Origin of the sequence: Streptomyces liangshanensis (genome assembly GCF_011694815.1) — a bacterium.
GTDB classification, from domain to species: domain Bacteria; phylum Actinomycetota; class Actinomycetes; order Streptomycetales; family Streptomycetaceae; genus Streptomyces; species Streptomyces liangshanensis.
On sequence record NZ_CP050177.1, the window covers coordinates 4,312,672 to 4,368,294 of the forward strand.

Sequence of the window (55,623 nt, forward strand, 5' to 3'; positions counted from 1 at the left end):
CGGAGACCGCGACCTTGGCCAGGACGGGCTGGACGCCGGGGAGGGCGGGCAGGCGGATCACGCCCTGCTGGGTGAACACCCGTACCGTCGCGCCCTTGTCGGTGGTGCTGTCGTGGAGCGAGGTCTCCCGGACGGAGCTGTTCGCCACTGCCTGGTCGGAGGCGTGGACCTTGACCGGCTCCGAGCCTCGCGCCACACATCGCTGACCGTCCGCGAGGACCACCTGGAAGTTGGCGAACCCGGGTGTGGCAGCGGCCTGCGCGTCGGACCCGCTGACGCAGTTGTTGACGGCCTCCGTAGCGGTGTCCCTCAGTTGCGACTCGCTCGTGTTCCGCAGCGAGTTGTCCAGCTCGCTCTGCAACTGCGCCCGCGTCAGCAGCCAGCAGGCCGCCGCCACCGCCGCGACCGCGACCGCCACCGCCGTCGCGACCAGGAGGGCCAGCCGCGAGCGCATCGGCAGCGCCCGGAACCGGCGTACCGGAGCGATCACTCCTGACCGCCGGAGGCGACCTCGGCGCGCAGGGCGTACCCCACCCCTCGCACGGTGTGGACCAGTCGCGGTTCGCCGCCGCTCTCCGTCTTGCGGCGCAGGTACATCACGTACACATCCAGGGAGTTGGAGCTCGGCTCGAAGTCGAAGCCCCACACGGCCTTCAGGATCTGCTCACGGGTCAGCACCTGTCTCGGGTGCGCGAGGAACATCTCCAGCAGGGTGAATTCGGTACGGGTCAGCTCCACCCGCCGCGTCCCGCGCGTGACTTCCCGGGTCGTCAGGTCCATCCGCAGGTCGGCGAAGGCGAGGACGTCCTCCTCGGGGACGCCCTCGGTGGCCGCCGCGTAGGAGCTGCGGCGCAGCAGGGCCCGGATCCGTGCGAAGAGCTCGTCCAGTTCGAAGGGCTTGACCAGGTAGTCGTCCGCGCCCGCGTCGAGGCCGGTGACCCGGTCGCCGACGGTGTCGCGCGCGGTCAGCATCAGGACCGGGACCTTGGAGCCGCCGGCCCGGAGGCGGCGGGCGGCGGTGAGGCCGTCCATGCGGGGCATCTGGATGTCGAGGACGATCAGGTCGGGGGCGTAGGCGGCGGCCTTGGTGAGGGCGTCGAAACCGTCGACGGCGACCTCGGTCCCGTACCCGTCGAACGCGAGGCTCCGCTGGAGAGCCTCGCGCACGGCGGGCTCGTCGTCGACGATCAGGATCCGCTGGGGATCGCCTTCGGCGGGACTCATGTCGGTCGCTTCTTCCGGCAGGAGGGACAGGGAGGGCGGGGCGGGGGCGGGGTGCGGCCGGCGGTGGTACGTCGCCGCTGCCGACCCGCCTCGTGCCCGCTACCAGCCTCGCACGGCCCGTGGTGTGGGTGGCGTAGGTATGGGGGGTATGGGGGCTGTGACGGACGACCCTCGGTCACGGGCGGCCGCCGCGGCCCTCAGTTGGTTCCGCCGTCCCGCAGGCTTCCGAGGTCGGCCTTCACCGTGTCGACGGGGATGGCGAAGCCGAGGCCCACGTTGCCCGCCTGCGAGCTGCTGGTGTCGGAGCCGGAGGCGAAGATCGCCGAGTTGATGCCGATGATCTGGCCCTGCATGTTGATCAGCGCGCCACCGGAGTTGCCCGGGTTGAGCGACGCGTCGGTCTGGATCGCCTTGTACGTGGTGGTCGAGTCCCCGGTGTCCCCGTTGAACTGCTGTCCGCCGAACTGGAACGGCCAGCCGCCGCCGCCCTGCTGTTCCTGCTGCTGTTGCTGGCTCTGGTCGGTCTCCTTGGGCACGGTCACGTCCCGGTCGAGCGCCGAGACGATACCGCTGGTGACCGTCCCGGACAGGCCCTCGGGCGAGCCGATCGCCACGACCTGGTCGCCCACCTTGACCTGGTCGGAGTCGCCGAGCGTGGCCGTCCTGAGGCCGCTCGCGCCCGCCAGCTTGATCAGGGCGAGGTCCTTGGCGGGGTCGGCGCCGACCACGTTCGCGGTGTACGTCCTGCCGTTCGTGAGCTGGACCTTGACCGCCGAGGCGCCGGCGATGACGTGGTTGTTGGTGACGATCTCGCCGTCGGAGGTGAGGACCACTCCGGAGCCGGTCGCCTCGCCCGCGTCGGAGGTGGCGTTGATCTCGACGATCGCGGGGGAGACGGCCTTGGCGACACCGGCCACGGTGCCGAGGCTGCTCTGCGAGACGCTCGACGCGCTGATCGTCGTGGAGGCGGTGCCGGAGGTGTCGTTGGAGTGCTGTTCGACCAGCGCCGCCGTACCGCCGCCGACGACGGCCGCCGCCACGGCCACCGCGGCGAGCAGTCCGACCGGGCCGCGGAGCCGGCGGGCGGTGGTGGTGCCGCCGTGCCCGTGATGCGCGGGAACGCCGGGCTGGTACGGGGGAGGCGGGGGGAACGCGGGGTCCCCGAACCCTCCCTGGGGCTGGTGTTCTTCGCTGTCCTCGCCGCCGCTGCGGCCCCAGTAGTTCGTCATGCATATGACTGTCGTGGCCGCAGATGAGAACTGGCTGAGGAGCCTGTGAGAAGCCCGACAGAACCCTGTATGCCCGATATAAAGGCCGAAGGCCGCCGAGATGGAGGACGAAGGGCCTGGGGCCGGTCGAGGCGGAAGGTCCCGGGGTGGGAGCGCGAAGGTCCCGGGGCGGGGAGGACCAAGGTCCCGCGGGCGGACCCGCTCCGTGAACCCCGCCGTACGACCTGCGCACGACCTACAACAGCCCTACGAGCACCCGCACGACCGGCGCACGATCAGCGCCGACGGGAACTGCTTCACCCGCTCCCGCCGCGACCCCGCCACCCGCAGCCCCTCGTCCAGCACCAGGTCCACCGCCGCCCGCGCCATCGCCGGCCGGTCGGACGACACCGTCGTCAGCGGCGGGTCGGTGAGCCCCGCCTCCTTGACGTCGTCGAAGCCCGCCACCGCCAGCTCGCCCGGTACGTCCAGGCGCAGTTCGCGGGCCGCGCGCAGCACGCCGATCGCCTGGTCGTCGGTGGAGCAGAAGATCGCCGGGGGCCGGTCGGGCCCGGCCAGCAGGCCGAGCGCGACCTCGTACGCGTCGTAGCGGTTGTACGGGGCCTGGAAGAGCCGGCCCTCCACCGAGCGGCCGGCCTCCAGCATCGCCCGGCGCCAGCCCTCGACATGGTCGGCCACCGGGTCGCCGACGGCCGGGGTCTCCTCGATGCCGCCGAGGCACGCCACGTACGGGTGCCCGTGCTCCAGCAGGTGGCGCGTGGCGAGCTGGGCGCCGCCGACGTCGTCCGTGACGACGGCGACGTCGTCCAGCGACTCGGGGCGCTCGTGGAGCAGGACGACCCGGGCGTCCCACGCCTCGACCTCGGCCGCCGCGCGCTCGCTCGGGCCCTGGCTGACCAGGATCAGCCCGGACACCCGCATCCCGAGGAAGGCCCGCAGGTAGTGGACCTCACGCTCGTCGCGGTAGTCCGAGTTGCCGACCAGGACCATCTTCCCGCGCTCGGCCGCGGCCTGTTCGACCGCGTGCGCCATCTCCGCGAAGAAGGGCTGCCGGGCGTCGGGCACGATCATCCCTATGAGATCGGTCCGCCGTGAGGCCATCGCCTGCGCCACCCGGTCGGGCCGGTAGCCCAGTTCCGTGATCGCGGCTTGTACCCGCTCGCGCGTGGCCGGGGCTACCGGCCGGGGTCCGTTGTTGATGACATAGCTGACGACCGCGGTCGAGGTCCCCGCCAGTCGTGCCACATCGTCCCGCGTCACCTTGGCCACGCGCGGCAGTCTACGCGTGGTGACCTACCTCTTGGCAGGCCGTCCGGCAGCTTCCCTCTCGGCTTCCCTCCCGGCGGAGTTTCCCGCGCCGTTGTCCGTACGGGAGTCCGTACGCGCGTCCGCCCGGCTGTCGGTACGGGTGTCCGTCCGGGCCTCGGCACGGGCCAGCGCCGCGGCGGTGGCCTTCGCCTTGGCCTCCTCGGCGGCCCGTTCGACCTTCTCCGGGGTGACGAAGCGGTATCCCACGTTGCGTACGGTCCCGATCAGCGACTCGTGCTCGGGGCCGAGCTTGGCCCGCAGGCGCCGTACGTGGACGTCGACCGTCCGCGTACCGCCGAAGTAGTCGTACCCCCACACCTCTTGGAGGAGCTGGGCGCGCGTGAAGACCCGGCCGGGGTGCTGCGCGAGGTACTTGAGCAGCTCGAACTCCTTGAAGGTCAGGTCCAGGACCCGGCCCTTGAGCTTCGCGCTGTAGGTGGCCTCGTCGACCGACAGGTCGCCGTTGCGGATCTCCATCGGGGAGTCGTCCGCGGAGATCTGCTGGCGGCCCATCGCGAGCCGGAGCCGGGCCTCGACCTCGGCGGGGCCCGCGGTGTCGAGCAGGACGTCGTCGATGCCCCAGTCCGCGGTGACGGCCGCGAGGCCGCCCTCCGTCACGACGAGGAGCAACGGGCAGCCGGGCCCGGTGGACCGGAGCAACTGGCACAGCGAGCGCACCTGCGGGAGGTCGCGGCGGCCGTCGATGAGGATGACGTCGGCACCGGGGGTGTCGACGAGAGCGGGGCCTTCGGCCGGGGCGACCCGCACGTTGTGGAGCAGCAGTCCGAGGGCGGGGAGCACCTCCGTCGACGGCTGGAGGGCGTTGGTCAGGAGCAGCAGAGAACTCATCGCCGCTCACCTGCCCCGGTGGAGCTCGGGTCGTACGTGGAGCTGGTCTCGTACGTGGAGCTGGGGTCGTGCACGGTTCGCTTGCCCATTACGTCGGTTCCTCCTCGGTCCCTGCGAGGACGTATGCGGCACTGCTGGTGTTGCGGTGTTCGTAATGCTGCGTTCGTCACGCTGTGACATCTGGCTGTAACAACGAGCGGAAAACGCAAAAGGACCCGGGGGCCACTTTGCCCGGATCCTCTTCGCAGCAGAATAGCCCACATGTGCGCAGTGGAAGAGGGTCGATACCGCGGTTCGTCGGACAGCCCGACCGCTCCGAGGGTCGTGCGCACCCTCCTCAGGACCGCGGACGGGGTGCGCCTCGACGCGATGTACGAGCCGTGTACGGCGGGTTTCCCGCAGGATTCGGCGGTGGATCACGAGGGGTTCCGGGGTACGGCGATCGTCGTCGCGCACGGGTTCACGGGGTCGCTCGACCGGCCCGCGATCCGCCGCGCGGCGGAGGTTCTCGCACGCCGGGCGGCTGTCGTGACGTTCTCCTTCCGCGGGCACGGCGCGTCCGGCGGCCGCTCGACGGTCGGTGACCGCGAGGTGCTCGACGTCGCGGCCGCCGTGGAGTGGGCCCGCGCACTCGGGCACACGCGCGTGGTCACGGTCGGCTTCTCGATGGGCGGCTCGGTGGTGCTGCGCCACGCGGCGCTGCACGGGGGGCGCACGGAAGCGAGTTCGGACGCGGTGGTCTCCGTCAGTGCGCCCGCTCGCTGGTACTACCGGGGTACGGCTCCGATGCGCCGCCTGCACTGGGTGGTGACGCGGCCCACCGGACGGTTCGTGGGGCGCGTGGGCTTCCGTACCCGTATCCATGACCGGGACTGGGACCCGGTGCCGCTCTCGCCGGCCGAGGCGGTCCCGCTGATCGCCCCGACCCCGCTGCTGGTCGTGCACGGCGACCGCGATCCGTACTTCCCGCTGGACCACCCGCGCATGCTGGCCGCGGCGGGGCCGGCCGAGCTGTGGGTGGAGCGGGGCATGGGGCACGCGGAGAACGCGGCGGACGAGGCGCTGCTGACGCGGATCGCGGAGTGGCTGGTGCCGGGGTAGGCGGTGGGGTGGGGCCGCTCGGTGGCCGCTCGGTGATGGAGCGGTGTGTGACGTTGTCCACGTGTCGTTCATCATGAGAGGCCGACGACGCCGACGACTGACGTGAGGGAGAGGTGTCATGGCAGCGGGCACGATCCGCTACTGGGCCGCCGCCAAGGCCGCGGCCGGGACGGCGGAGGAGCCGTACACCGCCGACAACCTGGCAGAAGCGCTCGCCGCGGTCCGGCTGAACCACCCGGGCGAACTGGTCCTGGTGCTCCAGCGGTGCTCGTTCCTGGTCGACGGCGCCCCCGTGGGGACCCGCGGGCATGAGACCGTACGGCTTGCCGAGGGCGGCACGGTCGAGGTGCTCCCGCCGTTCGCAGGAGGGTGAACCGCACAGCATGAGCGACGATCAGCAGAACCCGTACGGTCCGGGACACGACCAGTACGGCCGACCGCACGACCCCTACCGGGGCGGCCCCGAGGACCCGGCGCCGACGGCCGATCCGTACGCCGCGGGGGCCGGGGCTCCGGCGGACCCGTACCAGGGCGGGCCGCAGGTGCCCGGGCAGGCGTCGTACGGGGGCTGGGCCGAGCCGCGGCAGGCGGCGCCGTCGGCGCCCGCCTCGCAGACGTGGGAGGGCCAGACGTGGGACACGCAGTACCAACCGCACGTCCAGCGCCAGCAGCCGCCCGCCCAGCAGCAGCCGCAGCCGTCCGCTCAGCAGCAGCACCAGCAGCAGGCGTCCGCCGCGGACACGGCGTACCTGCCGGCGCAGGGCGCGTACCCCCTGCCCCCGGAGAACCCGGCCCAGGCCCCGGCGCCGGCCGCGTACGAGCCGCGCCGCAGGGGCCGCCACCAGGCGCCCGCGGCCGCGCCTGCCACTGACGGGTACGGGGGGCCGGGAGGGAGGTCGTACGGCGGCCCCGAGGGCCTGGGGTCGTTCGCGGGCCCGGGGTCGTACGGGGGACCCGCCGGAGCGGGGTCGTACGGAGGGCCCGCGGGAGCCGGGTCTCCTGCGGGGGCCGGGGGCCATCCCGGGCCCGCGGCGCCGAACGGGTCCGTGGGGCCCCGCGGACCCGTCACGCCTGAGGCGCACGGCGGTCCCGGGACCCAGGGAGGTCCCACCGGCCCGACCGGATACGGGGCACCCGCGGCGGAGACCGGGGCGGCCCGGGGCCACTCGGGGTCCGACGGGCGGACGGGGTCCGGCCCGTACGCGGGGCCGGACGGATACCCGGCGTCCGGCGCGCACACCGCGTCCGCCGGATACGGGGCGGCGTCCGACGGACGCGGGGCGTCTTCCGCGCACCCGGGACCGAACGGCCAGCCGGGATCGAACGGCTACCCGGGATCGAACGGGCACCCGGGATCGAACGGGCACCCGGCGTCCGGCGCGCACACCGCGTCCGCCGGATACGGGGCGGCGTCCGACGGACGCGGGGCGTCTTCCGCGCACCCGGGACCGAACGGTCAGCCGGGACCGAACGGGCACGCAGGCCCCGACGGGCAGGCCCGGCCCCACGCCTACCCGGCGTCCCCCGCGCCCATGGGGTCCGGTGCCTACGCGGCCTCAGGGGCCCACGTCGGCCCCGCGCAGGGTGCCGGCGGCCCCTTCGGCGCGTTCGGCCAGGGGCCGGGTCAGGGAGGCCCCCAGGCCGCCCCCGCGTCCACCCCCACGCCCGCCGACGGATACAGCCCGCCCACCACCCTGGGCAACGCCCGCATCACCGACGCCCAGCGCGCCCGTGCCGAGGGGCGGTCGCCGATCATCCCGCCCGGCATGCAGCCCGCGGGGCTCACCGCGCTGCTCGGGCTGCTCCTCGCCGGGGGCGCCGCCCTCGGCCCGTACGGCCTGCTCGTCCCGCTCGTCCTGCTCCAGGCCGTCACCGCAGCCGGGTGGTTCCGGCTCAACGGCATGTGGCCGGCCCGCCAGGGCATCGCGCTCGCGTTCCTCGGCGGGCTGGTCTCCGACGTCGTCCTGCTGTCCGTGGGCAAGGAGAACGGCCCCGCCGCGATCCTCGGCACGCTCGGCATCTGGGTGCTGCTGACGCTCGTACTCCAGCTGCGCAGCCACGCGGGCGCCGACGAGCGCATGCAGGGCCTGATGGCCACCGTCGCCTCGGCCGCGCTCGCCATCCTCGCCACCGGCCATCTCGCGGCCGTCCCGGACGCGGTGGTCGTCGGCGCGATCGCCGTCGCCGTGGCGACCGTCGCGCGGGCGCTGCCGCTGCCCGGCGTGGTCTCCGTCGTCGTGGCCCTGCTGGCCGCGACCGGCGCCGGGCTCGTGGCGGGCGGACTGACGGACCTCGGGGCGAAGGGCGCGCTGCTCGGCCTCGGGGCCGGGGTGTGCGCGCTGATCGGTCTGCGCGCGGCGAGTTACGACTACCCGTCGCGCTTCGTGCACATGACGGCCGGGGTGGCGCTGCCGCTCACGGCCGCCGCGCCGGCGGTGTACCTGCTGGGCCGCGCGCTGTCCTGAGCGAGGACTGAGCGAGGTCCGAGCGAGGCCTGAGCGAGGAGGCGGGGGCGGGCGGTCCGCGATGACGGAACGCCCGCCCCCGCCGACGCCCGCCCCGCCAAGACCCCGCCCACGCCAACTCCCGCCTGTATCCCACCTGTACGTGACCTGTGTACGCCCGTACAGGCCGGGAACCGTTCGTTCCCCCCGGACGTCGATCCCTCCGGCGAGAGCGCTTCCGGCCGGGGTTACGCTCACGGTCGTCAGGGGGGCCCGGAATCGAACAGAGAACAATCAGGGTGGGGGACACCGAGCAATGCGCGCACTGCGAATACTGCTGATACTCGTCGTGATCTTCGGAGGGCTGTTCGTCGCCGCGGACCGCGCCGCCGTCTACTTCGCCCAGGGGCAGGTCGCCGACAAGATCAGGACGAGCCAGGGGCTCAGCTCCACCCCCACGGTCTCCATCAAGGGCTTCCCGTTCCTGACCCAGGTCGTGGGCTCCTCGCTGGACCAGGTGGACATCAGCATGGGCAGCCTCGACGCCACCGCGGAGGGCCAGACGGTCAAGGTGACCGACGTCCACGCGGAACTGCGGGACGTCACCATCGACAGCAGCTTCTCCTCCGCCACGGCCGGACAGGCCAGCGGCTCGGCGCGCGTCTCGTACGCGGACCTCGCGAGGACGGCGCCGAAGGGCGCGACCATCGGTTACGCGGGCGCCGAGCGCGCCGCCAAGGGCCAGGTCAAGATCTCGGGCCCGGCGACCGACATCCTGGCGGGCGCGGACATCCCCGTCCCCGACGTCGTGGCCGGCGCCCTCCAGGGCCAGGACATCACTGTGTACTGCACGGCGGCGCTCAAGGGCGGCAACACCGCCACGTTCCAGGCCGTCGAGGTCGGCGACCTGCCGATCCCCGGCCTGGACGACCAGATCAAGGGCCTGGTCGACTCGTACGACCTGAAGATCGACGGCCTCCCGTCGAGCATCACCCTGGACAAGGTCACCGCCACCGAAGAAGGCCTCCGCTTCTCCGGCAACGGCACGAACGTCGCCCTCGCGGGCTGAGGGGCGGACGCCGCCGGTCGCTCCTCTTGACCGCCGCGGCGCGGGATTCCTGGGGTCATCCGATTTCGTCTCGCATGTCGGACGATCGCGTCTCGCCATTTGACACGGCGGTGACATGTCCGGCATGACGTACCTACGATCGGAACCATGATGCGACAGGCGGACCTCACGAAGCGGCGGGCAGTGGACCTGTGCCGCGTTTCCGCCATGCTCTGTCGCACTTTCTGAGCGGGCCCGTTCTCTCAGGTTCTCCCGCACTCCCGTGAACGCAATCGCCCGGGCCCTCGTGTGCTCAGTCAGGGCCCCCCACGCGTCGTAAGCAGGCCTCCCCGCCCTGTGCGCGGAAGCCGCTCCCCGCCCCACCCGCACCATCTCGCCGTATCTGCCCCGGAGGAGAACAGCATGAGCCGCAGTGACGTCCTGGTAGACGCCGACTGGGTCGAGGCCCACATCGACGACCCGAAGGTTGTCATCGTCGAGGTCGACGAGGACACCTCGGCCTACGACAAGAACCACATCAAGAACGCCGTCAGGATCGACTGGAAGACCGACCTCCAGGACCCGGTCCGCCGTGACTTCGTCGACCAGGAGGGCTTCGAGAAGCTCCTGTCCGCGAAGGGCATCGGTAACGACGACACCGTCATCCTGTACGGCGGCAACAACAACTGGTTCGCGTCCTACGCGTACTGGTACTTCAAGCTGTACGGCCACGACTCCGTCAAGCTTCTCGACGGTGGCCGCAAGAAGTGGGAGCTGGACTCCCGCGACCTGGTCGAGGCCGTGCCGCAGCGCGCCGAGACCTCGTACCGGGCCAAGGCCCAGAACACCGCCATCCGCGCCTTCCGTGACGACGCCGTCGCCGCGATCGGCACGCAGAACCTGGTCGACGTGCGCTCGCCCGACGAGTTCAGCGGCAAGCTGCTCGCCCCCGCGCACCTCCCCCAGGAGCAGTCGCAGCGCCCCGGCCACATCCCGACCGCGCGCAACATCCCGTGGTCGAAGAACGCCAACGACGACGGTACGTTCCGCTCCGACGACGAGCTCAAGGAGCTGTACGCCGAGGAGCAGATCGACCTCTCCAAGGACACCGTCGCGTACTGCCGTATCGGCGAGCGCTCGGCCCTGACGTGGTTCGTCCTGCACGAGCTGCTCGGTGTCGAGAACGTCAAGAACTACGACGGCTCGTGGACCGAGTACGGCTCCCTCGTGGGTGTGCCGATCGAGCTCGGCGCCAACAAGTAATCCGTCCCGACCTGTAAGGACTGAACGTATGTGTGGAGCACAGGCCGGCGGCCCCGACGCCTCGACGATCAAGCCCGGTGAAACGACCATCCAGGGTTCCGTGACCAAGGACGGCCAGCCCGTCACCGGTTACGTACGCCTGCTGGACTCGACCGGCGAGTTCACCGCGGAGGTCCCGACCTCGGCGACCGGACAGTTCCGCTTCTACGCGGCCGAGGGCACATGGACCGTACGGGCCCTCGTCCCCGGCGGCACGGCGGACCGCACGGTCGTCGCGCAGACGGGCGGCCTCTCGGAGGTCGCGATCGCGGTCTGAGCGACGCGCGACGGACACAGTCGACGCCTATGGGTCGACGGACAAAGTAGTGACCGGCCGGAGGGCCGCACCCCAGGGGGTTGGACGCCACTGGAAGGGGTGCGGCCCTCCGCGCCGTTCGCGTTCCCCGCGGCGGATCCCGGACGCTTGTCACCTTCTCAGGGCCGGAGTTGCCGTGCCTGCGGGTCGTAGCAGTTGAGGCCCATGGACGAAGCGACCTCCGCCGCGTGGGCGGATGCCTCGACCGCCATGCTCCAGCGCACGGGGAAGTAGATCAGCGGGCCGCGGGCCTCGCTGATCAGCGGCCCGGTCGACCAAGGCGAGAGGTCGTCCTCGTCCTCGGTGTCCGCGGTGAGATCCCGCCACCGTTCCAGGAGCGCGGCCACGAAGGCCGCTATGCGCTCCACGGGCGGAACCGCGGGCTCCCGCGCGCCGATGTACCGGTCGTACAGCTCGGTGAAGCACCGGGATGCGAGGGCGTCGTCCGCCGGGCGCGGGCCCTCCCACACAGCCAGGTCGTAGCTCATGGACGCACCCTGCCATTCGTCACTGACACCGGGACCAGGGGGCGAGGGGCCGGGCAGGTCTGTGGATTTGGGGTGAACGCATGTTCATCATGACAGGTCAGCGCCGTTTTTCGTAGGACGGAACGCACAGTTCGCGAGGCTTGTCCGGTCCGTTCCGTGCCGCTCAGAATCTCCTTCGTGCGTCATTCGCGGACTGGGGGAACGGTGACGGAAACTGTGACGATCGATCACGACGCGGTGCTGCGGGCCCGTGTGTTGCTGCTGGGGTCCCGGCAGCCGGGCCGGGCCGAACTGGTGGACGCGTACCGGGTGTTGGCCGAGGTGAGTCCGAAGGCGTACCTGCCGGGACTGGTCGACGCCCTGCTCGCGCTGCGCTACGGGAGCCGGGATCCGAAGGTGGGCCTCGAACTCGCCGCCGAGGCGTCCCGGGCCGCGCGCCGGACAGAGGCCGGGGCGCCGCGCCGGGAGGAGGGGTTGCGGCGGGCCCTGGACGCCTATCAGGCCTCGCTGTTCGCGCTCGGGCGCAGGGCGGAAGGCCGCGCGATCTGTGCGGAGCTGGCGGAGGCCGGCCGGAGCGGGCCCCTGGCGAGAGTGCTGGCCGAGGAGGGGTACTTCAGGGAGGCCGCGGCGCTCGACGAAGAGGGCGCCGGGAACGGGAGCGCGGGGCGCTCCTTCGAGACCATGGTCCGGTGGGCGGCGAACCTGGAGGGCGCCGGGCTGCACGACGCCGCGTCGGCCGTCTTTCGCGAGCGTCTCGAGGAGACGCGGCGCGGGGTGGCCCAGCAGCGCACCGCCCTGGAGACGCTCACCTGGGAGTTGGTCCACTTCTCCCGGATGCGGGACGCCGCCGGGGACGCGGCGGGTGCCGCGGGCGTCCGGCGAGAGGCATGGGGGGCCCTGGAGGAGTTGGCGGCCACGGGAAAGCCGGGCCACCCCTGCCTCCTCGGGTGCTGGAGCACGCTGTTCGTCCTGTCGGGGCGGGCGGCCGAACCCGCCGCGAGCCCCGAGTCCCCGATGCCGCCGTTCGGCACGGAGCCGCGCTGGTCGGGCGACGTGCGGGACAGGTTCCTCGGCATGCTCCCGGACCTCGAGGCGGAGGCCGCGCGGCTGCGCGGGGCCGACCTGCTGCCTGAGCTGGTGGACGTCCGACGCAGGATCGGCGTCCGCGCGGCGGCCCGTGACGGCAACCAGCCCTACCTGTTCGAGGAGCGGTTCACGCCGTACTTCGACGAGGGGGTGACACTCGCCCGCCGCCTGTCCGACGACCCCGCGCGCCTCGCGCGCGCCCTCACCGACCGGTCGATGTTCCTCGTCGCGACGCGGTCCTTCGTACCCGCGCACGCCGACTTCGCGGAAGCGGTCGCCCTTCTCGGCGATTGACGCCCCGGGCCGCCGGGACCGTACGCGCGGCGCGTCGCGGTCGTACGCTGGACGTATGTACACGCGACGCCGTCGCGGCTATTTCCTGCTCATGGGCGGATGCCTGATCCTCTTCGTCTCCGCCTGGTCCTTCGTGCGGATCTGGTCGATCCCGGCGGCCATCGGAATGTGTGTGGTGGCCATGGTCATCCCGCCCGTCGCGGCGATCGTCGGCAACAGCCGCGGCCGTGACGACCACTGGTGGGACGAGAAGCCGAAGGACGAGCCGAACAAGCCCGACGGGCACGACGACTCCTGGACGGATCTCGGTACGAAGGCGAAGAGGCGCCGCTGAGCGGCTGGACGCGCGGCCGGACGGTGCGTGGGCGGACGGTGTGCGGCGCGGGTCAGTAGACGAGTGCCTGCACGCCGTCCGCCATGATCTCGCTGACGAACACCTGCGAGCCCGCGATCCGTACCCCCTCCAGGACATCGGCCTGCGTGATGTCACGCCGGGCCGCGCACTGGGTGCACAGCGTGATCTCCCCCGCCGCCCGGATCGACTCGATCAGGTCCGGCAGCGGCGCGGCGTGCGGCAGCTCGAACTCCGCCGCCCTGCCCGGCAGGGCGAACCACGCGGCCTCGCCCGTCAGCCACAGCGAGACCCGCACGCCGCTGGCGACGGCGACCGCCGCCACGGTGAAGGCCTGGGAACAGCGCTCGGGCTCGTTCGCCCCAGCCGTCACTTTGATCACAAGGGTCTTCTGCGCGGCCTCTGCCGTCCTCACCGTTTCCATGAGCCGAACTGTAATCTTCCGCCGCACAACCCGGCCGCCCCTTCGCAGGTCAGCTCTGTGTGCGGGTCGATGGAACGCGCACGCGGATGTTGTGTGAGGGGACTTTCCGTTGGAACCGAAGCCACCGCGCCGCCGTGGCCGTACCACCTTGATCGTCGGCGTGGCCGCGCTGCTCGGTGCGGTCGCGGGTACGGCGACCGGATACACGATCCAGGCGGACCGCCCGCCGACCGCACTGCCACCGCTCTCCCAGCCGGGGCTGGCCTATCCCGCGAAGGCGCTGCCGGCGGGGACGAAGGTGAAGGCGCTGTCCGCGGAGGAGGACAGCCAGGTGAGGACGGACGGAGACCTGCGCAAGCTGTTGCTCGGGAAGCCCGAGGGGGTGCGGGAGGCGCCGTCGGACTACATCGTGGACGGCTGGTCGCAGCTCCCCCTCTACACGGGCGAGGCGGAGCGGCCGAGTGCCATGTTCGGCTTCCTGGCCGGGCTCGACTTCCGCAGGGTGGCCGCGACGTCCTGGGACCAGCCGGGGGATCACGTGACCAACATCGACCTCGTGCAGTTCGGTCCCGGTCCGAACTTCGGGGCACGTGACCTGGCGGACGATCAGACGGCGTACTCCGAGTCGCTCGGCGGCCCGGGCGAGCCGATCAAGAACAGCTCCAACGGCCACTACTGGGTGTTCAAGGCCCGCCACGAGGCCGGATTCCTGCCGTACTACGCCCGCGCCCTCGCCCATCGGGGCGACGTGGTGGTCGACATCAACATCTTCGACAGCAAGCCGATCGCCGCGTCGGAGATCCGCGACCTGGCCGAGCGGCAACTGGAGCGCCTGTGAACGACAACGAGCCGGTGAACGATGAGCCGGTGAAGGACGAGCCCGTGAACGACGAGTCGGTGAAGGACGAGCCCGTCCGGGACGAGCCGGTGAACGACGGTCTCCCGGTCGCCTCCCGCGGTCGTGCGCGACGCCTTCTCGGAGTCGTACTGCCCGCGGTCCTCGTCCTCGGCGCGGTCGGCGGCGGCGTCGGCTACATCGGCGTCACCGTCCAGGACGCGGACAGGTCCGCCGTCACCGAGGTGTGGCAGAAGCCCGACCGCGAGCCGGCCCCCGACCCCGTCGCGCACGCGGGCAAGGGCCGTACGGACAACGAGCTCAGCCGCAAGCTGTTGCCCGTCCCCGACGGCTACCGCCTCGGACCGGACATCGGGGGCGACGGCAACGACAGCCACTTCTCGGCCCGGGCGGCGACGGCCATGGCGAAGTCCCTGGGGGACGGTCTGACGGGCCCGGCCCGGAGGAGCTTCGACAAGGCGGTCGACAAGCTCGGTGTGAAGGGCATCGCCCTGCGTACGTACACCGCGTACGCGGACGACCTGGTGGTCCAGATCTCCCTTCAGCAGCTGCGCGATCCCGCCCTGGTCAAGTCCGCGTTCACCCGGCAGGCCCGCCTCATGGACGCGGGGGAGAAGGGGCCTGACGTCGAGGGCCACAAGAAGGACGCCACGTGCATGCTCGTTCCCGAGGGGGACGAGGAGAGCGCCGAGAGCCTCTCGGCGATGCAGTGTCTTGCGTACGACGGCGACCTGGTCATCTCTGTCGTGGCGTACGGCCCGTACACCTTCAGGGACACCGCCGTCGCGGATCTGCTGAAGGAACAGCTCGACCACATCGCGGACCCGGGGGAGTACGTATGACCGAGCAGATCGTGCCCCCGCGTCCGGAGCAGGGCGTGCCGGAGCAGCCGGGAGAGATCGTGCCCCCGCCGCTGCCCCTCACCCCACCGCCGACCGCCACCCCGCCGCCCGCCACCCCCAGGCCGGCCCGCCCCGCGTTGCGGGCCCTCGCCCGCTGGACGGCCGCCGTGCTCGCGTTCGCGGCCCTCGGCGCCGGCACCGCGTTCGGTGTCAGCGGTCCGGAACGCGGCGACGTGCCCGGGCTGTCCACCCGGAGCGACGGCCGGTGGGCGTACCCGAAGCTCACCCTCCCGGCGCTGCCCGCCGGGTCCCCGCGCCCGTTCACCACGGGCAACGCCGGGGAGATCCACTACGCGGACCTGCGCGAACTGCTGCTGCCCGCCCCCCAGGGCGCCGTCGTGGACAAGAAGCTGGCCGGGGGCTGGGTCAGCTCGGAGCAGTACCTGTCCGAGTACAACAAGGGCCACCGCTCCGCCCTCCGGACCTCGCTGCGCGACTACGGCGTACGGCACATCGCGGCGCGCGGCTGGACGATGCCGGACGGCACGGTCTCACGGGTCTATCTGCTGCAGTTCCGGTCGGTCGCGTTCGCCGACGCGTATCAGCAGGAGCGGACCGAGAGGGGAGAGGTCACGCGCACGCCGCTGAACGAGTCCCCGGCCGACACGTTGGACGAGCACTGGACCGGCAACTCGGATGTGCCGGAAACCACCACCTACGTCTTCGAGGAGACGAAGCCGTACGGCGAGAACGACATACAGGTCCGGCAGGCGTACATCGTCGCCGGTGACACCGTCGCGCTGGTCTTCCACCAGAAGAAGGGCGGCGCCCCGTCCGCGCCCTTCTACCAGACCGTGATCCTCCAGAATCAGCTGCTCGGCTGAGCGGCCCACCCCTCCCGTACCCCAGGGACCTCGGGGAGAGGGCCGGGCCGCCACCCATTAGGCTGGGGCCCGGTCCGTACCGTCCATCGCTCTCCGAGGAGCACCCCGTGCTTGAGGACGTCTTCACCGCCCTGCTGGTCCTGGTCTGCGTCGGCGTGCTCGCCTTCTCCGCCCTGACCGTGAAGAAGCTCTACCAGGGCCAGCGCTGACGTCCGGATCACGGATCCGGACCCGGCCCCGCCCCGTCGCCCTTCACCGCCTCTGCCCTCTACAGATCGCCTGAGCCGCTCATGATCGAGATTCCGTCCGACCTGAACCCGGACCTCGTCCCCCTGGCCTTCCTCCTCGGCCGCTGGGAGGGCGTCGGCGTGTTCGACTTCCCCGGTGACGAGAAGGCCAATTTCGGCCAGGAAGTCACGTTCAGCCACGACGGCCGGGACTTCGTCGAGTACGTCTCGCACACGTGGGCGCTCGACGCCGAGGGCAACAAGCTCAGGCCCATCGAGTCGGAGTCCGGCTTCTGGCGCATCGACAAGGACCGCAAGGTCGAGGTTGTGATGGTCCGCGACCAGGGCGTCGTGGAGATCTGGTACGGCGAGCTGGCCGACCAGAAGCCGCAGATCGACCTGGTGACCGACGCGGTGGCCCGTACCGCCGCCGCCGGCCCGTACAGCGGTGGCAAGCGGCTCTACGGCTACGTGAAGAGCGACCTGATGTGGGTCGGCGAGAAGGCGACGCCCGAGGTGCCGCTGCGGCCGTACATGTCCGCGCACCTCAAGAAGGTCGTCACCCCCGAGCAGGTCGCGGCCTGGGCGAAGGACCTCGGTGACCTGCCGGACGACGGCATCGCGTTCTTCAAGTAGGACCGCGTGGGCGTGGGCGTCGGCGGGGCTGTCCGATGCGGTCCCGTCAGCACCCCTCGTACCGCCGCGCCACCTGCCTACACTGGGCGTGTGGTGAGCACCGACTGGAAGAGCGACCTCCGCGAGCGCGGCTACCGGCTGACGCCCCAGCGCCAGCTTGTCCTCGAAGCCGTCGACACCCTGGAGCACGCGACTCCGGACGACATCCTCGGCGAGGTCCGCAGAACCGCCTCCGGGGTCAACATCTCCACCGTCTACCGGACCCTGGAGCTGCTGGAGGAACTGGGCCTGGTCTCCCACGCCCACCTCGGGCACGGCGCCCCGACGTACCACCTCGCCGACCGCCACCACCACATCCACATGGTCTGCCGGGACTGTACGAACGTGATCGAGGCGGACGTCGCGGTCGCCGCAGACTTCACCAGGAAGCTGCGCGAGGACCACGGCTTCACCACCGACATGAAGCACTTCGCGATCTTCGGCCGCTGCGCGGACTGCGCGGCGCGTCTGGCGCCGGACTCGGAGGCGTAGCCACGGAGTGGGAGACGGGGGCGTAGCCACCAGGCCCTGGCCCTCGCCCCGGACACGAGTCCCGGCGAGTCGTACGCTTACCGGTATGAAGAGCCCCCTGCTGTCTCTGCCCGGAGCCGTCGCCGCCGAAGGATCGGACGAAGGGGTCGCCGCCCACTACGGCGACCTGTTCCGAGAACAGCGCGCGCTGGCGGACGGCACCGGACTCGTCGACCTCTCCCACCGCGGCGTCGTCACGGTCACCGGCGACGACCGGCTCGCCTGGCTGCACCTGCTGCTCACCCAGCACGTCAGCGAACTGGCGCCGGGCGAGGCGACCGAGGCGCTGGTCCTCTCCGCGAACGGCCACATCGAGCACGCGCTCTACCTCGTGGACGACGGCGCGACCACCTGGGCGCACGTCGAACCGGGCACGCGCGAGGCGCTCGTCGCGTACCTGGAGTCGATGAAGTTCTTCTACCGCGTCGAGGTCGCCGACCGTACGGACGACATCGCGCTCGTCCACCTGCCGGCCGGCTCCATCGCGGAGGTGCCCGAGGGGACCGCCGTACGGGAGACGCCGTACGGCCGGGACCTGTTCCTGCCGCGCGAGGGCCTGGAGGCCTACGCCGCCGCGCACGGCCCGCTGGCCGGGATCCTCGCGTACGAGGCGCTGCGCGTCGAGAACCACCGGCCGCGCCTCGGCTTCGAGACCGACCACCGCACGATCCCGCACGAGCTGGGGTGGATCGGCAGCGCCGTCCACCTCCAGAAGGGCTGCTACCGCGGCCAGGAGACCGTGGCGCGCGTCCAGAACCTGGGGAAGCCGCCGCGGCGGCTGGTCTTCCTGCACCTGGACGGCAGCGAGGTCCTGCTCCCCGGGCACGGCACGCCGATCAGGCTCGCCGCCGACGGCGCCGAGGGGCGGCAGCTCGGCTTCATCACCACGTCGGCCCGCCACCACGAGCTGGGGCCGATCGCGCTGGCCCTGGTCAAGCGCAACGTGCCGGTGGACGCGGAGCTGATGGCGGGGGACACGGCGGCGGCGCAGGAAGCGGTGGTGGAGGTCTGAGCGACCTCCTGATGCGCGGGGGTCGGGGTGGGCGGGCGTCGCTGGTGTGCCGGGGCGGGTGCGGCGAAGCCGGTGTGCCGGGGCGGGTGCGGCGAAGCCGGTGTGCCGGGGCGGGTGCTTGCGGCGAAGCTCCCGCCTCACATCTGAAGCTCCCGCCTCACATCTCCAGTTGCACCGTGAACGGGCCGTGATTCGTGAGCGAGACGCGCATGTCCGCCCCGAACCGGCCCGTCTCCACCGTCGCCCCCAACTCCCGCAGCCGCGCCACCACCTCGTCCACCAGCGGCTCGGCCACCGGACCCGGCGCGGCGGCGTTCCAGGTGGGGCGGCGGCCCTTGCGGGCGTCCCCGTAGAGAGTGAACTGCGAAATCACCAGGAGCGGGGCGTTCACGTCCGAACAGGACTTCTCGCCCTCCAGGATCCGCAGCGACCAGAGCTTGCGGGCGAGTTGTCCCGCCTTCTCCGCCGTGTCCTCGTGGGTGACTCCCACCAGCACACACAGGCCCTCACCGACGATCTCGCCCACGGTTTCCGTCCCCGCGTCCGTCACCACGGAGACCTTCGCGCCGTCGACCCTCTGCACCACCGCTCGCATGAGGACCAATCTATCGGGGGCCGAACGGGTGCAGAGTGCCCGCACGTGCAGGTGCATGAGTGGCACCATGCACGGAGGCGGTGCGCTCGCGCACCGGTCGAGGGATGGGGAGTACGCGTGACGAGTACATCTGGCGCCGGGCAGCCGTCCGGCCCCGTACCGAGGACCCGCACGACCAGCGGTACGGGCAGCAGCCCCGCGGCCAAGGCGGTGGGCGGCCAGGCGGGCGGCCCGCTGGGCGGCGGGCAGGCGGGACCGGCCAGGGGGACGGGTCAGGTCATGGGCACGGGGCAGGTCATGGGCGCCGGGCAGGCCGGCGGCGGCACCCCGGGCGTACGGCCCCCGGTCCAGCGGACCGGCGGCGAGGGCGTCCTGCCCGCCCCCCGGCCGTACGACTTCACCGTCCTCAGGCTGCCCGAGCTGCGCGCGCTGCGCCGCGACTCGCAGCGCGACGAGGCCGACCTCAGCTACCTGCGCCGGCTGCTCCAGGGGCGCATCGACATCCTGCGGGCCGAGCTGGCCCGCCGTACCGCGCCGCCCGAGACGCCGGTGCTGGACCGGGCCCCGGGGGCCCCGGGGACGTCCGTGGTGGACCGGCTGTCCGAGATCCTCGCCGACGCGCCCTCCCGGCACCGCTCCTCCGCCCGGCACGTGACGCTCTCCACCCCGCGCAGCGAGGAGTACCGGCTGCTGGCGGCGGAGACGCTCGCCGAGGTCGAGCTGTCGGACCTGGAGGCCCGTACGGACGACGAGCTGCACGCCGCGATGGGGCGGCTGGTACGCAACGAGCAGCAGATCTCGCGCCGCCGTCACCAGCTCCAGCGCACGGCGGACGACTGCATCGGGGAGATCGCCCGCAGGTACCGTGACGGGGAAGCACAAGTGGACGACCTGCTGACGTAGGACCGGCCGGCCGGCGAGGGTTCGCCGGTCCGCCGGTCCGGGGCTCACGAGGCCCTGGGCTCACGAGGCCGCGTCGGCCGGTCCCGTACCCGCACGGAAGGCCGACGATGACCTCTCGCACCCCCGCCGTACCACCGGGCGCCGCCCCCGCCGTATCCCCGCGTGACCCCCGGGAGGCGCCGCCGGTCCTCGCCGAGGTCGTACGGTCCGGATTCATCGAGGGGCATCACCGCGGGACGCTGGTGCTGCTCGACGCGGACGGCGGGGTGGAGTTCGCGCTCGGCGACCCCGGGGCCCCGGTCTTCCCGCGCTCCAGCAACAAGCCGATGCAGGCGGCGGCGGTGCTGCGGGCGGGGCTGGACCTGGCGGGCGAGCGGTTGGCGCTGGCCGCGGCGAGCCATTCGGGCGAGGGGTTCCACCTCGATCTCGTACGGAAGATGCTCGCCGAGCACGGGCTGAGCGCCGCCGATCTGCGGACGCCGCCGGACCTGCCGCTGGACCCGGTGGAAGCAGAAACGTTTCTTGCCGGGGGCGGGGTGCGGGACCGGGTGGTCATGAACTGCTCGGGCAAGCACGCGGCGATGCTGGCCGCGTGCGTCCTGAACGGCTGGCCGACCGACACCTACCTGGACCCGGCCCATCCGCTCCAGCGGCTGGTCCACACGGTGGTCGAGGAGGCGTCGGGGGAGCGGGTCTCGGCGGTCGGTACGGACGGGTGCGGCGCCCCGCTGATGGCCATCAGCCTCACCGGTCTCGCCCGCTCCTTCCGCCACTTCGTGCTCGCCGCGCCGGGCACGGCGGAACGGCGGGTGGCGGACGCGATGCGGGCGCACCCGGAGTACGTGGCGGGGACGCGCCGGCCGGACACCTGGCTGATGCGGGGGGTGCCGGGGGCGCTGTCCAAGATGGGCGCGGAGGCGGTCCAGGCGGTGGCGCTGCCGGACGGCCGCGCGCTGGCGTTCAAGATCGACGACGGCGGGATCCGCGCGCTGGGCCCGGTGCTGGCGCGGGCCCTGGAACTGCTGGGCGTCACGGCGGAGGCCCGCGACCGGATCGGCCACGCGCCACTGCTGGGCGGGGGCGCGGAGGTGGGGGTGGTGCGGGCGGCGTTCTGAGGAGGTGCCTGGCGGGGGCCTGGGCGTGGGGGGCGGTGGGTCGGCCCTGACTGCGGGTTTGGGCCCGGGCCCCGGTCTTTGGCCCCCCGGCGCCCGGGACCCGGGACCCGGGACCCGGGGCAAGGTCCTGGCGCCCGGACTAGGCCCCGCCCTCTGGGCTTGGCGGCTCGGGCCCGGCCCCCGCTCGGGCCCGGGTGCCGGGCGACGCCGCCGGGCCGTTCTCGCCCCACGGCCCCACGGCCCCACGGGCTGCGCGGTCTCCCCGGTGGGGGCTTCTTCGGGGGAAATGGGTGTGCGGCTGAATGGGTGAACGGCATAGCGTGCGTTTCATGAGCCTTGAGGTCCGTACCGTCACCGACGCCGAGTTTCCCGACTGGCACCGCGCCCTGAACACCGGGTTCCTGCGGCCGCCCGTCTCGTCCGACGAGGTGGTGGCGTCGCGCCGGGCCAATTCCGACCTGGAGCGTACGCGGGGCGCCTTCGACGAGGGGCGTTGCGTCGCGACGTTCCGGTCGTTCGCCCAGGAGCTGACCGTCGTCGGCGGCGCCACGCTGGCGGCCGACGCGATCTCGAACGTGACCGTCACCCCCACCCACCGCAGGCGCGGACTCCTCGGCCGGATGATGGGCGCGGACCTGGCGGAGGCGAAGGAGCGCGGCGACGCGGTGGCCACGCTGATCGCGGCGGAGTACCCGATCTACGGGCGGTTCGGCTTCGGTCCCGCGACATGGGTCACGGAGTGGGCGATCGACGTGGCGCGTACCGGCCTCGACCCTCGCAGGTCCGGCCCGGACGACGGCGGCAGGATCGACCTGGTCGACATCGCCGACGTACGGAAGATCGGCCCCGAACTGCACGACCGGTTCCGGGTCACCCAGCCGGGCGCGATCGACCGCGACGAGCGCTGGTGGCGCCGGGAGACGGGGCTGGACGCGGCGGTCCTGCCGAGGACCGAGCCGTACTACGCCGTGTACCGCTCGGCGGCGGGCGAGCCGGAAGGCCTGGTCCGCTACTCGTCCGACGACGCGTGGGGCGACTCCAAGACGCCGCTGTGCACCGCGTCGGTGCACAGCCTGATCGCGCTGACGCCGGCGGCGGAGCGCGCGTTGTGGCAGTACGTCTGCTCCATCGACTGGATCGCGACGGTGCGGACGGGGCACCGCGCTCCGGACGACCTGGTGACGCGTTTCCTGCCGGACCCGCGCGCGGCGCGCGTCGTCACGAACGCGGACTACCTGTGGGTGCGGATCCTCGATGTCGTACGCGCCCTGGAGGCCCGTACGTACGCGGTGCCCGGCTCACTGGTCCTGGAGGTCGTGGACGGTACGGGCCTGGCCTCCGGCCGCTTCCGCCTGGACGCCTCCGGGACTGGCGACGCCTCCGCGACGTGCACCCCGACGACGGTGTCGCCCGATGTGGTGCTGGATGTAAGGGAGTTGGGGGCGCTGTACCTGGGTGACGAGTCGGCGCTGGTGCTGTCCGCGCTCGGGGCCCTGACGGAGGAGACGCCGGGTGCGGCGGCCCGGATGGACGTGTTGTTCTGTACGTCTCGGCGGCCTTGGTGCCCGGACATCTTCTGAGCGGCCGGTGCGGGTTACTGCTTTGTCCTCAATCGCCGGACGGGCTTGATTGTGCCCGCTGCGGGCCGTCTTTCGACTGAGGGTTGTCGCCGGGGGTCGGGCAGGGGCCATGTCCTGCACTGCATGTTTTACGTCGCGCGCAACCAGTTGTTTGCGGTAACGCCCGTCACGCGACACAAAACACGCTCTACGTTCCGGACACGACCCCTGCCCGCCCCCCTTCCAGGCGCACGCCCAAACAACCCGCCCGCTCCGGGGGTTTTCTTTCAGCCCGTCCGGCGTTTGAGGACGTCCTTGACCCGCACGGGCAACGGGCCCCATCCAGCCCGTCCGGCGATTGAGGACAGGTGGCGGGGACGCCGTAGCCTCGGGTGCATGCACGAGCACACCCCCGGGCTGCGTGAGCGCAAGAAGCGGCGGCAGTACCAGGTCATCTCCGACACCGCCATCACCCTCTTCCTCGCCAAGGGCTTCGACCGCGTCTCCGTCGCCGAGATCGCCGCCGCCGCGGAGGTCTCCAAGCCGACCCTGTTCCGCTACTTCCCCGCCAAGGAAGACCTCGCGCTCCACCGCTTCGCCGACCACGAGGACGAGTCCGCCCGCGTCGTGGCCGGCCGGCCCGGTGGCACCGGGCCGCTCCAGGCGCTGCTGGGCCACCTCCTCGACGGGCTCGTGCGGCGCGACCCCGTCACCGGGCTCAGTGACCATCCGCAGGTGCTCGCGTTCCACCGGCTGCTGTACGGGACGCCGAGCCTCGTCGCCCGCATGGCCGGGTACCAGCAGCGCAGCGAGGCCGCGCTGGCCGCCGCGCTCGGGGGCGGGATCGAGGGGGCGCTCGGCGCGGGGCAGGTCATCGCCGTGCTGCGGGTCCTCGCGCTGGAGAACTGGCGGCGCGTCGCGGCGGGTGAGAGCGCCGACGACGTGTACCCGGACGCGGTCGCCGCGGCCGAGCTGGCGTTCGGGCGGCTGCGCACCGGGCTGCCGGACGAGCCGGGTGAAGCTCAGTAAAATATGTGACTCGGTTGCGTTATTCTTGGTGGAATGACGGCCCCCGATCCTGACCTCGCCCGCGCACTCGACCGCGAACGGACCTACCACCAGACCTGCCGCACCGCCCTGACCGGCATGGTCGACGACGCGGCCGAGCAGGTCGTCACCGGCGAGAACGCCTTCGCGTCCGGCGCCGACGCCGAGGTGCTCGGGCGCCATCTGCGCAGCCGCGCCAAGGAGTTGCGCCTCGAACCCGACAGTCCGCTCTTCTTCGGGCGCCTCGACTTCGACGCCGCCGCGGGCGATCACAGCCGGCAGAGCTACCACATCGGCCGCCGCCGGATCAGCGAACACCCCTCCGCCCCGCCCCTGGTCGTCGACTGGCGGGCGCCCGTCTCGCGCGCCTTCTACCGGGCGAGCGCGAGCGACCCGCAGGGCGTCGCCGTCCGGCGGCGGTTCGGCTGGGCGCCGTGGAGCAAGGGGGAGCCGGAGGACCTGACCGGCCTGGAGGACGAGTACTTCGCGACAGAGGGGGAGGAGGGGAGTGGTCCTGTTGGCGGGGCCGCGCCTTCCGGCGCCATCCTCGCCGGAGAGATCGAGCGCCCCCGCGTCGGCCCCATGCGGGACATCGCGGCCACGATCCAGCCCGAGCAGGACGAGTTGGTACGGTCCGAACTCGGCCGCTCCGTGTGCGTCCAGGGCGCCCCCGGCACCGGGAAGACCGCCGTCGGCCTGCACCGGGCCGCGTACCTGCTCTACACCTACCCGCAGCGGATCCAGCGCGCCGGACTGCTGATCCTCGGCCCCAACCGCACGTTCCTCGCGTACATCTCCGAAGTGCTGCCCGCCCTGGGCGAGATCGGCGTCCGGCAGTCGACCGTGCGCGACGAGATCGCTCGCCATGCGGTGCGTACGGAGGACTCGGCGGAAGCCGCCGCCGTCAAGCACGACGCCCGCATGGCGGAGGTGCTGCGCCGGGCGCTGTACGGGAGGGTGTCGGCGCCCGTCGAACCGCTCACCGTCCCGGACGGCTCGTACCGATGGCGGCTCGGGGTCGGGGAGTTGGAGGGGATCGTCGACGCGGTACGGGCCGAGGCCCCGCCGTACGCGACCGGGCGGGAGCGGGTCCGCAGCCGGGCGGTCCGGGCGCTCCAGCTCCAGGCGGAACGCCGGGCGGGGCCGCGGTCCGCGCGGTGGGTGCGGCAGGTGAGCGCCTCGCGGGGCGTCACGGCGTACCTGGACCGGGTCTGGCCGAAGGCCACCCCGGAGGAGGTGCTCGCGGGGCTGCTCGCGGATCCGGGGGTGCCGGGCGGGCCGTGCGACGGCGTCCTCGACCCGGCGGAACAGCGGGCCGTCCACCGCCCCCGCCGGAGCGTGCCGTCCGCGCGGACCGCCAGGACGCTGCCCTGGTCGGCGGCCGACCTGGTGCTGCTGGACGAACTCGCGGGCCTGATCGAGCGTCCCGAGGGATACGCCCACGTGGTGATCGACGAGGCGCAGGACCTGTCCCCGATGGAGTGCCGCGCGATCGCGCGCCGCGCGGAGTTCGGCTCGCTGACCGTGCTGGGCGACCTGGCCCAGGGCACGACGCCGTGGGCGGCGCGCTCGTGGCCCGAACTCCTCGCGCATCTGGGCCGGTCGGAGGCGGCGGTGGTGCCGCTGACCGTCGGCTTCCGGGTGCCGGGTGCGGTGGTGGAGCTGGCCAACCGGCTGTTGGGGGCGCTGGACGTGGACGTACCTCCGTCACGATCCCTGCGCTCGGACGGGGAGTTGACGATCCGTCAGGTAGGCGGGGGCGGTGAGCTGTTGTCCGCCGTGGTACGCGCGGTACGGGCGGCGCTCGCGCGCGAGGGGTCGGTGGGGGTGATCGCGGACGGCCCGGAGGCGGCGCGGCTCCGTACGGCCCTCGCGGCGGCCGGCGTCGCCACGGCCGCGGCGGACGAACTCGGCGCCACGGCGGCCCGGGTGACCGTGCTCCCCGCGAGCGAGGCGAAGGGCCTGGAGTACGACCACGTCGTCCTGGTCGAGCCCGCCGCGATCGCCGGGGCGGAGGCGCGGGGGCTGCACCAGCTGTACGTGGCGCTGACGCGCGCGGTCTCGCGACTGGACATCGTGCATCACCTCGCGCTGCCGGGGGAGTTGGGCGCTTGAACGGCGGGGGAGGGGGTGGGGTTCTGGTGCGGGGTGCTGGTGGTCCGTACGGTCTCGGCGATCGTGCGGGCCACGGCCTCCGGTGGTACGTGGGTCGTGTCCAGGACCGTGGCCTCGCGGCGCAGCCAGGGCAGCGCCTCCTCGTACGGCGTGAGGTGGTCGAGCCGCCACCGTAGGGCCGAGGCGCTCTCGGGGGCGGTGTCCGTGCGGATGCGGGTGGTGAGGGTGTTCCGGTCAGTACGCCGCCGTGAGGACCGTCTGCGGTACGACGAGGGTGCCGCCCACGTAGTCGAGCACCTGGGCGGCGGCCTCCACGACGAGGCCGCGCCACGGCGTCCACTCCTGGAAGTCCCTGACGGGAACGGACTCTTTCGACGTGGTCGTCTTGCCCGCCCCGAAGGCGCCGTTCAGCCAGACCATCATGGCGTCGAGGCTATAACCGGTGCGCGTTACGCCGATCGTGACGCCTGCGAGGACTCGATCATCTCCTCCGACACCCGCCACAGCCGCGCCGCCGCCTCCGGGTCCAGGGCGTGGTCCGCGACCCCGCCGGGCGCGTCCCCCGGTACGTAGCGCACGGCCTCCTCGCAGTCCTCGAAGTACCGGCCGCCCACGCCCTCGACCAGCGGTGAGGTCGCGACCAGGACGGCGGTGGCCGCGCCCTGCTGCGGCGTCTTGAACGCGCCCTCCGCGGCCACCGCCGCGTCGAGGTCCGCCTTGCTCATGTGCCGGGTCAGGTTCGACAGGATCGGGCCCGGGTGGGCCGCGTTGACGGTGATGCCGTCCGCGGCCCACCGCCGGTTCGCCTCGACCGCGAACAGGACGACGGCCGACTTGGACTGGGCGTAGGCGACCACCGGGTCGTACGGCCGGGTCAGGAAGTGGATGTCGTCGAAGTCCACCCCGGCCCGCACGTGCCCGCGTGAACTGAGCGCGACGACCCGTGCCCGGTCCGCCGCCGCGAGCGCCGGGTGCAGACCGGTGGTGAGGGCGAAGTGGCCGAGGTGGTTGGTGGCGAACTGCGTCTCCCAGCCTTCCGGCGTCCGCCATTCGGGTGTCATCATCACGCCCGCGTTGTTGACGAGGACGTGCAGGGGGCCGTCCCAGGCGGCGGTGAAGGCCGCGACGGAGGCCTGGTCGGCGAGGTCCAGCGGGGCGACGGCGAGGTTCTTGTTGCCGGTGGTCGCGGTGATGTCCTCGGCCGTACGCTCACCGGCCGCGACGTCCCGTACCGCCAGGGTCACCTCGGCGCCCGCCCCGGCGAGGGCGCGGGCCGTCTCGACGCCGATGCCGGAGGACGCGCCGGTCACGATCGCGCGCCGGCCGGTGAGATCGACGCCGGCGATCACCTCGGCCGCCGTGGACCGTGCGTCGAACGGGGTGGTGATACGGGCGTGCTCGGTCATGGTGGTGCCTTTCTGCCGCTGCGGGGGTGCCGCGCCTGCCGTGCTCCCGGAGGTGCCGCACTTCCAGCGAACCACCGGCGGGCGGCCCCGGCAGGGCGGTACGGGGGCCACTTCCGCCGGGGGTCCGGCCTACCGGGGGTCGGGCGCACCGGGGGTCCGGCAGAACCCCTTTCGGGCGTCGGGTGCCGAAAGCGCCGGAGGGGGAGGAGGGGGAGGAGGGTCTCAGGGCTCCGCGGGGCCCCGCGAGAAGGCCGTACTGACTCTCCGTCACCTGGCGACCACTCAACTGTGTACATCAGCAAGGAAGATGACAGGAACGCCCGCCGCTCGCGCTTCATGCGCGACACGGTGATCGGTAGTATCCGCCTGTGACTCCCTCCCCACAGGACCCGCTGTTCTGGGCGCTGATACTCGCCGTCGTCCTGGTCGGATCCGGGGTGCTGATCCGTCGGTACCGCCTGGCCGCACGGGACGCCGAGGAACGGATCAGAGCCCTCCGCCGCGAGATCGACATCCGCGACGCCGAGGCCAGACACCTGGTCCACACGCGCGTCCCGACGCTGGTCCGGGGCATCTGGCAGGGACGGGACACCGGGGTACCCGCCGCGTTCCACCCGGCCCTGGCCGGGACGCCGTTCCTCGCCACGCACGAGGCGGTGCTCCAGCAGTTCCGTGAGGTGGCCACCCAGGCCACCGGGCGCGCCGAGGACGGCGCCAAGGCCGCCGTGTCCACCGTGACCCGGTCCATGCAGGGGCTGTTGAACGACACGACCAACGCGATCGACGCGATGCTGCGCCGGCACCACGACCCGGCCGTCCTGGCCGACGCCAACGACATCGACCACGCGAGCAGCCAGCTCGTGCGCCGCGCCCAGGCCGTGAACGTCCTGACCGGCTCCTGGCCCGGCCGCCAGCGCCGGGACTCGCCGCTGCTCGACGTCGTACGCGGCGGGGTGTCGAAGATCCGTGACTACGACCGGGTCAAGATCACCGGCGAGCCCGCGTACGGGGTGGTCAGCGGCTCGGTCGAACCCGTCGTCCTGGCGATCGCCGAGCTGCTCGACAACGCGGCCCGCCACTCCGAGCCCGGCTCCGACGTGCAGGTCTGGTTCGTCCAGGCCCACAACGGGGTCAGTGTGATGATCGACGACTCCGGGGTCGGCCTCAAGCCGGAGGCCAAGGAGGCGGCGGCCCGGCTGCTGACGGGCGAGGAGGAGGTCCGGCTGACCCAGCTGGGCAGCCGGCCCAAGTTCGGCTTCCCCGTGGTGGGGGTGCTCGCGAAGCGGTACGGGTTCCGGGTCAGCGTCGACCAGGAGTCCATCTACGGCGGCGTACGGGCCGGGCTCTTCCTGCCGTCGGCCCTGCTGGTCACCGTCGACAGCGAGGAGCCCCGCGCGCGGCCGCACGGCCGGACCGGGGACGAGCGGGCGGCGGGGGCGGCCGAGGCCGACGGGAAGGCCACCGAGCCCGCCGACGTGGCGGCGACGTCCGCCCCCGGGGCCGAGGACGCCGACGAACCGCTCCTCCGTGCCGACGGGCTCCCGCAGCGCCGTCGCCGTACCACCGCACGCGCGCTCCCCGAAGAACGCACCGTCCCCGCGCCCCCCGTCCGGACCAGCCGCAATGTCGGGGCCTTCGCCCGGGGCGTCCGCAACGCACAAGACCGCCGTACTTCGGAATCAGAACGAGAGGACGACTGACCCATGACGAACTCAGTTTCCAAGGTGGGTGACCTCGGCTGGATTCTGGACGAGCTGCTCAGGACCCCCCACACGCTCCGCGCGATCCTGCTGTCCTCCGACGGCCTGATGTCCGCCGCCTCCGAGGGCGTCGAGCGCGACATGGCCGACCGCATGGCGGCCGCCGTCTCCGGCATGCAGGCGCTCAGCCGTGAGGCGGCCGAGTTCGCCGACTGCGAGGGGGCGTGGGAGATGACCATGATCCAGTACCGCGGCGGCTACCTCTTCGCCATGGCCGCCGGGGACGGTTCCTACCTCGCGCTCTCCGCCGACGGGGACGCGGACGTCGAGAACGTGTCGTACGCGATGGAGGAGACCGTCGACCGGCTCGGCCAGCAACTGGGCATCGCCTCGCGGGTCGTGACGGGCGCCGGCTCGTGACCCCGCCGGCCCGGCAGGGCCGGGGCAGCGGCCTGGTGCGCCCCTACGTCGTCACGGGGGGCCGGTCCGCGCCCAGCCGCAACACGTTCGACGCGGTCACCCTCGTCATGATCCTCCAGAGCGACCTCTCCCGCGCCGGACTCACCCCGGAGCAGCGCGGGGTGCTCAACCTCTGCGGTCAGGGCGCCCTTTCGGTGGCCGAGATCGCGAGCCATCTCGAACTGCCGCTCAGTGTGCTGCGGATCGTCCTCGCCGATCTGATGGAGAGCGGTCACATCACCACCCGGTCGACGATCCTGACGGCGCGGACGCTCGACCGAGACATCCTGGAGGCGGTCCTTGCTGGACTCCAAGCGCTTTGAATCCGCCGCCGGCACCCATCTGCGCGGCGACGAGACGGCCGTCAAGATCCTGGTCGCGGGCCACTTCGGGGTCGGGAAGACGACGTACGTGAAAACGTTGTCGGCGATCCGGCCGCTCCTCACCGAGGAGTTGATGACCACCGCGAGCGAGGGCACCGACGACCTCAGCGGGGTGCCGGGCAAGACCACGACGACGGTCGCGATGGACTTCGGGCGGCTCAACCTCAGCGAGGACCTGGTGCTGTACCTGTTCGGGGCGCCCGGGCAGGAACGCTTCTGGTCCGTCGTGGCGGACCTGTCGCGCGGCGCCCTCGGCGCTCTCGTGCTGGCCGACACGCGGAAGCTCGGGGACAGTTACCCCGTCCTCGGGCTGATGGAGGACCTCGGCCTGCCGTACGCGGTCGCGGTCAACCTCTTCGACGGCGCTCCGACGTACGAACTCCCGCAGCTCCGCGACGCGATGGACCTCGCGCCGGAGACGCCGCTGGTGATCTGTGACGCCCGCGACCACGCGAGCGCCAAGAACGCGCTCGTCGAACTGGTCACCCACCTCCTCACCCTGACCCCGGAGCCCGCACGATGACCACGCCCGTCACCCCGGACTCTTCCGAGGCCGCCACCCCGGCGGCCGTCACCCCGGACTCCCCGGCGCCCGTCACCCCGGACTCCCCGGCGGCCGGTACGCAAGCTTCCCGAGCGGCCGAGGCAGAGGCCGCACCGGCACCCGCCGCGGCTCCCGCCCCCGCCGCCCCCCTCGGCTCCCTCGCGAGCGACTCCCCGGCCTCCGTCCCGGCCCAGGCGCCGGCCCAAGTACCCCCCGGCGGCTGCCCGTTCGCCGCGCAGGCGGCGGCCGGTGAGCTCGGCGAACTCCCCGTCATCCACGGGCCCGAGTTCAGCGCCGACCCGCACGCCACCTACGACAAGCTCCGCGCGACGGCCCCGATCGTGCCGGTCGAGATCGCCGAGGGGATGTACGGGTACCTCACCACCACGTACCGCGCCGCCCTCCACCTCCTGCGCAACACCCCCGACAAGTTCGCGAAGGATCCCCGCCACTGGGTGGCGCTGCGCACCGGGCAGGTCCCGCCGGGCACCCCGTCCGCGGCCATGATGGAGCCGCGCGACAACGCGCTGTGGATGGACGGCATGCCGCACACCCGGCTGCGCAAGTCCATCACCGACACCCTCGACCTGATCGACACCCACGCGCTCGTGGCGACGGTGACCCGGATCGCCGACACGCTCATCGACGCGATGGCGCCGCGCGCCGAGTTCGACCTCGTGGCCGACTTCTCCGACCCGCTGCCGATGCAGGTGCTCATCGAGCTGTTCGGCTGCCCGCCCGACCTCGGCCGCCGGATCATCCTCGCGATCGGCCGGCTCTTCGACGCCGGGGCCGACGCGGCCGAGGCCAGCGCCGAGGTCGCCACGGCCTGCCTCGAACTGACCCGTCTCAAGCGCGCCGAGCCCGGCAACGACGCGACCTCCTGGCTGCTCACCCACCCGGCCCAGCTGACCGACGTCGAGATGATCCAGCAGATCCTGCTCGTCATCGGCGCCGCGACCACCCCCAGCTCGAACCTGATCGCCAACGCCCTCCTGCTGATGATCGACGACGAGCGGTTCAGCGGCAGTGTGTACGAAGGGGTCCACTCGGTCGCCGAGGCGATGGACCAGGTGCTCTGGGAGGACCCGCCCCTCGCCAACTACTCGCCCCTGTACGCGCGCAGGACGGAGACGTACGAAGGGGTACGGCTGGAGCCCGGCGTGCCGATCCTGGTGAGCTTCGCCGCCGCCAACTCCGACCCCGCCCTGAACGGCGCGACCCACCGCAGGGCCGGCAACCGCGCGCACCTGGCGTTCAGCGCCGGCGTCCACGGCTGCCCCGCGCCCGACCTGGCGGGCATCATCACCGAGACCGCCGTCGAGCGAGTCCTCGACCGGCTCCCGGACCTCAGGCTGGCCTGCGACCGCAAGGACCTGACCCGCAGGCCCGGCACCTTCCACTCCGGCTGGACCGCCCTACCGGTGGTCCACCCCGCCGTGGTTCCACTCGCCGCACCACACCCTGGAGTGCATTGATGGACACCCAGCCCACCTCCACCGCCGACCCCGCCGCCCCCGCGGCCGGCTGCCCCTTCCGCATCGACCCGGCGGCGTCGGACATCCACGCCGAGGCCGCCCGGCTCCGCGCCGGCGGCCCCGCCGTCCAGGTGGAGCTGCCCGGCGGGGTGGTGGCGTGGTCGGTCACCGAGACCGCGCTGGGGAAACGGTTGCTCACCGACGACCGGGTGTCCAAGGACGCGCACCAGCACTGGCCCGCCTACATCCGCGGCGAGATACCCGAGGGGTGGCCGCTGCGCCTCTGGGTGGACGTACGCAACGCCCTGTCCGCGTACGGCGACGAGCACACCCGGCTGCGCAAGCTCATCGGCCCGGCGTTCAGCGCCCGCCGGGTCCGCGCGCTCGCCCCCGCGATCGAGAGCATCGTCGCGGAGCTGCTGGACGAGCTGGAGGCGTCGCCCGCCGGCCCGGAGGGGATCGTCGACCTGCGCGCCCGCTTCGCCTGGGTGCTGCCGCTCCGGGTGGTCAACACGCTCCTCGGGGTGCCGGAGGAGATGCACGAGGCGTTCCGCACCACGATGGGCGGCCTGTTCGCGACCGACCGGACGCCCGAGGAGGCCGTCGCGGGCGTGATGGCGGCGTACGAGCAGATGGCGGCCCTCGTCGCCGTCAAGCAGCGGAACCCGGGCGAGGACGTCACCAGCGACCTCGTCAACGCGAAGGACGACGAGACGGGCACGGGCCTGGCCCCCCAGGAGCTGCTCGACACGCTGTTGCTCCTGATCGGCGCCGGCCACGAGACGACCGTCAACCTCCTGGACCACGCGATCGCCGATCTCCTTGACCACCCGGAGCAGTTGGCGATGGCCAAGGACGGCCGGGTCTCCTGGGGCGACGTGGTGGAGGAGGCGCTCCGGCACCAGGCCCCTCTGGCGAGCATGCTGATGCGGTTCCCCGTCTCGGACATCGAGGACGAGGACACCGGCCTGACGTTCCGTCAGAACGAGCCGATCGTCATGAACTACGGGGCCATGGGCCGCGATCCGGCGGTGCACGGGGACGACGCGGAGCGCTTCGACGTCACCCGTACCACCCGTAAGGAACACCTCGCCTTCGGCTTCGGCGTCCACTACTGCCTCGGGGCCGAACTGGCCCGGGTGGAGGCGAGGATCGCCCTGTCCGCGCTCTTCGACCGCTTCCCCGGCCTCGCCCTCGCGGGCCCGGCGTCCGAGCTGCGCCCGCAGGAGTCGTTCATCTCCAACGGCCACCGCGAGCTGCCCGTCCGCCTCACGCGCGGCTGAACCGAACACCGGCCGCGGAGGCGTTCCCGCGCGGCTGAACCGCGCACCGGCGGCGCGGAGGCTTTCCCGCGCCGCGGGCCGCCGACCCGCCGGACCCCTGGGCCGCACCGCCGCCCAGGGGTCCGCGCGTGGTGCGTCAGCGTGCCAGGGACGTGGCGTCGCCCATGACCACCACGGGGTGCCGGGCCGGGTCGAGGGTGCGCAGCAAGTCCTTCATGTGCGCCTCGGACAGGCTGACGCAGCCGTGGGTCGGGCCGCCGTGGTCGACGTGGAACCAGATCCCGCCGCCCTTCGAATCGCCCAGCGGGCGCGTCCAGTCGAGCGGGGTGAGGCCCGGCTGCCGGTTGTAGTTGATGGCGACGACGTAGTCGAAGGAGCCCGCGAGCGGTTCGCCCTCGAAGCCGGTGCCGCCGATGGTGAAGGCACCGGAGCGGTCGTACGGGAGTTTCGTGCCGGGGTCGCCGCGGCGGCCGCCCGCGTCGGTGAGGCCGAACACCCCGATCGGCGAACGCAGGTCGCCCGCGTGATGGTTGTCGGTCCATCCGCGCAGGGCGTTGTGCGCGGCCCAGGTGTCGCCCGCCCGCCAGCCGGCCGGGGAGCGTTCGTACAGCACGGCCTCGGAGCGCGGGGAGTTCTTGTCCGCGCCGGTGACCACCACGACCTGGCCGGCGTTCCCCGGCACGTCGGCCAGGGTCCGGGCGCCGAGGCCCGGCAGCTGGCGGGGGAGGGTCTCCGCCGCGGGGGTGGGGGCGGCCGCGGGGGCGTTCTTGGCGGCGGTCGTGGCGGGCGGCGGGGACGGCCGGTCCCGCGCCCCGGCGGCCCCGCCGCAACCGGTCACCGTGCCGAGGGTGAGGGCGGTGACGGCGGCGAGGGTGAGGAGGTGGAGGCCGGGGCGGGTGCGTCCTCGGGGACGGACGCGGGGATGGACGCGGGGACGTATGCGCGGGGGTGCGGCGGGTGTCTCGGGTGTCGCGGGCATGGCTCGAACTACCTTTCGCGGCCGATGGGTCGGCAGGCGGGGGGAGAGATGCGGGGAGGCAGGTGGCCGGTCAGCAGGTGGGGCCGGCCGAGCAGGTGGGTGCTTCAGGTGCTGGGCGGGTAGACGATCGCCCTGGCCAGGAACTTCTGGAAGACGAGGACCGTCATGGCCGTCGGCTTCCGGAGGCAGATGAACGCGTCCACCGCGATCAGCCGGTTGTTGTCGGCGGTCCGGGGTTGTCCCCAGCCGGTCAACTCCTGGTCGCCGCCGAGGAGACGGCAGCTGTCGCCGGCCGGGACGGGCTTGTCGAAGGTGAAGGCGTCCTTCTTGTCCCCGTACGGAAGGTGCGGCTTGTTCGTCTTCACGAAGGTGACGACCACCCCGTCGTCGCGGAGCGGGGTCGCGACCGGCGCGCACGCGTACAGGCCGGTGCCCCCGGCCGGGCAGGTGTCGCGGGCCACCAGCGGTTGGTTGGTGACGAAGTCGGTGGGGGACGGCGTCCCTGCCGCCACTCTCCCGTAGGTCCACCCCGTGCTGAGGGTCAGTTTCAGCCCGAGGTCCGCGAAGCCGGCGATCGGCAGGCCGGAGGCGTTCTTCGGGGCGCGGGTGGGGGAGGACGTGGGCGGCTTCGTGGACTCCGGGCTGTCGGTGGCCGCGGGGCCGCCGCGCAGCGACGACCCGACGGGAGCGGGGGCGGCCGCCTCGCCGGGCGCGAACGGGCGCAGGAACGTGACGAGTACGGCGACCGTCGCGACCCCCGTCACGGCCGCCCCCAGCGCGGCTCGGCGCCGCCGCCGGCGCACCACGCGCCGCCGTACCTGCGCCATCCGCCCGGCGGGCGCGCCCAGGTGGGGGGTGGCGCGCTCCAGGAGGACACGCAGTTCGTGCTCGCCGTGCGTGGTGTCCGGTACGGGGGAGGCGGCGTCGCGGTCGCCGGGGTCGTACCCCTCGGGGTGTGAGCGCGTCATCGGTCACCGCTCTCGGTCGACGCCGGGGCGGCGGCGGACGCGGGAGAGGCGGATGGGGAGGGCGTCGGCGCGGTGAGTCCGCCGCGCAGGACGCGCATCGCCTTCGCGGCCTGGCTCTTGACCGTGCCGGGCCGGCAGTCGAGCACCTTGGCCGTCTCCTCGACGCTCAGGTCCTCGAAGTACCGCAGCACGATCACCGCCCGCTGCCGGGGAGGCAGCCGCCGTACCGCCAGGGCGAGCGAGTGCTCCAGGTCGACCGCCGCGAAGACGTCGGCCGCCATCACCTCCGGCAGGTCGTCGTGCGGCACCTCGCTGCGCCAGTGGCGCCGGCGCCAGGACGCCGAGGTGTTGACCAGGGCCTTCCGTACGTACGCTTCCGGGTTCTCGTCCGCGATGCGCGGCCACTTCGGCCACACCTTGGCCAGGACCGTCTGCAACAGGTCCTCCGCCAGGTGCGCGTCGCCCGTCAGCAACCAGGCGACGCGCAGCAGCCGGGGCCCACGCGCGGTGACGAACTCCTCGAAGTCCCGCGTCGACCCTGTCACCGCCCGGCCCTTGCCATCGCACCTCTGTCCATGACTGTTCCTTCACATCCTGCTCAACCGGGTGGGGGAGCGGTCCGGTTGCCCAGGGAGATCCAGGTCACAGAAAGTCGCGTACGAGCAGCGTGCCTCAGCCGGTACGCGCGTCCGTTCGCGCTTCCGCTTCCGCTTCCGCTTCCGCACTCGCCGGGAAGCCGTGCGCGCGGGCCGCGGCCACCACGACCAGCACCGGCAGCAGGAGGGCCAGGACGCTCCAGGGGAAGGACCCGGCGCCGAGGTGGTCGAGCAGGAGGCCGCCGACCACCCCGCCCCCGGCCGTGGCCGCGTTCCACAGGGTGACGAGCATCGCCTGCGCCGCGTCCGCCGCGTCGCCGCCCGCCTCGCCCACCGCCGTCTGGAGGAGCGTCGGGGCGCCGCCCCAGCCGAGGCCCCACAGCCCCGCCGCCGCGTAGACGGCGGCCGGGCTGTCCGCGGCCACGGCCAGGACGGTGGCCGCCACGGCGAACAGGACCGTGGCGCCGAGGGTCAGCGCCCGCAGCCGGCGCTGGATGTGGACGCCCACGATCCAGATGCTGAGGAGGGAGGCGGCGCCGAAGACGAGGAGCACGACGTCGGTGGAACCGCCCATGCCGATCCGGTCGAGGAACGTGGCGATGTACGTGTAGAGGACGGTGTGGGCGAGGACGAGGACCAGCGTGACGAAGAGGACCGGGGCCACCCCGGGCACGCCGAGGGTTCGCAGTACGGGCGTCCGGCCCTCCCGCCGCTGTCCCGGCCTGTCCGGTACGGCGACGGCGATCCAGCCGAGCAGGACGACGGCCACCACCGTCATCACCCAGAACGCCACCCGCCACCCGACCGTGTCCCCGAGGAAGGTCCCGGCCGGGACCCCCAGCGCCAGCGCGACCGGGATGCCCGTCATCACCACCGCGATGGCCCTGCCCTGGAGGTGGTCGGGCGCGAGGCGGCGCGCGTACCCGGCCAGCAGGGCCCAGGCGAGTCCGGCGGCCACCCCGGCGACGAACCGGGCGGCCATCGTCAGGGGGTAGTGGGAGGAGACCGCGGTGACGGTGTTGGCGGCGGCGAATCCGGCCATCGCCGTCAACAGCAGCCGCTTGCGCCGCCATCCGGCGGTGGCGGTGGCGAGCGGGATCGCGGTCACGGCGGTCCCGATCGCGTAGACGGTGACGGACTGGCCCATGGCGGACTCGCCGACGCCGAGGTCGTCGCTCATGCCGGGCAGGACGCCCGCGGGCAGGATCTCGGTCAGGCAGGTGACGAAGACGGCGGTGGCCAGGGCGAGCAGGGCGGGCAGCGGGAGGCGTGCGGGCAGCGGGAGGTATGCGGTGGGGTGAGGCATGCTGCGTATGCTCGGACCCTCACACTGATGTGAGGGTCAATGCGAACACGAACGCGACGAGATGTGAGGCCGATCACGTGCGTATCGGAGAGCTTTCCGACCGCACCGGCACCCCGCGCCGGTTGCTGCGGTACTACGAGGAACAGGGGTTGATCGTCGTAGGCCGCTCCCCGAACGGCTATCGAGCGTACGACGAGTACAACGTGGACCGGGTCGTGCAGATCAGGGGGCTGCTCGACGCGGGCCTGCCGACGCGGATCATCAAGCAGATCCTGCCGTGCCTGGACAAGCCCCGGGTCATCCACTTCCCGGACGCGACACCGGAGATGCTCGCCACGCTGGAGCGCGAGCGCGACCGCATGACGGCCCGCATCAGCTGCCTGACCCGCAACAGGGACGCGGTGGCGGCGTACTTGGCCGAGGTGAGGGGCGACGCGGAGGCCGCGACGGCGGACAGGGGTTGAACCTCCCCCTGGGGGAGGCGCGAAGGTAGGGACATGGACGGCGGCGCGCTCCACTCGATCGGTGAACTGGCACGGCGGACCGGGCTCACGGTCAAGACCGTGCGGTTCTACTCCGATCGCGGGATCGTGGCGCCCGCACGACGCAGCCCCGCCGGCCATCGCCTGTACGGCACCGACGCCGTCGCCCGTCTGGATCTCGTACGGACCCTCCGTGACCTGGGGCTGGACCTGCCCACGATCCGGAAGGTCCTGGAACGCGAACTCTCGCTGCCCGAGGTCGCCGCCGCGCACGCGGAGGCGCTGGCGGTGCGGATCCGCGTCCTGCGGCTGCGGCGCGCGGTGCTGACGGCGGTGGCCGAACGCGGCTCCACCCCTGAGGAGTTGGATCTGATGCACCGGTTGGCCACGCTGTCCGAGGACGAACGACGGCGGCTCGTGGGCGAGTTCCTCGCGGCGGTGTTCGGCGGGGGTCACGGTGACGCCGCCGGGTCCCCGCTCGCGGCCGCCGCGCGCTCGATGACCCCCGAACTGCCCGACAACCCCGGTACGGAACAGGTCCGCGCCTGGGTGGAGTTGGCCGAGCTGTCCCAGGACCCCGACTTCCGCGCCCGCCTGCGCGCCCTGACCGAGGACCACGTGGAGGAGTCCGCCCGGCTCGGCGGTCCCGTGCCCCGCCGGGGCCTGGTGGCCCTCGTCCGGGACCGGGTCGGCCCCGCCCTCGCGGCGGCCGTCGACGCCGCGTCCCCGTCGGCGGACCCGGTCGTGGACGGGCTCACGGCCCACTACGCGAACCTCCTCGGCCACCCCGACGACGCCGCCCTCCGGGAACAGCTCCTGGTCCGCCTGGAGCGGGCGAACGATCCGCGCCGGGAGCGGTACGGGCGGCTGGTCGCCGTGGTCAACGGCTGGCCCGCCCCGGAGAGCCTGGCCCCCGCGCTCGACTGGACCCTCACGGCCCTGCGCGCCCGCCGCGACGAGGTGACGGTCACCTGACGGGACGCGGCTCGGAGCCGTACCCCTGGAGTCCTGGAGGGACGATGCTCGGAGCCGTAGCCCCTTACCTCACCGCCCCCCTCACCCCACCAGCTTCTGCGTGCCCAGAACGGCCAGCAGTGCCAGCCGGTCCGCGTCCTCCGTGCCCGGTTCGGCCGTGTAGATCATGAGGCGCAGGTCGCTGCCCGCCACGCTGAGCACGTCGCAGTCGAGCGTCAGGGGACCCACGTCCGGGTGGTCGACGGTCTTGCGCGTGGCCTCGTGCCGGCCGACGACCCCCGTGTCCCACAGCTCGGCGAACCGTTCGCTCCGCGCCCGCAACTCCGCCACCAGCAGCCGCAGTTGCCGGTCCGCCGGATACCGTCCCGCCGTCGCGCGCAGGTCCGCGACGAGCGCGGCCTCGAACGCCCGCCGCGCCTCCGGCGTGTGCCGGACCCGGCTGCCGGGGCCGACCAGGTTGCGCCACACCCCGTTGCGCTCGTGGCCGCGCCACCCGGTCGGGTCGCCCATCAGCGCGGCGTAGAGCGGGTTCGCGAGGAGGAGCGTCCAGGCCGCGTCGTACACCCCGACGGGTGTACCGACCAGCCGGTCCAGCAGGCGCTGGACGCTCGGGGTGATGTACGCGGGGACGGTGTCGGGCCCGGACGGGACGAGCCCGGCCATCCGGAACAGGTACGCGCGCTCCTCCGCCGACAGCCGCAGCGCGCGGGCCAGGGCCTCGACGACCTGGGCCGAGGGGTTGGTGGCGCGGCCCTGTTCGAGGCGGGTGACGTAGTCGACGGAGATCCCGGCCAGCAGCGCCAGTTCCTCGCGGCGCAGCCCGGCCGCCCGCCGGTGGCCGCCCGCGGGCAGCCCCGCTGTCTCGGGCGCGGCCCGGTCGCGCCAGCGCCGTACCGCCTGCCCGAACTCCGTCGCGGCCGTACCGCTCGCCGCGGACCCTCCGCCCGTCGTGCCACGTGCCGTCATGCTTCCAGTCAACCGCGTCCGCCGCGGATGTGCCTGGCACCAGCAGTCCCAGGAAGACGGGACTCCTGGTTGTCCGCGTCACCGCGCCGCAGCCTGGACGCATGACTACCACACTGATCACCGGAGCCAACAAGGGCCTGGGCCTCGAGACCGCACGCCGGCTCGTCGAAGCAGGCCACACCGTCTACCTGGGCAGCAGGGACGCCGAGCGCGGCCGCGTGGCCGCCGAGCGGCTGGGTGCCCGCCTCGTCCTCATCGACATCACCGACGACGCCTCCGTCGAGGCCGCGGCGAAGGCCGTCGAGGCCGACGGCGGGCTCGACGTACTGATCAACAACGCGGGCATCGAGGGGACCGTGATCGGCCCCGAGGACTCGACGGCCGACGTGCTGCGGCCGCTGTTCGAGACGAACGTCTTCGGCACGGTACGGGTCCTCCACGCGTTCCTGCCGCTGCTCAAGCGCTCCACCGCCCCCGTGGTGGTGAACGTCAGCAGCTCCCTGGGGTCCACGACCCTGGTCGCCACCCCGGGCACGCCGACCCACGGCTACCCCGGCGTCGCCTACCCGGCGTCGAAGGCGGCGGTCAACATGATCACCGTGCAGTACGCGAAGGCCTTCCCCGACATACGGATCAACGCGGTCGAGCCGGGCTTCACCGCGACCGACCTGAACGGCCACCGGGGCACGCAGACCGTGGAGGAGGGAGCCGAGATCATCGTCCGGATGGCCCGGATCGGCTCCGCAGGACCCACGGGCGGCTACTTCGACGCGGCGGGGTCCCTGCCCTGGTGAAAGGCGCCGGGACCGGGAAGGGGGGGAAGTGAGGGGAAAGGGGAGTACCCACCTCTTTCCACTCTCAACCTATAGCGCACGGGGGCCCTTGCGGCAAGACCCCGGTCATGGCGCAGAATCGTCGGCCGGACCCCGTACCTCCGGGATCCACCCCCTCAGGGCCGCCACGCCGGTCCCGGCGCCCGGCCGCACGCGGCCCCACATCGGAGTTGAAGTGAACAACCCCCCGACCAGCCGCCCGCCCCACCCCCCGACCGGCACCCCGGCCGACCCGCCGCCCCGCAGCGCCTTCCACCTCCCCGACCGCCTGTCCGCCAAGGCCGACCCCGCGCTGATCGCCACCGACGAGCTGCACTTCGCGGCCATCGCGGAGAGCCTGGACCGCTCGATCGCCGAGCTGTCCGACCTCCTCGACGCCGAGCTGAGATCGCCCGGCGGCATCGGCCGGCAGGCCATGGACCGGGACACCGAGATCCACCGGCTGACCGCCCGGCTGCGCGCCCTGCGCCGCTTCGGCCTGGACCTGTGCCTCGGCCGCATGGTCGGCACGGACGACCCCGAGCCCGTGTACGTGGGACGGCTCGGCCTCACCGACAGCACCGGGCGCCGGCTGCTCCTCGACTGGCGCTCGCCCGCCGCCGAGCCGTTCTTCGGCGCCACCCACGCCAACCCGATGGGCCTGGCCAGCCGCCGCAGGTACCGCTGGACGCGCGGCCGGATCGGCGACTACTGGGACGAGGTGTTCACGGCGGACGGCTTCGCCGGGCACGCCGCGCTCGACGACCAGTCCGCCTTCATCGCCAGCCTCGGCAGCAACCGCTCGCCCCGGATGCGCGACGTCCTCGGCACCATCCAGGCCGACCAGGACGCCATCATCCGCGCCGGATCGCGCGGGGCGCTGGTGGTCGACGGCGGTCCCGGTACGGGCAAGACCGTCGTCGCCCTGCACCGCTCCGCCTACCTCCTCTACTCCGACCCCCGCCTCGGCCACCGCAGGGGCGGCGTCCTGTTCGTCGGCCCGCACCAGCCGTACCTGGGGTACGTCGCCGACGTCCTCCCCAGCCTCGGCGAGGAGGGCGTCCAGACCTGCACCCTCCGCGACCTCGTGGCCGAGGGGGCCGCGGCGGCGGTCGAGACCGACCCGGCCGTGGCCCGCCTGAAGGCGTCGGCGGACCTGGTGAAGGGGATCGAGACGGCCGTCCGGTTCTACGAGGACCCGCCCACCGAGGGCATGACGGTCACCACGCACTGGTCGGACATCCACCTGACCGCCGACGACTGGGCCGCCGCGTTCGAGGCCGCCGAGCCCGGCACCCCGCACAACGACGCCCGCGACCAGATCTGGGAGGAGCTGCTCACGATCCTGGTCGACAAGCACGACGACGAGGCGTCGGCCGTACCGCTGCGCAAGTACCTGCCGCAGAACAGGGAACTGCGCGCCGCCTTCAACCGCGCCTGGCCGCTGCTCGAAGCGACGGACCTCGTGGGCGACCTCTGGACCGTACCCGCCTACCTGCGCAAATGCGCCCCCTGGCTGGACCGCGACGACGTACAGCGGCTGCAACGCACGGACCCGGAGGCCTGGACGGTGTCGGACCTGCCGTTCCTGGACGCGGCGCGGCAGCGGCTCGGCGACCCCAAGGAGTCGCTGCGCAAGCGCCGGCACAAGGCCGCCGTCGCCGCCGAACGCGAGCACATGGCCAAGGTCGTCGACACCCTGCTCGCCGCCGACGACGACGGGGAGGGCGCGGTGACCATGCTGTACGGCAAGGACATGCAGGACGCCCTCGTCGACGAGAACACGCCGTCGGGCAACACCCCGGCGAGCGCCGAACCGGACGTGCTGGCCGGGCCGTTCGCGCATGTGGTCGTGGACGAGGCGCAGGAACTGACCGACGCGGAGTGGCAGATGCTGCTCCTCCGCTGCCCGTCCCGGAGCTTCACCATCGTCGGGGACCGGGCGCAGGCCAGGCACGGCTTCACGGAGTCGTGGCAGGAACGGCTGGCGCGGGTCGGGCTCGACCGGATCAAGCTGGCCACGCTGAGCGTCAACTACCGCACGCCGGAACAGATCATGGCGGAGGCCGAGCCGGTCATCAGGGCCGTGCTCCCGGACGCCAACGTGCCGACGTCGATCCGCAGCGGCGAACTCCCGGTGGTCCACGGACCGGTCGCGGACCTGCACCCGATCCTCGACGGCTGGCTCGCCACGCACGACGACGGGATCGCGTGCGTGATCGGGGACGCGGCGTTCCGTACGACGTCCCGCGTCCGGTCGCTGACTCCGGAGCTGTCGAAGGGACTTGAGTTCGACCTGGTGGTCCTGGTCGACCCGGAGAAGTTCGGCGAGGGCATCGAGGGGGCGGTGGACCGCTATGTGGCGATGACGCGGGCGACGCAGCAGTTGGTCATCCTCACCAGCGACTGAGGCGCGGAGGGGACGGACATGATCAACGCGAGGGACGTGACGGACGTGACAGACACGACCGACGTGACCGACACGACCGACGTGACGATCGTCGGGGCCGGTCCGACCGGTCTCATGCTCGCCTGCGAGCTGCGGTTGGCCGGGGTGCGCGTGGTCGTGCTGGAGAGGGCGACCGAGCCGACCGCGCAGTCCCGGGGGCGCGGCCTGCACACCCGTAGCGTCGAACTGCTCGACCAGCGTGGCCTGTTGGACCGTTTCCTGGCGGTGAGCGAGACGTTCTCGGTCGGCGGCTTCTTCGGGGGCGTCCGCAAGCCGTGGCCCGACGGGTTGGACACGGCGCATCCGTACGGCCTCGCCACCCCGCAGTCGGTCACCGAGCGGCTGCTCGGCGAGCGCGCCCGGGAACTCGGCGCGGAGATCCGGCGCGGCTGCGAGGTGGTTGGCTTGAGGCAGTCGGACGGCGACGGGGGGTCGGGCCCCGCGAGCGCGGATGACGCCGGCGTGACCGTCGACCTGGCGGACGGTACGCGCCTGCGCTCCCGCTACCTCGTCGGGTGCGACGGCGGCCGCAGTACGGTGCGCGGGCTGACCGGCATCGGCTTCCCGGGTGAGCCCTCGACGGTCGACACGCTGCTGGGCGACCTGGAGGCGACGGAGGATCCGGGGACGATCGCCGCCGTCGTACGGGAGGTCCGCAGGACCCAACTGCGCTTCGGCGCCCTGCCCGACGTGGACGGCACGGCGGGCGTGTACCGCGTGGTCGTACCGGCCGAGGGCGTGGCGGAGGACCGTACTACCCCGCCCACCCTCGACGAGTTCAAGCGGTGCGTGCGGGCGGTCGCGGGCACCGACTTCGGCCTGCACTCGCCGCGTTGGCTGTCCCGCTTCGGCGACGCGACCCGCCAGGCCGAGCGCTACCGGGACGGGCGGGTGCTGCTGGCCGGCGACGCGGCGCACATCCACCCGCCGACCGGCGGCCAGGGCCTCAACCTCGGGGTGCAGGACGCGTTCAACCTCGGCTGGAAGCTCGCCGCCACGGTCAACGGGTGGGCCCCGGAGGGACTGTTGGACACCTACCACGCCGAACGCCACCCGGTCGGCGCCGCCGTGCTGGACAACACCCGCGCGCAGATCACCCTGTTGGGATCCGACCCGGGGGCGACCGCACTGCGTGACCTCTTCGCGAGGCTGATGGACTTCGAGGAGGTCAACCGGTACATCACCGGCATGATCACGGCGGTCGACGTCCGCTACGCCCTCGGCGAGGGCCACGAACTCCTCGGCCGCCGCCTGCGCGACCTGCCCCTGGCGCGAGGCCGCCTCTACGACCTGACGCACGACGGCCGGGGCCTCCTCCTCGACCGCACCGGCCGCCTCTCGGTGGCGGGTTGGGCGGACCGCGTGGACCACGTGGTCGACTCCGCCGAGGAACTGGACGTCCCCGCGCTGCTGTTGCGCCCGGACGGCCATGTGGCGTGGACGGGCGACGACCAGGACGACCTGCGCGCACACCTCAAGAGGTGGTTCGGCACCCCGACCCCCTAAGGCCTCCGCGCCGGGTACGGGTCAGCCGGGCAGAACCGGGTTCCCCCGCAGATTCGCGTCCCCGCACGGCCAGGGCCCACCCGCCAGTGGACCGAGCCCGGTGGAGAGGACCAGCAGCTCGGCGCCGAGGGCCACCACCACCCGCCCGCCGTCCATCAGCTACGACGCTCGGGCCGGCCGACCCGTCCGGCAGGACGCCCTCCAGGACCCGGCCGCCCCGCCCCGGGTACGCGACCCAGAGCGTCCCGTCCGCCGACAGGCGGGAGCGCGGGCGCCCCGTCCCGGCGTACCCCCGCCGCGCCGGCACGGAGCCCGACAGGTCGAGGACCGTCACGACGGTCTCCAGGGGGCTCGCGCCGTAACCGGTCACGTACAGCGGTCCGGCCGGGCCGGACGCGGCGACGGACCGTACCTGGTCCGGCATGGCGAGGCGCGAGAGGAGGGACACGCGTCCGCATCCTGCCGCACGGGGCGGGGCGTACGGACAACGCCCCGCGCCCGGCCGGTCCCCGCGGATCGGGGGCGGCGTCCCGCGCGAGGCCGCCGCCCCTCCTCCCGCCTCCCGGGGCCTAGACGGTCAACAGGCTCGTCTTCGCCGCCTTGTTCACGGGCAGGAACGAGTCCGGCACCGGGTACTGCCCGAGCACGAAGTGCAGGATCGCCGCGTGCATCGCCTCCACGGGCGCGATGGTCGCGGCCGTCTCGATCGCGCCCTGGCTCTTCACGTTGAAGGTCGCGAAGAGGTACGTCTCGGCGGCCTGGTCCTCCAACTGGAGCGCGAGCGCGGCCACTTCGCCGACGTTCGTGGCCTTGCCGAGGGCGGCCGTGACCTGTGCCTGGTTCGAGAGGGGCACATTGGTGATGGCCGGCTTGCCCGCGTTGGTCAGTACGGCGTTCCACGCCTGCGCGTGGTCGGTGTGCTGGGCCATCGCCTTGGTGACGAAGCTCGCCACGGCGGGCGGTACGGTCCCGAGCTTGCCCGCCTTCGCGGCGGCGAGCGTCGCCTTGTAGGCGCCCACGGCCTGGTTCTCCAACGCCACCGCCAGCGCCACGACCCGCAGGTCCCCGGTGTACGTCTCCGCCTTCGCGGCGACCGCCGGGGAGTCCAGCGCGGTCGGCGCCGACGACGAGGTGGAGCTCTTGCCGCTGGAGCACGCCGCCAGGACGAACGCGGCGCCGACACCGCCCGCGCCCAGCAGGAACCCGCGGCGCCCGCGCTCGGCGGACCGTCCCGTCCCCGCTTCCGCCTTCGCCGTGGCCTCCGCGGCCCTGACCTGCTCGGTGAGCGCGGCGGCACCGGCCCGCATCGCGGGCAGCGTCTCGCGGTGCGCCTCGTCCATGTCCTTCGTCAGCCGGTCGAGCTGGCTCTCGCTGAGAGGCAGCTCCCAGCCGCCCTGTGTCGTACTCACTTGACGGCTCCTTCGGAGATCGGCGACGCGTTCGTGGTCGGGTAGAAGGTGTCGGGAATGCCGACGGTGCCCACGGCGGCCGGCAGCTTCGCGACGTCCGTCGGGATCGCGATCAGGCTGTCGTCGCCCGAGGCGAGCAGGGACTGCACGGCCAGCAGCGTCGCGCGGTGCTGCGCCTCGACCGGCGCCACGGAGGCGAAGAGCTGGCGCAGCTGGGCGCTGCTGACCTGGCCGACGTTCTTCGTGTACGTCTGCGCCGCCACGTCCTCCAGGGTGATGGCGAGCTTGACCACCCCGGCGGAGTTCTTGATCGTGGGCAGCGTCTGCTTCACCACGGCGGCGTACTTCGGGTCCGTACCCGTCTGCGCCTTGCCGCCCGCCTGGGTGGCGGCGGCGTTGAAGGCCTTGGCGTGCGCCTGGTGCTGCTCGGTGGTCTTGGCGATGAACGCCGCGATCGTCTTGTTGCCGTTCTTGATGAACGGCAGGCCCGCGGCCGTCTGGTAGACGCTCACGGCGAGGTTCTCGATCGACGCCGCCGTCTGGAGCGCCATGATGTCGTCCTTCGAGGTGGCCGCCGCCGCGCGGGCGGAGCCGAGGAGGGTGGCCGCCCCGATCGCCCCGGCCAGCGCCCCGCCCCGCCGCCACCAGCGCGCCGGCGGCTCCGCCGCCTCGGCGAAGTCCGCCAGCGCACCGCGGGTCAGTTTCACCGCGTCACTGTTCAAGTCCTGCGACTGCTCCGTGAGTTGTTCGAGCAGCCGGGTGTCGACGCGTTCTGCGCCCATCACGCCCCATCTCTCCCGGGACCCACGCGGTCGTGAGCCCTTTCACCGACACATTCGCGACGGGGACGGGGAAGGATTGCCGACATCACCGGCATGGCCCAATGATTCACCCTCCAGCACAGATTCACGCGCAATTGGCGTACACCCCCACAAGCCCACCTCACCCCGCCACCACGGGGCCCGACCGACTCGGAATCCGGCCAGGCACAACGGCTGACCACTGTCCTCAGGGCCCTGTTCGTCGGCCTCAGCCAGGGCATCCCCCTGGGCCTCGCCCCCCGGCGCCGACGAAAAGTACTTCGCCGACCCGGCCCGCGCGAGACTCTCAACACGCACCGCACCGCACCGCACCGCACCGCACCGCACCGCACCGCGCCGCACCCGTACGCACCTCACCGCACGCGCCGCACGGCACCCACCGCACGGCACCCACCGCACCGCACCCAGGAGACGAGTTGCTCACCGAGTACCAACGGAAACTGCGCGAGCGCTACCTCGCCGCCCCCGTCATGTCCGCTCCCGCGCCGTGGCGGCCGGTGCTGGATCGCCGAACTCCCGTCGGCGGCCTTCTCGGCATCGGATTCGCCGTCCATCCCCGCGGCGGCCACGACCTCGTGATGGTCGTCTCCGGCGACGGCCACGGACTCTTCGACGCGGTCACCGGCGAGAAGATCGCCCGCGACCGGGATCCCGACCCGGACACGAGCACCCCCGACGCGCACCCGGATCTCACCTGCCCCGGGCTCGGCCCGATCGCCGGCGTCCCGGTGCGCATAGCCGGACTCTTCGGCGGCGGCCTGCACAGGACCACCCCGGACGGCTGGACCCTGGACGTCGTCAGCCCGGAGTGGCCCCACGACCGCGTCATCCTCTCCACCGGCGGTGGATTCCACAGCGGCCCGGCAGGGGAGACGTGGTGGCACGTCCTCCACTCCCACTACTCCGAACTCCGCGCGGCCGGGTTCTCCCCTTCCGGCCGTACCCTCGCGGTCGCCACCAGCAGCGACCTCACCCTCTGGACGCGTCCCGAGCCCCGCTGCGACGGCTGAGCGGACACCGGCACCCGTACCCGTGGCTCGTCCCGCCGCCCACATCCCGCATGATGCCGATCATGATCTACGAACCGGATGCGGTCGACTGGACGCGAGGCCACCTGAGCGGGCAGTCGTGCGGTGTCCCGAGGCATCTCACGAACATGCGCTCGAGGAGTACGCGGCGAGGTCGGGCAGCGTCTACGCCCCCTGCGCACAGGTACCCGAAGGCGAACGCGGAGTTCGCCGGCCTCAATCGTGAGGACGGACTCGTCATCCCGGCGGACGAGTCGGCAGTTGTCCGTTCCCAAAAGATCTGGATCGAAGAGGTGTCTCTGACCTGGTCCTTGTCAGTTCTGCTGGGACGGGTTCGAAGCCGGGCGGCCCAGCTGATCTGCACTGTGCTGCGCCCGCTTGAGCGCGAGCTGAGACGGTCCCATCTGTTCTGAAGCGGGGGCTTGAGCGCAAGCACCGCGTGACCTGGCGGACGGTCGTGGTGGCGGTCGTGGTGCTCCTGACGTCGATCCGGCGGTTCGGCCCGTCCTGAGCGGCTCGCGCGCGCACGCTCAGGACGGGCCCTCATCCACCTACGGGCCCGATCAGCCCGCGCAGAGCTTCACGTTCACCGTGTCACCCTTGCTCACGATCTTCGGGCTGTGGGGAATGACCTCGACGACCGAGGTCGGCTTGCAGCCGGGGCTGGTTACCTTGACGATCGTGCCGAGCTTGAGCTGAGCCTTGAGGAACTGTCCCTTGGCCGTGGCCAGGTCCATGCCCGTGAGGTCGACCGCGATGGGCTCCTTCGTGAGGCCGCCCAACAGGAAGGTGGCCCTGTTGTGGTCGACGGTGGTGGCGGCGGGCTTGGCCGGCGTCTGGGAGGCACCGGTCATGGAGGCCAGCGCCGTGCCGCCGCCCGCCACGATCAGGGCGGCGGCGAAACCGGCGATGAGGGTGGTCCGCCTGCGGCGGGTGCGGTGGACCATGCCGGCCGTGTCGAAGGCCGGTGCGTTGGTGGAGTGCGCGAAGTTGTTCATGGCGTCGATCAGTTCCTCTTCGAAAGGTGTGCAGCCGGAAGGCCGCAATTCGTACGGACTCATCGCGTTCCTTCCAGGAGCTGCTGCGGTGAAGGGGCGGAGGGTTCGGGGAACTGGCGTCTGAGCCGGTCGATGCCGCGGGCGAGTTGGGAACGGACGGTGCTCGGCGAAATCTTCAGGTCGGCCGCTATCTCGGCGTCGGACAGATCGTGGTAGTACCGCAGCACCACCACCGTCCGCATCCGTATGGGCAGTTGCTGAAGAGCGCGGACCAACTGGTCCCGGCTGTCGATCCGTCCGTACTCGTCGCCCGGTGCGGCCGGGCCGCCGTCGGCCGGGTGCTGAGCCGTACGCCGGAATCTTCGCCAACGGTCGTTGGCGAGATTGACCATGATCCGCCGCACGTACGCGTCCGGGGCGTCCTTGGCGCTGATGGCGCGCCACTTGCGGCAGGCCCGCTCCAGGGTCTCCTGCACCAGGTCCTCCGCCGCGTCGCGGCTGCCCGTCAGGACGAGTGCGCTCCGGAACAGCGCGGCCGACCGGGCGGCGACGAATCCATGGAAGTCCCCCTCCACCGACTCGGCACCACCGGGCCCGGCGCCCACTGCCCACTTGGCTGCCAGATCCATACTCTCCTCCCTTCCTGTCACCCCTCCCTGACGGGAAAGACCGTGGAACTGCTGCACAGCCATGATGTGACCTGGGTCACGTCGGCAACCGGCCGGGTAGGCGCGAAAGCGCGAGGGATCGGGCCGAGACTTCGGGGGTGTCGCGACAGGCGGGGCCACGCGTGGCCTCAGCCGTCGGAGCGGAAGCGCTCTCGTCGGCGGTCGTCGGCGACGGCCGGCGCCGCGATCACCGGGACTCCGCCAGGTCGTTTGCCGGAACCACTGGGACTCGCCACATCTACTGAGAACGGACAGCAGTGGCGGGGGAGGGTGTGGACCTGGCCCGGAGGGGTGAACACTTTTGCAAGCGATGTGCTTGCAAAAGTTAGCGGGGGTGGTGCAGCATGGGGGCATGGCATCACTCAACGTCGGCAATCTTGGTGAGTACCTGCGGGAGCAGCGGCGCACGGCGCGGTTGTCGTTGCGGCAGCTCGCCGATGCCGCCGGGGTGTCCAATCCGTACCTCAGCCAGATCGAGCGGGGTCTGCGCAAGCCCAGCGCGGACATCCTCCAGCAGCTCGCCAAGGCGCTGCGGATCTCCGCGGAGACGCTGTATGTGCAGGCCGGGATGTTGGACGAGCGGGAGCGGCAGGAGTTGGAGACGCGCGCCGTCCTCCTCGCCGATCCGTCCATAAACGAGCGGCAGAAGCAGGTGCTGCTCCAGATCTACGAGTCCTTCCGCAAGGAGAACGGATTCGAGTCGACGATCGAGGCGAAGTTGGGCGCGGCCCTGGTCGCGGACGCGGCGAGTGCCGCCGTTGCCGACCAGGACGCCGACGCGACCGTCGAGAAGACCGCGGAGGCCGCAGAGGCCGCAGAGGAAGGCACCGCCGACGGTGGTGCCGCCAAGCCACCCACCCCCTGACCCGGAGGATCACCGTCATGGCCATCGCCGATGACCTGCGCAAGACGCTCACCGACCCCACCCCCCTCTACTTCGCCGCCGGCACCGCCGACCTCGCCGTCGAGCAGGCCAGGAAGGTGCCCGGCCTGATCGAGCAGCTCCGCGCCGAGGCCCCGGCGCGGATCGACGCCGTGCGGAACACCGACCCCAAGACCGTCCAGGACAAGGTCGCCGGGCAGGCCAAGGAGGCCCAGGCCAAGGTCACCGAGGTGATCGGCGCGTTCGACCCCGCCGACCTGAAGAAGCTCGGCGAGACCGCCCAGGACCTGGCGCTGCGCAGCGTGGGCGTGGCCGCCGAGTACGCGGTCCGGGCGCGGGAGACGTACGAGAAGGTCGCCGAGCGCGGCGAGCAGACCGTACGGGCCTGGCGTGGTGAGGCCGCGGAGGAGATCACCGAGATCGCCGTCGCCGTCGAGCCCGACGCCGCCCCGAAGCCTGCTGCCGCCCCGAAGCCGGCCGCCGCGCCGAAGCCGGCCGAGGCGAAGACGGACGCGAAGTCGGACGCGGGTAGTAAGGCGGAAGGGCGTACCGCGGGTACGGGGAGCAAGGGGGCCGCCTCCAAGCCGGCCGCCAAGCCCGCCGCCCGCAAGACCACGCCGCGCCGGACCACCCCCAGGAAGACCACTCCGCCGTCCGAGAAGTGACGTCCGGGGAAGCGCGGTTTCGGAGGGGGCGGGTCGGGCACCTCAACGGTGTCCGGCTCGTTCTCCCGGTACCTTGGCTTGACAGGGCGTTCCCGGCGCTCCACCACTCATCGGGTCATTAGGCGGTGCTCAGCGTGCTGATCTCAGGGTTCAACAACATTTTCACGCTCCTCAGCCTGGCGATGCTCGTGTTCGCCGTTGTCGCGCTGGTCTTCGCCGCGACGGCCCGCAAGGACGCCTACCCGGCGGCGGACAAGAAGACGAAGAGCTTCTGGCTGATCATTCTCGGTGTGGTGGTGGCCGTGGACTTCTTCCTGTCCGGCGTCCTCTTCCTCCAGATCGCCGGGCTCGTCGCGACGATCGTGTTCATGGTCGACGTACGGCCCGCGCTCCGCCAGGTCTCCGGCGGCGGCCGCCGCAGCGGTGGATCGAGCAGCGACGGTCCTTACGGTCCGTACAACGGCGGTCGGTGAGCCCACCGGGAGCAGGGCAAGGCGGGTTCACTCGCCGCGGTCTCAGGCAGGGGGGCCGGTTCACTCGCCGCGGTCGCGGCAAGGCGGCCGGTTCACTCGCCCCGGTCCAGCAGCAGCATCGCCACGTCGTCCGTCAGCTCGCCGCCGTTCAGCTCCCGCGCCTCCGCCACCGCCGCCTCCAGCAGCTCGTCGCCCCGGAGGCCCGCGGTCAGCTGGCGGTTGATCATCTCGACCATGCCCTCCTGGCCGAGCCGCCCCCTCTCGCCGGGGCCCACGCGCCCCTCGATCAGCCCGTCCGTGTACATCATCAGGCTCCACGCCCCGCCCAGCTCGACCTGGAGCCGGGGCCAGCGGGCGCGCGGCAGCAGGCCCAGGGCCGGCCCGCCGTCCTCGTACGGGAGCAGCTGCGCCGCCACGCCCGACCGCTTGATCAGCGGTGACGGGTGCCCGGCCAGGCACAGGCCGGCCCGCCGCCCGTCCGGCGCGATGTCGACCGTGCAGAGCGTCGCGAAGATCTCCTCGCTCTCCCGCTCGTGCTCCAGCACCTGCTGGAGCGTCGAGAGCAGCCGGTCGCCGCAGAGCCCCGCCAGCGTCAGCGCCCGCCACGCGATCCGCAGCTCCACGCCCAGCGCCGCCTCGTCCGGGCCGTGCCCGCACACGTCGCCGATCATCGCGTGGACCGTGCCGTCGGGCGTACGGACCGTGTCGTAGAAGTCCCCGCCCAGCAGCGCCCGCGATCTGCCGGGCCGGTAGCGGGCCGCGAAGCGCAGGTCGGAGCCCTGGAGCAGGGGAGTGGGGAGCAGCCCGCGCTCCAGCCGGGCGTTCTCCTGGGCGCGCAGCCGCGACTCGGTCAGCTGGCGCTGCGCGATGTCGGCGCGCTTGCGTTCGACCGCGTACCGGATCGCCCGGCTCAGCAGCCGCCCGTCCAGCTCGTCGCGGAAGAGGAAGTCCTGCGCCCCGACCCGTACGGCCGCCGCCGCGCGCTCGCCGTCCCCCTCCGCCGCCAGCGCCAGTACGGCGTGGCGGGGAGCCAGCCGCAGGACGTGCTTGAGCGGGGCCAGGTCGTCGCTGTCGTCCGAACCGGGCAGGGCGAGGTCCACGAGGATGCAGTGGATGTCGTCCGTGAGCAGCCGCTCGGCCTCGGTGAGGTTGCGGGCGGTACGGACCCGGACCCGGACATCCGCGCCCTCGGGGGGTTCGGGGGCGGTGAAGGTACGTACCGGGTCGTCCTCGATCACCAGCAGCATCAGGTCGCCGCTCTTGGCGCCCTCGGTGGCCGGATACCGACGCTCTTCGAGAGGCGCCGGCGAGGAAGCGGGGGCAGGCGCGGGGGCGGATACGGGAGCGGACGCGGGCGCGGAAGCGGCCGCGGGAGCCGGTACGGGCACGGCGGTGGCGGCCGCAGTGACGGCCGCGGTGCTGGCCCCGGCGGCGGCCGCAGAAGTGGCCGGCACCGTCGGCGAGCTCGTGCGCTGCCTGGGTACGGGAGCGGGTACGGACATCGTTCCTGGTTTCCTTCCCTCCCCCCGAGGGCGGCGGAGGACGATCTGCGCCCCGCCAGTCCGGGACCATAGCGGTAGCCGGCACCGGAACGGAATGGCGTGTGGATGAAGAGCCACCGTCATATGCCTTCACTGGTAACGCATACAGCGGTTTTCGGCATGTCCGGTCATGACAAACATCACGTAGGGGGAGGGGTTGGCCCCTCCCCGCCGTGGTTCGTGTCACATAGGAGCGGACGAGAGACGGAGGGACGCGGACGGACGAACGGATGGACGACCGCCGCCGGGCCGCCCCTACTTGTCAGGCCGTACGACCCCGAGGATCCGCATCGTGCCCGCCCCCGCCTGCGTCACGTTCCGCCCCGGCCGCGGCGCGTGCACGATCGTGCCGTCGCCCACGTACATCCCCACATGGCTCGCGTCCTCGAAGTAGATGATCAGATCGCCGGGCCGCATGTCCGCGACCGGGACCCGCGGCAACTGCTTCCACTGCTCCTGCGACGTACGGGGGATGGGCCGCCCGGCCGCCGCCCACGCCTCCGACGTCAGTCCCGAGCAGTCGTACGAGGACGGGCCCTCCGCCCCCCACACGTACGGCTTCCCGATCTGCGCCGTCGCGAAGGCGATCGCCTGCTTGCCCTGCGCGCTCGCCGTGCGGTTGATGTCCTTGAGCGCGCCGGACCCCAGCCACGCCGACTGTGCCTTGAGGGCCGCGGCGTCCTGGAGCCGCGCCAGCCGCGCGAGGTCTTCCTTCTCCAGGCCGGCCTCTATCCTCTCGGCCGCGGCGATCCGCTTCGTGATCTCCCTCTTGGCCTTCTCCTTCTTGGCCCGGCTGACCTCCAGCTTCGCCCACTCCGTACCGGCGTCCTGCGCGTACGTCTTCAAGTCCTCCTGCGCCCGCGTCAGTTCGGCGATCAGGTGGCGCGTGGCGCGCTGGCTCTCCCGGAGCCGCCCCACGCCGTCCAGGAAGAGGCCGGGGTCGTCGGTGAGCACCAACTGCGCCTCGGGAGGCAGCCCGCCGCCCCGGTACTGCGCCCGCGCGGCGGCGCCCGCGGTCTTGTTCAGCTCGTCGATCCGCTCCTGGCCCCGGGCGAGGTCCCGCGTCAGCGACGACACCTCCGCCGAGAGCTTCTGGTACTGCTCGTCGGCGAGGTTGTACGCGTCCGTCGCCGACGCGGCCTTCGCGTAGAGGGCGTCCAGCTCGATCCGTACGTCGTCCAGCGACTTCTTGCCCGGGGGGCCCGACTGGCGGTAGCCCGGGGGGAGTTCGACGGGCGGCGGCGGTACGGCCGACTGGGAGGACGTGGGGGGCAAGGAGAAGGAGGGAGTGGAGGGCGGGGCGGGGGCCGCGTACGCGCCGCTCATCGCCTGGGGCGAGGCCAGCGCGCAGAGAGCGCAGACCAGTGTGATCGCGGCGGCGGCACTGCGACGTCGGCCCACGGACTCCCCCACCTCATGTGCGTCTGTATCTGTCACTGCGGCCGTATCGGGGCCTCATCCGCGTCTGGCGCACGTCGTCGGTACGAACGTCCGAACTGATGCGCCCATCCCTCACGCCCCGTCGGGAATCGTGCCACGCCCCGGGTCAAAACGACAGGGGCGACCGGCCGGTTGACTCCTCACCGGGCGCCAGCGCCGCCCACTCCACCGTCACCTCTCCCTGCCGCCACCGCCGCGCGTCGGACCCCACCGGCCAGTCCGCCGACAGGTCCCGTACGGCCCTGACCCACCGCTGCCGCGCGCCGAACGACGCGTACGGCGCCGCCGCCGCCCACGCCCGGTCGAAGTCCCGCAGGAACGCGTGGACCGGTTCGCCCGGCACGTTGCGGTGGATCAGCGCCTTCGGCAGCCGTTCCGCCAGGTCGGAGGGCCGGCCCAGCGACCCGAGCCGCGTCGCGAAGGTGACCGTCCGCGGCCCCTCGGGTCCGAGCGCGACCCAGACGTGCCGCCGGCCGATCTCGTCGCACGTCCCCTCCACCAGCAGCCCGCCCGGCGCCAGGCGCGCGCACAGCCGCGCCCACACCGCGGCGACCTCGCCCTCGTCGTACTGCCGCAGCACATTGGCGGCGCGCACCAGCACCGGCCGCCGGCCGCCCGGCAGCGGTATCTCGAAGCCGCCGTGCCGGAAGCGGAGCCCCTCCTCCTCGTATGGGAGCGCCGCCGCGACCCGCGCCGGGTCGATCTCGATCCCGACGACCTCGGTACGCGGCTCCGCCGTACGCAGCCGCCGCAGCAGCTCGACGGCCGTCCAGGGCGCCGCCCCGTACCCCAGGTCCACCACCACGGGATCGGCCGCGCGCCGCAGCGCGGGGCCGTGCACGGCGGCGATCCAGCGGTCCATGCGCCGCAGCCGGTTCTGGTGGGTGGTGCCGCGCGTCACCGTCCCCACGGGGCGGGCCGACGACGGCCGCCCGGCGGCACGGGGGGAGGGCCGCCCGGTGGCATGCGAGGAAGAAGGGGAGGCGGGGGAGGCGGAGGAAGGTGAGGAGGAAGAGGCAGGGGTCGAGCGCGCGGCCATGGGAAGGAGCGTAACGAAGCCCCGACCCACCGGAGGGTTCAGTGATCCCCGGCAACGATTTGGCAAAGAGGGAAATGCGAGGACGCATTCCACTGTTGTCCGGGGTCGGAGGGTGCCGCACGCCCTCTCTTTGCCGTGCTCCGAGCGAGAGGACCGTAGACGTGAGCCAGTCCGTCTCCCGCATCGCCGGCGTGATGGCGTCCCCGCCCCGATTGCGCATTCCCGGCCAGTCGCGCCGGCCCCGGCGCATCGCCATGCTGAGCGTCCACACCTCCCCGCTGCACCAGCCGGGGACGGGCGACGCGGGCGGGATGAACGTCTACATCGTCGAGCTCGCGAAGCGCCTGGCCACCCTCGACATCGAGGTGGAGATCTTCACGCGCGCCACGACCGGCGCCCTGCCGCCCGCCGTCGAGCTGGCGCCCGGGGTGCTCGTACGGCACGTGGACGCGGGGCCGTACGAGGGCCTGGCCAAGGAGGAACTCCCCGCGCAGCTCTGCGCGTTCACGCACGGCGTCATGCAGGCGTGGGCCGGCCAGC

The 55,623-nt window shown here is 72.6% G+C and carries 57 protein-coding genes and 2 pseudogenes (2 of these 59 cut by a window edge); 36 read left to right on the top strand and 23 right to left on the bottom strand.

The features are described 5' to 3' along the window. The 5 genes from HA039_RS18620 to HA039_RS18640 all read right to left on the bottom strand — a co-directional run. Nucleotides 1–490: the start of a sensor histidine kinase gene (locus tag HA039_RS18620; RefSeq protein ID WP_425086360.1), read on the bottom strand. The gene continues 959 nt to the left of window position 1, outside the view; 490 of the gene's 1,449 nt are visible here — the first part of the coding sequence; its start codon is at nt 488–490; its stop codon lies off the left edge, out of view. Next, a complete protein-coding gene (locus tag HA039_RS18625) occupies nt 487–1,224 on the bottom strand; it encodes a response regulator transcription factor (protein ID WP_167031084.1) in 738 nt (245 codons plus the stop codon). Before HA039_RS18625 ends, HA039_RS18620 begins: the two co-directional genes overlap by 4 nt. A gap of 197 nt (nt 1,225–1,421) precedes the next feature. After that, nucleotides 1,422–2,453 carry a S1C family serine protease gene (locus tag HA039_RS18630; RefSeq protein WP_167031087.1) on the bottom strand — a complete coding sequence of 344 codons (1,032 nt, stop codon included), beginning with the start codon at nt 2,451–2,453 and terminating at the stop codon, nt 1,422–1,424. A gap of 246 nt (nt 2,454–2,699) precedes the next feature. After that, entirely contained in the window at nt 2,700–3,722 is a 1,023-nt protein-coding gene (locus HA039_RS18635; protein ID WP_167031090.1) for a LacI family DNA-binding transcriptional regulator, read from the bottom strand. Between the two features lie 24 nt (nt 3,723–3,746). Further along, a complete protein-coding gene (locus tag HA039_RS18640; protein ID WP_167031092.1) occupies nt 3,747–4,610 on the bottom strand; it encodes a response regulator transcription factor in 864 nt (287 codons plus the stop codon). A gap of 261 nt (nt 4,611–4,871) precedes the next feature. On the opposite strand from HA039_RS18640, the gene HA039_RS18645 reads away from it, so the two are divergent. The 7 genes and pseudogenes from HA039_RS18645 (at nt 4,872) to HA039_RS18670 (ending at nt 10,782) form a co-directional block, all read left to right on the top strand. Next, nucleotides 4,872–5,711 carry an alpha/beta hydrolase gene (locus HA039_RS18645; protein ID WP_167031095.1) on the top strand — a complete coding sequence of 280 codons (840 nt, stop codon included), beginning with the start codon at nt 4,872–4,874 and terminating at the stop codon, nt 5,709–5,711. Between the two features lie 118 nt (nt 5,712–5,829). Further along, nucleotides 5,830–6,084 carry a MoaD/ThiS family protein gene (locus HA039_RS18650; RefSeq protein WP_167031098.1) on the top strand — a complete coding sequence of 85 codons (255 nt, stop codon included), beginning with the start codon at nt 5,830–5,832 and terminating at the stop codon, nt 6,082–6,084. Nucleotides 6,085–6,922: 838 nt separating this feature from the next. Further along, nucleotides 6,923–8,176 (top strand): annotated as a pseudogene (locus tag HA039_RS34620) (hypothetical protein); the annotation flags it as partial. A gap of 295 nt (nt 8,177–8,471) precedes the next feature. After that, entirely contained in the window at nt 8,472–9,224 is a 753-nt protein-coding gene (locus HA039_RS18660) for an LmeA family phospholipid-binding protein (protein WP_208298647.1), read from the top strand. A 150-nt stretch (nt 9,225–9,374) separates the two neighbouring features. Beyond that, the gene (locus HA039_RS34625; protein WP_425086418.1) at nt 9,375–9,452 is read left to right on the top strand and encodes a putative leader peptide; all 78 of its coding nucleotides are present in this window, start codon (nt 9,375–9,377) and stop codon (nt 9,450–9,452) included. Nucleotides 9,453–9,626: 174 nt separating this feature from the next. Further along, nucleotides 9,627–10,466: a sulfurtransferase gene (locus tag HA039_RS18665; RefSeq protein ID WP_167031101.1), complete on the top strand. Its 840-nt coding sequence runs from the start codon at nt 9,627–9,629 to the stop codon at nt 10,464–10,466. 28 nt (nt 10,467–10,494) lie between these two features. Continuing rightward, nucleotides 10,495–10,782, top strand: a complete 288-nt coding sequence (locus HA039_RS18670; protein ID WP_161309662.1) for a DUF1416 domain-containing protein — start codon at nt 10,495–10,497, stop codon at nt 10,780–10,782. A gap of 158 nt (nt 10,783–10,940) precedes the next feature. On the opposite strand, the gene HA039_RS18675 is transcribed toward HA039_RS18670, so the two are convergent. After that, entirely contained in the window at nt 10,941–11,309 is a 369-nt protein-coding gene (locus HA039_RS18675) for a hypothetical protein (RefSeq protein WP_167031104.1), read from the bottom strand. Nucleotides 11,310–11,525: 216 nt separating this feature from the next. Between HA039_RS18675 and HA039_RS18680 the strand changes: the two genes are divergently transcribed. Then, nucleotides 11,526–12,689 (top strand): hypothetical protein, encoded by a 1,164-nt coding sequence (locus HA039_RS18680; RefSeq protein WP_167031107.1) that lies wholly within the window; start codon nt 11,526–11,528, stop codon nt 12,687–12,689. A 55-nt stretch (nt 12,690–12,744) separates the two neighbouring features. Beyond that, entirely contained in the window at nt 12,745–13,023 is a 279-nt protein-coding gene (locus tag HA039_RS18685; RefSeq protein WP_167031110.1) for a DUF3099 domain-containing protein, read from the top strand. A 52-nt stretch (nt 13,024–13,075) separates the two neighbouring features. On the opposite strand, the gene HA039_RS18690 is transcribed toward HA039_RS18685, so the two are convergent. Continuing rightward, nucleotides 13,076–13,465 (bottom strand): DsrE family protein, encoded by a 390-nt coding sequence (locus HA039_RS18690; RefSeq protein WP_167031113.1) that lies wholly within the window; start codon nt 13,463–13,465, stop codon nt 13,076–13,078. Nucleotides 13,466–13,574: 109 nt separating this feature from the next. Between HA039_RS18690 and HA039_RS18695 the strand changes: the two genes are divergently transcribed. From HA039_RS18695 to ygfZ, 6 genes are all read left to right on the top strand, one after another. Continuing rightward, complete coding sequence (locus HA039_RS18695) at nt 13,575–14,303, top strand: hypothetical protein (protein ID WP_167031116.1); 729 nt, start codon at nt 13,575–13,577, stop codon at nt 14,301–14,303. Further along, complete coding sequence (locus HA039_RS18700) at nt 14,300–15,163, top strand: hypothetical protein (RefSeq protein ID WP_243869553.1); 864 nt, start codon at nt 14,300–14,302, stop codon at nt 15,161–15,163. The genes HA039_RS18695 and HA039_RS18700 overlap by 4 nt, the downstream gene beginning before the upstream one ends. Beyond that, nucleotides 15,160–16,047 carry a hypothetical protein gene (locus HA039_RS18705; protein ID WP_167031120.1) on the top strand — a complete coding sequence of 296 codons (888 nt, stop codon included), beginning with the start codon at nt 15,160–15,162 and terminating at the stop codon, nt 16,045–16,047. The genes HA039_RS18700 and HA039_RS18705 overlap by 4 nt, the downstream gene beginning before the upstream one ends. A gap of 290 nt (nt 16,048–16,337) precedes the next feature. Then, entirely contained in the window at nt 16,338–16,910 is a 573-nt protein-coding gene (locus tag HA039_RS18710) for a heme-binding beta-barrel domain-containing protein (RefSeq protein WP_167031123.1), read from the top strand. 90 nt (nt 16,911–17,000) lie between these two features. After that, nucleotides 17,001–17,441 carry a Fur family transcriptional regulator gene (locus tag HA039_RS18715; protein ID WP_167031126.1) on the top strand — a complete coding sequence of 147 codons (441 nt, stop codon included), beginning with the start codon at nt 17,001–17,003 and terminating at the stop codon, nt 17,439–17,441. 85 nt (nt 17,442–17,526) lie between these two features. After that, a complete protein-coding gene (gene ygfZ / locus HA039_RS18720; protein ID WP_167031129.1) occupies nt 17,527–18,492 on the top strand; it encodes a CAF17-like 4Fe-4S cluster assembly/insertion protein YgfZ in 966 nt (321 codons plus the stop codon). A gap of 157 nt (nt 18,493–18,649) precedes the next feature. Here ygfZ and dtd read toward each other — a convergent pair whose 3' ends face one another. After that, nucleotides 18,650–19,087: a D-aminoacyl-tRNA deacylase gene (gene dtd, locus HA039_RS18725; protein ID WP_167031132.1), complete on the bottom strand. Its 438-nt coding sequence runs from the start codon at nt 19,085–19,087 to the stop codon at nt 18,650–18,652. A 279-nt stretch (nt 19,088–19,366) separates the two neighbouring features. On the opposite strand from dtd, the gene HA039_RS18730 reads away from it, so the two are divergent. The 5 genes from HA039_RS18730 (at nt 19,367) to HA039_RS18750 (ending at nt 25,826) form a co-directional block, all read left to right on the top strand. Next, the gene (locus HA039_RS18730) at nt 19,367–19,990 is read left to right on the top strand and encodes an RsiG family protein (RefSeq protein WP_167037083.1); all 624 of its coding nucleotides are present in this window, start codon (nt 19,367–19,369) and stop codon (nt 19,988–19,990) included. A 107-nt stretch (nt 19,991–20,097) separates the two neighbouring features. Then, nucleotides 20,098–21,105: an asparaginase gene (locus HA039_RS18735; protein WP_167031135.1), complete on the top strand. Its 1,008-nt coding sequence runs from the start codon at nt 20,098–20,100 to the stop codon at nt 21,103–21,105. A gap of 329 nt (nt 21,106–21,434) precedes the next feature. Then, nucleotides 21,435–22,685, top strand: coding sequence for a GNAT family N-acetyltransferase (locus HA039_RS18740; RefSeq protein WP_167031138.1), 1,251 nt, complete (start codon nt 21,435–21,437; stop codon nt 22,683–22,685). A gap of 375 nt (nt 22,686–23,060) precedes the next feature. Further along, nucleotides 23,061–23,693, top strand: a complete 633-nt coding sequence (locus HA039_RS18745; protein WP_167031141.1) for a TetR family transcriptional regulator — start codon at nt 23,061–23,063, stop codon at nt 23,691–23,693. 33 nt (nt 23,694–23,726) lie between these two features. After that, a complete protein-coding gene (locus HA039_RS18750) occupies nt 23,727–25,826 on the top strand; it encodes a HelD family protein (protein WP_167031144.1) in 2,100 nt (699 codons plus the stop codon). Here HA039_RS18750 and HA039_RS18755 read toward each other — a convergent pair. Then, a pseudogene (locus tag HA039_RS18755) lies at nt 25,793–26,249 on the bottom strand (ATP-binding protein). The gene HA039_RS18750 and the pseudogene HA039_RS18755 sit on opposite strands and share 34 nt — an antisense overlap. Nucleotides 26,250–26,275: 26 nt before the next feature. Continuing rightward, the gene (locus tag HA039_RS18760) at nt 26,276–27,232 is read right to left on the bottom strand and encodes an SDR family NAD(P)-dependent oxidoreductase (RefSeq protein ID WP_167031147.1); all 957 of its coding nucleotides are present in this window, start codon (nt 27,230–27,232) and stop codon (nt 26,276–26,278) included. A gap of 368 nt (nt 27,233–27,600) precedes the next feature. Between HA039_RS18760 and HA039_RS18765 the strand changes: the two genes are divergently transcribed. Genes HA039_RS18765 through HA039_RS18790 form a run of 6 tightly spaced genes read left to right on the top strand, consistent with a single transcriptional unit; the run spans nt 27,601 to nt 33,079 of the window. After that, nucleotides 27,601–28,932, top strand: coding sequence for an ATP-binding protein (locus tag HA039_RS18765; protein WP_167031150.1), 1,332 nt, complete (start codon nt 27,601–27,603; stop codon nt 28,930–28,932). Nucleotides 28,933–28,935: 3 nt separating this feature from the next. Then, entirely contained in the window at nt 28,936–29,352 is a 417-nt protein-coding gene (locus tag HA039_RS18770; RefSeq protein WP_167031152.1) for a roadblock/LC7 domain-containing protein, read from the top strand. Further along, nucleotides 29,349–29,714, top strand: coding sequence for a DUF742 domain-containing protein (locus tag HA039_RS18775; RefSeq protein WP_243869555.1), 366 nt, complete (start codon nt 29,349–29,351; stop codon nt 29,712–29,714). The genes HA039_RS18770 and HA039_RS18775 overlap by 4 nt, the downstream gene beginning before the upstream one ends. Further along, nucleotides 29,695–30,297, top strand: a complete 603-nt coding sequence (locus HA039_RS18780) for a GTP-binding protein (protein WP_167037086.1) — start codon at nt 29,695–29,697, stop codon at nt 30,295–30,297. The genes HA039_RS18775 and HA039_RS18780 overlap by 20 nt, the downstream gene beginning before the upstream one ends. Further along, entirely contained in the window at nt 30,294–31,796 is a 1,503-nt protein-coding gene (locus HA039_RS18785; protein ID WP_167031155.1) for a cytochrome P450, read from the top strand. The genes HA039_RS18780 and HA039_RS18785 overlap by 4 nt, the downstream gene beginning before the upstream one ends. Beyond that, nucleotides 31,796–33,079 (top strand): cytochrome P450 family protein, encoded by a 1,284-nt coding sequence (locus HA039_RS18790; protein WP_167031158.1) that lies wholly within the window; start codon nt 31,796–31,798, stop codon nt 33,077–33,079. Before HA039_RS18785 ends, HA039_RS18790 begins: the two co-directional genes overlap by 1 nt. Nucleotides 33,080–33,215: 136 nt before the next feature. Here HA039_RS18790 and HA039_RS18795 read toward each other — a convergent pair whose 3' ends face one another. From HA039_RS18795 to HA039_RS18810, 4 genes are all read right to left on the bottom strand, one after another. Next, on the bottom strand, nt 33,216–34,058 hold the full coding sequence (locus HA039_RS18795; RefSeq protein ID WP_167031161.1) for a L,D-transpeptidase family protein: 843 nt from the start codon (nt 34,056–34,058) through the stop codon (nt 33,216–33,218). A gap of 104 nt (nt 34,059–34,162) precedes the next feature. Next, entirely contained in the window at nt 34,163–35,026 is an 864-nt protein-coding gene (locus HA039_RS18800; protein WP_167031164.1) for a hypothetical protein, read from the bottom strand. Then, on the bottom strand, nt 35,023–35,571 hold the full coding sequence (locus tag HA039_RS18805) for a SigE family RNA polymerase sigma factor (RefSeq protein WP_167031166.1): 549 nt from the start codon (nt 35,569–35,571) through the stop codon (nt 35,023–35,025). The genes HA039_RS18800 and HA039_RS18805 overlap by 4 nt, the downstream gene beginning before the upstream one ends. 127 nt (nt 35,572–35,698) lie before the next feature. Continuing rightward, nucleotides 35,699–36,928, bottom strand: a complete 1,230-nt coding sequence (locus HA039_RS18810) for an MFS transporter (RefSeq protein ID WP_167031169.1) — start codon at nt 36,926–36,928, stop codon at nt 35,699–35,701. A gap of 77 nt (nt 36,929–37,005) precedes the next feature. Between HA039_RS18810 and HA039_RS18815 the strand changes: the two genes are divergently transcribed. Then, nucleotides 37,006–37,392, top strand: coding sequence for a MerR family transcriptional regulator (locus HA039_RS18815; RefSeq protein WP_167031172.1), 387 nt, complete (start codon nt 37,006–37,008; stop codon nt 37,390–37,392). A 33-nt stretch (nt 37,393–37,425) separates the two neighbouring features. Then, complete coding sequence (locus HA039_RS18820) at nt 37,426–38,385, top strand: MerR family transcriptional regulator (RefSeq protein WP_167031175.1); 960 nt, start codon at nt 37,426–37,428, stop codon at nt 38,383–38,385. A gap of 81 nt (nt 38,386–38,466) precedes the next feature. Here the strand turns inward: HA039_RS18820 and HA039_RS18825 are convergent, their stop codons facing one another. Next, the gene (locus tag HA039_RS18825) at nt 38,467–39,351 is read right to left on the bottom strand and encodes a helix-turn-helix domain-containing protein (protein WP_167031178.1); all 885 of its coding nucleotides are present in this window, start codon (nt 39,349–39,351) and stop codon (nt 38,467–38,469) included. Between the two features lie 101 nt (nt 39,352–39,452). On the opposite strand from HA039_RS18825, the gene HA039_RS18830 reads away from it, so the two are divergent. The 3 genes from HA039_RS18830 to rox all read left to right on the top strand — a co-directional run bounded on the left by HA039_RS18830 (nt 39,453) and on the right by rox (nt 44,118). Further along, complete coding sequence (locus HA039_RS18830) at nt 39,453–40,145, top strand: SDR family NAD(P)-dependent oxidoreductase (RefSeq protein ID WP_167031181.1); 693 nt, start codon at nt 39,453–39,455, stop codon at nt 40,143–40,145. 214 nt (nt 40,146–40,359) lie between these two features. Continuing rightward, nucleotides 40,360–42,573, top strand: a complete 2,214-nt coding sequence (helR, locus tag HA039_RS18835; protein ID WP_279592850.1) for an RNA polymerase recycling motor ATPase HelR — start codon at nt 40,360–40,362, stop codon at nt 42,571–42,573. A 45-nt stretch (nt 42,574–42,618) separates the two neighbouring features. Further along, the gene (gene rox / locus HA039_RS18840; protein WP_279592851.1) at nt 42,619–44,118 is read left to right on the top strand and encodes a rifampin monooxygenase; all 1,500 of its coding nucleotides are present in this window, start codon (nt 42,619–42,621) and stop codon (nt 44,116–44,118) included. A gap of 21 nt (nt 44,119–44,139) precedes the next feature. On the opposite strand, the gene HA039_RS34410 is transcribed toward rox, so the two are convergent. From HA039_RS34410 to HA039_RS18850, 3 genes are all read right to left on the bottom strand, one after another. Next, complete coding sequence (locus HA039_RS34410) at nt 44,140–44,274, bottom strand: hypothetical protein (RefSeq protein WP_279592852.1); 135 nt, start codon at nt 44,272–44,274, stop codon at nt 44,140–44,142. A gap of 413 nt (nt 44,275–44,687) precedes the next feature. After that, the gene (locus tag HA039_RS18845) at nt 44,688–45,527 is read right to left on the bottom strand and encodes a ferritin-like domain-containing protein (protein ID WP_243869558.1); all 840 of its coding nucleotides are present in this window, start codon (nt 45,525–45,527) and stop codon (nt 44,688–44,690) included. Further along, entirely contained in the window at nt 45,524–46,309 is a 786-nt protein-coding gene (locus tag HA039_RS18850; protein ID WP_167031187.1) for a ferritin-like domain-containing protein, read from the bottom strand. The genes HA039_RS18845 and HA039_RS18850 overlap by 4 nt, the downstream gene beginning before the upstream one ends. 455 nt (nt 46,310–46,764) lie before the next feature. On the opposite strand from HA039_RS18850, the gene HA039_RS18855 reads away from it, so the two are divergent. Beyond that, nucleotides 46,765–47,358 carry a hypothetical protein gene (locus HA039_RS18855; RefSeq protein ID WP_167031189.1) on the top strand — a complete coding sequence of 198 codons (594 nt, stop codon included), beginning with the start codon at nt 46,765–46,767 and terminating at the stop codon, nt 47,356–47,358. A 581-nt stretch (nt 47,359–47,939) separates the two neighbouring features. On the opposite strand, the gene HA039_RS18860 is transcribed toward HA039_RS18855, so the two are convergent. Beyond that, a complete protein-coding gene (locus HA039_RS18860; RefSeq protein WP_167031192.1) occupies nt 47,940–48,437 on the bottom strand; it encodes a hypothetical protein in 498 nt (165 codons plus the stop codon). Then, entirely contained in the window at nt 48,434–49,003 is a 570-nt protein-coding gene (locus tag HA039_RS18865) for a SigE family RNA polymerase sigma factor (RefSeq protein WP_167031195.1), read from the bottom strand. The genes HA039_RS18860 and HA039_RS18865 overlap by 4 nt, the downstream gene beginning before the upstream one ends. A gap of 391 nt (nt 49,004–49,394) precedes the next feature. Between HA039_RS18865 and HA039_RS18870 the strand changes: the two genes are divergently transcribed. The 3 genes from HA039_RS18870 (at nt 49,395) to HA039_RS18880 (ending at nt 51,063) form a co-directional block, all read left to right on the top strand. Then, nucleotides 49,395–49,907: a helix-turn-helix domain-containing protein gene (locus HA039_RS18870; protein ID WP_167031198.1), complete on the top strand. Its 513-nt coding sequence runs from the start codon at nt 49,395–49,397 to the stop codon at nt 49,905–49,907. 17 nt (nt 49,908–49,924) lie between these two features. Continuing rightward, nucleotides 49,925–50,590 carry a hypothetical protein gene (locus HA039_RS18875; protein ID WP_167031201.1) on the top strand — a complete coding sequence of 222 codons (666 nt, stop codon included), beginning with the start codon at nt 49,925–49,927 and terminating at the stop codon, nt 50,588–50,590. Nucleotides 50,591–50,724: 134 nt separating this feature from the next. Then, complete coding sequence (locus tag HA039_RS18880; protein ID WP_167031204.1) at nt 50,725–51,063, top strand: DUF2516 family protein; 339 nt, start codon at nt 50,725–50,727, stop codon at nt 51,061–51,063. A 92-nt stretch (nt 51,064–51,155) separates the two neighbouring features. Here the strand turns inward: HA039_RS18880 and HA039_RS18885 are convergent, their stop codons facing one another. The 3 genes from HA039_RS18885 to HA039_RS18895 form a co-directional block, all read right to left on the bottom strand. Further along, the gene (locus tag HA039_RS18885) at nt 51,156–52,565 is read right to left on the bottom strand and encodes a PP2C family protein-serine/threonine phosphatase (protein ID WP_167031207.1); all 1,410 of its coding nucleotides are present in this window, start codon (nt 52,563–52,565) and stop codon (nt 51,156–51,158) included. A 294-nt stretch (nt 52,566–52,859) separates the two neighbouring features. Continuing rightward, the gene (locus HA039_RS18890) at nt 52,860–54,005 is read right to left on the bottom strand and encodes a C40 family peptidase (RefSeq protein WP_208298649.1); all 1,146 of its coding nucleotides are present in this window, start codon (nt 54,003–54,005) and stop codon (nt 52,860–52,862) included. A 145-nt stretch (nt 54,006–54,150) separates the two neighbouring features. Then, nucleotides 54,151–54,906 carry a class I SAM-dependent methyltransferase gene (locus HA039_RS18895; RefSeq protein ID WP_167037101.1) on the bottom strand — a complete coding sequence of 252 codons (756 nt, stop codon included), beginning with the start codon at nt 54,904–54,906 and terminating at the stop codon, nt 54,151–54,153. 338 nt (nt 54,907–55,244) lie between these two features. Here HA039_RS18895 and mshA point away from each other — a divergent pair, with 338 nt between their 5' ends. Continuing rightward, nucleotides 55,245–55,623: the 5' end (the start) of a D-inositol-3-phosphate glycosyltransferase gene (gene mshA / locus HA039_RS18900; RefSeq protein ID WP_167031210.1), read on the top strand. Its footprint extends 965 nt past the window's final position; only the first 379 of its 1,344 coding nucleotides appear in the window; it begins with the start codon at nt 55,245–55,247; its stop codon lies off the right edge, out of view.

Excerpts from the sequence above, each read along its gene's own strand:
- HA039_RS18625 (WP_167031084.1), bottom strand. The coding sequence starts at position 1,224 with ATGAGTCCCGCCGAAGGCGATCCCCAGCGGATCCTGATCGTCGACGAC.
- HA039_RS18630 (WP_167031087.1), bottom strand. The coding sequence starts at position 2,453 with ATGACGAACTACTGGGGCCGCAGCGGCGGCGAGGACAGCGAAGAACAC.
- HA039_RS18640 (WP_167031092.1), bottom strand. The coding sequence starts at position 4,610 with ATGAGTTCTCTGCTGCTCCTGACCAACGCCCTCCAGCCGTCGACGGAG.
- HA039_RS18645 (WP_167031095.1), top strand. The coding sequence starts at position 4,872 with ATGTGCGCAGTGGAAGAGGGTCGATACCGCGGTTCGTCGGACAGCCCG.
- HA039_RS18650 (WP_167031098.1), top strand. The coding sequence starts at position 5,830 with ATGGCAGCGGGCACGATCCGCTACTGGGCCGCCGCCAAGGCCGCGGCC.
- HA039_RS18660 (WP_208298647.1), top strand. The coding sequence starts at position 8,472 with ATGCGCGCACTGCGAATACTGCTGATACTCGTCGTGATCTTCGGAGGG.
- HA039_RS34625 (WP_425086418.1), top strand. The coding sequence starts at position 9,375 with ATGCGACAGGCGGACCTCACGAAGCGGCGGGCAGTGGACCTGTGCCGC.
- HA039_RS18665 (WP_167031101.1), top strand. The coding sequence starts at position 9,627 with ATGAGCCGCAGTGACGTCCTGGTAGACGCCGACTGGGTCGAGGCCCAC.
- HA039_RS18670 (WP_161309662.1), top strand. The coding sequence starts at position 10,495 with ATGTGTGGAGCACAGGCCGGCGGCCCCGACGCCTCGACGATCAAGCCC.
- HA039_RS18675 (WP_167031104.1), bottom strand. The coding sequence starts at position 11,309 with ATGAGCTACGACCTGGCTGTGTGGGAGGGCCCGCGCCCGGCGGACGAC.
- HA039_RS18685 (WP_167031110.1), top strand. The coding sequence starts at position 12,745 with ATGTACACGCGACGCCGTCGCGGCTATTTCCTGCTCATGGGCGGATGC.
- HA039_RS18690 (WP_167031113.1), bottom strand. The coding sequence starts at position 13,465 with ATGGAAACGGTGAGGACGGCAGAGGCCGCGCAGAAGACCCTTGTGATC.
- HA039_RS18705 (WP_167031120.1), top strand. The coding sequence starts at position 15,160 with ATGACCGAGCAGATCGTGCCCCCGCGTCCGGAGCAGGGCGTGCCGGAG.
- HA039_RS18710 (WP_167031123.1), top strand. The coding sequence starts at position 16,338 with ATGATCGAGATTCCGTCCGACCTGAACCCGGACCTCGTCCCCCTGGCC.
- ygfZ (WP_167031129.1), top strand. The coding sequence starts at position 17,527 with ATGAAGAGCCCCCTGCTGTCTCTGCCCGGAGCCGTCGCCGCCGAAGGA.
- dtd (WP_167031132.1), bottom strand. The coding sequence starts at position 19,087 with ATGCGAGCGGTGGTGCAGAGGGTCGACGGCGCGAAGGTCTCCGTGGTG.
- HA039_RS18730 (WP_167037083.1), top strand. The coding sequence starts at position 19,367 with ATGGGCACGGGGCAGGTCATGGGCGCCGGGCAGGCCGGCGGCGGCACC.
- HA039_RS18735 (WP_167031135.1), top strand. The coding sequence starts at position 20,098 with ATGACCTCTCGCACCCCCGCCGTACCACCGGGCGCCGCCCCCGCCGTA.
- HA039_RS18740 (WP_167031138.1), top strand. The coding sequence starts at position 21,435 with ATGAGCCTTGAGGTCCGTACCGTCACCGACGCCGAGTTTCCCGACTGG.
- HA039_RS18745 (WP_167031141.1), top strand. The coding sequence starts at position 23,061 with ATGCACGAGCACACCCCCGGGCTGCGTGAGCGCAAGAAGCGGCGGCAG.
- HA039_RS18750 (WP_167031144.1), top strand. The coding sequence starts at position 23,727 with ATGACGGCCCCCGATCCTGACCTCGCCCGCGCACTCGACCGCGAACGG.
- HA039_RS18760 (WP_167031147.1), bottom strand. The coding sequence starts at position 27,232 with ATGACCGAGCACGCCCGTATCACCACCCCGTTCGACGCACGGTCCACG.
- HA039_RS18770 (WP_167031152.1), top strand. The coding sequence starts at position 28,936 with ATGACGAACTCAGTTTCCAAGGTGGGTGACCTCGGCTGGATTCTGGAC.
- HA039_RS18785 (WP_167031155.1), top strand. The coding sequence starts at position 30,294 with ATGACCACGCCCGTCACCCCGGACTCTTCCGAGGCCGCCACCCCGGCG.
- HA039_RS18790 (WP_167031158.1), top strand. The coding sequence starts at position 31,796 with ATGGACACCCAGCCCACCTCCACCGCCGACCCCGCCGCCCCCGCGGCC.
- HA039_RS18795 (WP_167031161.1), bottom strand. The coding sequence starts at position 34,058 with ATGCCCGCGACACCCGAGACACCCGCCGCACCCCCGCGCATACGTCCC.
- HA039_RS18800 (WP_167031164.1), bottom strand. The coding sequence starts at position 35,026 with ATGACGCGCTCACACCCCGAGGGGTACGACCCCGGCGACCGCGACGCC.
- HA039_RS18810 (WP_167031169.1), bottom strand. The coding sequence starts at position 36,928 with ATGCCTCACCCCACCGCATACCTCCCGCTGCCCGCACGCCTCCCGCTG.
- HA039_RS18820 (WP_167031175.1), top strand. The coding sequence starts at position 37,426 with ATGGACGGCGGCGCGCTCCACTCGATCGGTGAACTGGCACGGCGGACC.
- HA039_RS18825 (WP_167031178.1), bottom strand. The coding sequence starts at position 39,351 with ATGACGGCACGTGGCACGACGGGCGGAGGGTCCGCGGCGAGCGGTACG.
- HA039_RS18830 (WP_167031181.1), top strand. The coding sequence starts at position 39,453 with ATGACTACCACACTGATCACCGGAGCCAACAAGGGCCTGGGCCTCGAG.
- HA039_RS34410 (WP_279592852.1), bottom strand. The coding sequence starts at position 44,274 with ATGGACGGCGGGCGGGTGGTGGTGGCCCTCGGCGCCGAGCTGCTGGTC.
- HA039_RS18850 (WP_167031187.1), bottom strand. The coding sequence starts at position 46,309 with ATGGGCGCAGAACGCGTCGACACCCGGCTGCTCGAACAACTCACGGAG.
- HA039_RS18860 (WP_167031192.1), bottom strand. The coding sequence starts at position 48,437 with ATGAGTCCGTACGAATTGCGGCCTTCCGGCTGCACACCTTTCGAAGAG.
- HA039_RS18865 (WP_167031195.1), bottom strand. The coding sequence starts at position 49,003 with ATGGATCTGGCAGCCAAGTGGGCAGTGGGCGCCGGGCCCGGTGGTGCC.
- HA039_RS18870 (WP_167031198.1), top strand. The coding sequence starts at position 49,395 with ATGGCATCACTCAACGTCGGCAATCTTGGTGAGTACCTGCGGGAGCAG.
- HA039_RS18875 (WP_167031201.1), top strand. The coding sequence starts at position 49,925 with ATGGCCATCGCCGATGACCTGCGCAAGACGCTCACCGACCCCACCCCC.
- HA039_RS18885 (WP_167031207.1), bottom strand. The coding sequence starts at position 52,565 with ATGTCCGTACCCGCTCCCGTACCCAGGCAGCGCACGAGCTCGCCGACG.
- HA039_RS18895 (WP_167037101.1), bottom strand. The coding sequence starts at position 54,906 with ATGGACCGCTGGATCGCCGCCGTGCACGGCCCCGCGCTGCGGCGCGCG.